This is a genomic window from Pseudogemmobacter bohemicus (genome assembly GCF_003290025.1).
In the GTDB taxonomy this organism is placed as follows: Bacteria; Pseudomonadota; Alphaproteobacteria; order Rhodobacterales; family Rhodobacteraceae; genus Pseudogemmobacter; species Pseudogemmobacter bohemicus.
Genome location: NZ_QNHG01000001.1, coordinates 1,537,916 through 1,592,564 on the forward strand (window position 1 = coordinate 1,537,916; position 54,649 = coordinate 1,592,564).

The 54,649-nt window shown below is 61.5% G+C and carries 55 protein-coding genes and 3 pseudogenes (1 of these 58 only partly in view); 32 read left to right on the forward strand and 26 right to left on the reverse strand.

What is annotated here, in order from left to right:
• From DRF71_RS07345 to DRF71_RS07370, 6 genes and pseudogenes are all read left to right on the forward strand, one after another.
• Positions 1–436: tyrosine-type recombinase/integrase (locus DRF71_RS07345; protein WP_157970991.1), on the forward strand; the 436-nt coding region annotated here is incomplete at its 5' end.
• A 36-nt stretch (positions 437–472) separates the two neighbouring features.
• Entirely contained in the window at positions 473–886 is a 414-nt protein-coding gene (locus DRF71_RS07350; protein ID WP_157970977.1) for a hypothetical protein, read from the forward strand.
• 187 nt (positions 887–1,073) lie between these two features.
• Complete coding sequence (locus tag DRF71_RS07355) at positions 1,074–1,520, forward strand: TspO/MBR family protein (protein ID WP_198672086.1); 447 nt, start codon at positions 1,074–1,076, stop codon at positions 1,518–1,520.
• Between the two features lie 256 nt (positions 1,521–1,776).
• Complete coding sequence (locus tag DRF71_RS07360; protein ID WP_232831343.1) at positions 1,777–2,841, forward strand: hypothetical protein; 1,065 nt, start codon at positions 1,777–1,779, stop codon at positions 2,839–2,841.
• 148 nt (positions 2,842–2,989) lie between these two features.
• Positions 2,990–4,336: pseudogene (locus DRF71_RS07365) on the forward strand (catalase); the annotation flags it as partial.
• Positions 4,251–4,889, forward strand: coding sequence for an NAD(P)/FAD-dependent oxidoreductase (locus tag DRF71_RS07370; protein WP_232831344.1), 639 nt, complete (start codon positions 4,251–4,253; stop codon positions 4,887–4,889). The pseudogene DRF71_RS07365 and the gene DRF71_RS07370, both read left to right, overlap by 86 nt.
• Here DRF71_RS07370 and DRF71_RS07375 read toward each other — a convergent pair.
• Positions 4,880–6,361, reverse strand: coding sequence for a phospholipase D-like domain-containing protein (locus DRF71_RS07375; protein WP_112309773.1), 1,482 nt, complete (start codon positions 6,359–6,361; stop codon positions 4,880–4,882). The two genes, DRF71_RS07370 and DRF71_RS07375, sit on opposite strands and share 10 nt — an antisense overlap.
• Before the next feature lie 173 nt (positions 6,362–6,534).
• Here DRF71_RS07375 and DRF71_RS07380 point away from each other — a divergent pair, with 173 nt between their 5' ends.
• On the forward strand, positions 6,535–6,786 hold the full coding sequence (locus DRF71_RS07380; protein ID WP_112309774.1) for a GlsB/YeaQ/YmgE family stress response membrane protein: 252 nt from the start codon (positions 6,535–6,537) through the stop codon (positions 6,784–6,786).
• Positions 6,787–6,844: 58 nt separating this feature from the next.
• Here the strand turns inward: DRF71_RS07380 and DRF71_RS07385 are convergent, their stop codons facing one another.
• Both DRF71_RS07385 and DRF71_RS07390 read right to left on the reverse strand, forming a co-directional pair.
• Positions 6,845–7,333 carry a YciE/YciF ferroxidase family protein gene (locus DRF71_RS07385; RefSeq protein ID WP_112309775.1) on the reverse strand — a complete coding sequence of 163 codons (489 nt, stop codon included), beginning with the start codon at positions 7,331–7,333 and terminating at the stop codon, positions 6,845–6,847.
• Positions 7,334–7,393: 60 nt separating this feature from the next.
• Positions 7,394–7,690 carry a PRC-barrel domain-containing protein gene (locus DRF71_RS07390; protein ID WP_112309776.1) on the reverse strand — a complete coding sequence of 99 codons (297 nt, stop codon included), beginning with the start codon at positions 7,688–7,690 and terminating at the stop codon, positions 7,394–7,396.
• Positions 7,691–7,859: 169 nt separating this feature from the next.
• On the opposite strand from DRF71_RS07390, the gene DRF71_RS07395 reads away from it, so the two are divergent.
• Entirely contained in the window at positions 7,860–8,696 is an 837-nt protein-coding gene (locus DRF71_RS07395; RefSeq protein ID WP_332872047.1) for a transglutaminase-like domain-containing protein, read from the forward strand.
• Here the strand turns inward: DRF71_RS07395 and DRF71_RS07400 are convergent.
• Positions 8,688–10,592 carry a sensor histidine kinase gene (locus DRF71_RS07400; RefSeq protein WP_112309777.1) on the reverse strand — a complete coding sequence of 635 codons (1,905 nt, stop codon included), beginning with the start codon at positions 10,590–10,592 and terminating at the stop codon, positions 8,688–8,690. The genes DRF71_RS07395 and DRF71_RS07400 overlap by 9 nt on opposite strands.
• Before the next feature lie 323 nt (positions 10,593–10,915).
• Between DRF71_RS07400 and rnk the strand changes: the two genes are divergently transcribed.
• On the forward strand, positions 10,916–11,314 hold the full coding sequence (gene rnk, locus DRF71_RS07405) for a nucleoside diphosphate kinase regulator (protein ID WP_198672087.1): 399 nt from the start codon (positions 10,916–10,918) through the stop codon (positions 11,312–11,314).
• Between the two features lie 535 nt (positions 11,315–11,849).
• On the opposite strand, the gene DRF71_RS07410 is transcribed toward rnk, so the two are convergent.
• Positions 11,850–12,704, reverse strand: a complete 855-nt coding sequence (locus DRF71_RS07410) for a LysR family transcriptional regulator (RefSeq protein WP_112310066.1) — start codon at positions 12,702–12,704, stop codon at positions 11,850–11,852.
• Between the two features lie 122 nt (positions 12,705–12,826).
• Here DRF71_RS07410 and DRF71_RS07415 point away from each other — a divergent pair, with 122 nt between their 5' ends.
• The 4 genes from DRF71_RS07415 to DRF71_RS07430 all read left to right on the forward strand — a co-directional run bounded on the left by DRF71_RS07415 (position 12,827) and on the right by DRF71_RS07430 (position 15,938).
• Entirely contained in the window at positions 12,827–13,837 is a 1,011-nt protein-coding gene (locus DRF71_RS07415; RefSeq protein ID WP_112309778.1) for an SDR family oxidoreductase, read from the forward strand.
• A gap of 414 nt (positions 13,838–14,251) precedes the next feature.
• The gene (locus DRF71_RS07420; RefSeq protein WP_112309779.1) at positions 14,252–14,593 is read left to right on the forward strand and encodes an ArsR/SmtB family transcription factor; all 342 of its coding nucleotides are present in this window, start codon (positions 14,252–14,254) and stop codon (positions 14,591–14,593) included.
• Positions 14,590–15,066, forward strand: a complete 477-nt coding sequence (locus tag DRF71_RS07425; RefSeq protein ID WP_112309780.1) for an SRPBCC family protein — start codon at positions 14,590–14,592, stop codon at positions 15,064–15,066. The genes DRF71_RS07420 and DRF71_RS07425 overlap by 4 nt, the downstream gene beginning before the upstream one ends.
• The gene (locus DRF71_RS07430; protein ID WP_112309781.1) at positions 15,063–15,938 is read left to right on the forward strand and encodes an SRPBCC family protein; all 876 of its coding nucleotides are present in this window, start codon (positions 15,063–15,065) and stop codon (positions 15,936–15,938) included. The genes DRF71_RS07425 and DRF71_RS07430 overlap by 4 nt, the downstream gene beginning before the upstream one ends.
• 374 nt (positions 15,939–16,312) lie before the next feature.
• Here the strand turns inward: DRF71_RS07430 and DRF71_RS07435 are convergent, their stop codons facing one another.
• A complete protein-coding gene (locus tag DRF71_RS07435; protein WP_112309782.1) occupies positions 16,313–16,792 on the reverse strand; it encodes a pyridoxamine 5'-phosphate oxidase family protein in 480 nt (159 codons plus the stop codon).
• 123 nt (positions 16,793–16,915) lie between these two features.
• Positions 16,916–18,400: pseudogene (locus DRF71_RS07440) on the reverse strand (strawberry notch C-terminal domain-containing protein); the annotation flags it as partial.
• Between the two features lie 244 nt (positions 18,401–18,644).
• Between DRF71_RS07440 and DRF71_RS07445 the strand changes: the two are divergent.
• Positions 18,645–21,086, forward strand: coding sequence for a TOTE conflict system archaeo-eukaryotic primase domain-containing protein (locus tag DRF71_RS07445; protein ID WP_112309783.1), 2,442 nt, complete (start codon positions 18,645–18,647; stop codon positions 21,084–21,086).
• A 72-nt stretch (positions 21,087–21,158) separates the two neighbouring features.
• Here the strand turns inward: DRF71_RS07445 and DRF71_RS07450 are convergent, their stop codons facing one another.
• From DRF71_RS07450 to DRF71_RS07460, 3 genes are read right to left on the reverse strand one after another with little or no spacing between them, the layout of a single operon-like run.
• Complete coding sequence (locus DRF71_RS07450; protein ID WP_112309784.1) at positions 21,159–22,169, reverse strand: tyrosine-type recombinase/integrase; 1,011 nt, start codon at positions 22,167–22,169, stop codon at positions 21,159–21,161.
• Complete coding sequence (locus DRF71_RS07455) at positions 22,166–23,077, reverse strand: tyrosine-type recombinase/integrase (protein ID WP_112309785.1); 912 nt, start codon at positions 23,075–23,077, stop codon at positions 22,166–22,168. The genes DRF71_RS07450 and DRF71_RS07455 overlap by 4 nt, the downstream gene beginning before the upstream one ends.
• On the reverse strand, positions 23,074–24,606 hold the full coding sequence (locus DRF71_RS07460) for a tyrosine-type recombinase/integrase (RefSeq protein ID WP_112309786.1): 1,533 nt from the start codon (positions 24,604–24,606) through the stop codon (positions 23,074–23,076). Before DRF71_RS07460 ends, DRF71_RS07455 begins: the two co-directional genes overlap by 4 nt.
• A gap of 124 nt (positions 24,607–24,730) precedes the next feature.
• Here DRF71_RS07460 and DRF71_RS07465 point away from each other — a divergent pair.
• Positions 24,731–26,521: pseudogene (locus tag DRF71_RS07465) on the forward strand (strawberry notch C-terminal domain-containing protein); the annotation flags it as partial.
• 4 nt (positions 26,522–26,525) lie between these two features.
• On the opposite strand, the gene DRF71_RS07470 reads toward DRF71_RS07465, so the two are convergent.
• Both DRF71_RS07470 and DRF71_RS07475 read right to left on the reverse strand, forming a co-directional pair.
• Positions 26,526–26,747, reverse strand: a complete 222-nt coding sequence (locus DRF71_RS07470) for a hypothetical protein (RefSeq protein ID WP_112309787.1) — start codon at positions 26,745–26,747, stop codon at positions 26,526–26,528.
• Positions 26,734–27,018 carry a BrnT family toxin gene (locus tag DRF71_RS07475; protein WP_232831345.1) on the reverse strand — a complete coding sequence of 95 codons (285 nt, stop codon included), beginning with the start codon at positions 27,016–27,018 and terminating at the stop codon, positions 26,734–26,736. Before DRF71_RS07475 ends, DRF71_RS07470 begins: the two co-directional genes overlap by 14 nt.
• A 56-nt stretch (positions 27,019–27,074) precedes the next feature.
• Here DRF71_RS07475 and DRF71_RS07480 point away from each other — a divergent pair, with 56 nt between their 5' ends.
• From DRF71_RS07480 to DRF71_RS07490, 3 genes are all read left to right on the forward strand, one after another.
• On the forward strand, positions 27,075–28,118 hold the full coding sequence (locus DRF71_RS07480; protein WP_112309789.1) for a DUF7146 domain-containing protein: 1,044 nt from the start codon (positions 27,075–27,077) through the stop codon (positions 28,116–28,118).
• Between the two features lie 316 nt (positions 28,119–28,434).
• Positions 28,435–29,361 (forward strand): DUF2493 domain-containing protein, encoded by a 927-nt coding sequence (locus DRF71_RS07485; RefSeq protein ID WP_112309790.1) that lies wholly within the window; start codon positions 28,435–28,437, stop codon positions 29,359–29,361.
• 108 nt (positions 29,362–29,469) lie between these two features.
• Positions 29,470–30,861, forward strand: coding sequence for an IS1182 family transposase (locus DRF71_RS07490; protein ID WP_157970978.1), 1,392 nt, complete (start codon positions 29,470–29,472; stop codon positions 30,859–30,861).
• A 229-nt stretch (positions 30,862–31,090) separates the two neighbouring features.
• Here DRF71_RS07490 and DRF71_RS07495 read toward each other — a convergent pair whose 3' ends face one another.
• Together DRF71_RS07495 and DRF71_RS07500 are read right to left on the reverse strand one after the other, a co-directional pair.
• Positions 31,091–31,825 (reverse strand): 16S rRNA pseudouridine(516) synthase, encoded by a 735-nt coding sequence (locus tag DRF71_RS07495; protein WP_112309792.1) that lies wholly within the window; start codon positions 31,823–31,825, stop codon positions 31,091–31,093.
• A 46-nt stretch (positions 31,826–31,871) separates the two neighbouring features.
• Positions 31,872–32,744 (reverse strand): mechanosensitive ion channel family protein, encoded by an 873-nt coding sequence (locus DRF71_RS07500; RefSeq protein ID WP_112309793.1) that lies wholly within the window; start codon positions 32,742–32,744, stop codon positions 31,872–31,874.
• A 656-nt stretch (positions 32,745–33,400) separates the two neighbouring features.
• Between DRF71_RS07500 and DRF71_RS07505 the strand changes: the two genes are divergently transcribed.
• A complete protein-coding gene (locus DRF71_RS07505; protein WP_157970979.1) occupies positions 33,401–34,021 on the forward strand; it encodes a UPF0149 family protein in 621 nt (206 codons plus the stop codon).
• 2 nt (positions 34,022–34,023) lie between these two features.
• Here DRF71_RS07505 and DRF71_RS07510 read toward each other — a convergent pair whose 3' ends face one another.
• Both DRF71_RS07510 and DRF71_RS07515 read right to left on the reverse strand, forming a co-directional pair.
• The gene (locus DRF71_RS07510) at positions 34,024–34,323 is read right to left on the reverse strand and encodes a type II toxin-antitoxin system RelE/ParE family toxin (protein WP_035714942.1); all 300 of its coding nucleotides are present in this window, start codon (positions 34,321–34,323) and stop codon (positions 34,024–34,026) included.
• Complete coding sequence (locus DRF71_RS07515; protein WP_035714939.1) at positions 34,320–34,577, reverse strand: type II toxin-antitoxin system ParD family antitoxin; 258 nt, start codon at positions 34,575–34,577, stop codon at positions 34,320–34,322. The genes DRF71_RS07510 and DRF71_RS07515 overlap by 4 nt, the downstream gene beginning before the upstream one ends.
• Positions 34,578–35,271: 694 nt before the next feature.
• On the opposite strand from DRF71_RS07515, the gene DRF71_RS07520 reads away from it, so the two are divergent.
• Positions 35,272–35,595, forward strand: a complete 324-nt coding sequence (locus DRF71_RS07520; protein WP_035714938.1) for a DUF736 domain-containing protein — start codon at positions 35,272–35,274, stop codon at positions 35,593–35,595.
• Positions 35,596–35,659: 64 nt separating this feature from the next.
• Here the strand turns inward: DRF71_RS07520 and DRF71_RS07525 are convergent, their stop codons facing one another.
• Positions 35,660–35,854, reverse strand: coding sequence for a hypothetical protein (locus DRF71_RS07525; RefSeq protein ID WP_112309795.1), 195 nt, complete (start codon positions 35,852–35,854; stop codon positions 35,660–35,662).
• A 124-nt stretch (positions 35,855–35,978) separates the two neighbouring features.
• Between DRF71_RS07525 and DRF71_RS07530 the strand changes: the two genes are divergently transcribed.
• Entirely contained in the window at positions 35,979–36,707 is a 729-nt protein-coding gene (locus tag DRF71_RS07530) for a helix-turn-helix transcriptional regulator (protein WP_112309796.1), read from the forward strand.
• A 16-nt stretch (positions 36,708–36,723) separates the two neighbouring features.
• Here DRF71_RS07530 and DRF71_RS07535 read toward each other — a convergent pair whose 3' ends face one another.
• Positions 36,724–37,281, reverse strand: coding sequence for a hypothetical protein (locus DRF71_RS07535; RefSeq protein ID WP_112309797.1), 558 nt, complete (start codon positions 37,279–37,281; stop codon positions 36,724–36,726).
• A 7-nt stretch (positions 37,282–37,288) separates the two neighbouring features.
• Positions 37,289–38,008 carry a nucleotide-binding protein gene (locus DRF71_RS07540; RefSeq protein ID WP_112309798.1) on the reverse strand — a complete coding sequence of 240 codons (720 nt, stop codon included), beginning with the start codon at positions 38,006–38,008 and terminating at the stop codon, positions 37,289–37,291.
• A 436-nt stretch (positions 38,009–38,444) separates the two neighbouring features.
• Between DRF71_RS07540 and mobC the strand changes: the two genes are divergently transcribed.
• The 3 genes from mobC to DRF71_RS07555 are packed head-to-tail and all read left to right on the forward strand — an operon-like array spanning position 38,445 to position 43,333.
• A complete protein-coding gene (gene mobC, locus DRF71_RS07545) occupies positions 38,445–39,032 on the forward strand; it encodes a plasmid mobilization relaxosome protein MobC (RefSeq protein WP_112309799.1) in 588 nt (195 codons plus the stop codon).
• Positions 39,019–41,391 carry a relaxase/mobilization nuclease domain-containing protein gene (locus DRF71_RS07550; protein WP_112309800.1) on the forward strand — a complete coding sequence of 791 codons (2,373 nt, stop codon included), beginning with the start codon at positions 39,019–39,021 and terminating at the stop codon, positions 41,389–41,391. Before mobC ends, DRF71_RS07550 begins: the two co-directional genes overlap by 14 nt.
• Positions 41,384–43,333 carry a type IV secretory system conjugative DNA transfer family protein gene (locus tag DRF71_RS07555; RefSeq protein WP_112309801.1) on the forward strand — a complete coding sequence of 650 codons (1,950 nt, stop codon included), beginning with the start codon at positions 41,384–41,386 and terminating at the stop codon, positions 43,331–43,333. Before DRF71_RS07550 ends, DRF71_RS07555 begins: the two co-directional genes overlap by 8 nt.
• 176 nt (positions 43,334–43,509) lie before the next feature.
• Here DRF71_RS07555 and DRF71_RS07560 read toward each other — a convergent pair whose 3' ends face one another.
• Positions 43,510–44,052 (reverse strand): AAA family ATPase, encoded by a 543-nt coding sequence (locus DRF71_RS07560; RefSeq protein ID WP_198672088.1) that lies wholly within the window; start codon positions 44,050–44,052, stop codon positions 43,510–43,512.
• A gap of 622 nt (positions 44,053–44,674) precedes the next feature.
• The gene (locus tag DRF71_RS07570) at positions 44,675–45,085 is read right to left on the reverse strand and encodes a DUF1761 domain-containing protein (RefSeq protein WP_112309804.1); all 411 of its coding nucleotides are present in this window, start codon (positions 45,083–45,085) and stop codon (positions 44,675–44,677) included.
• Positions 45,086–45,161: 76 nt separating this feature from the next.
• On the opposite strand from DRF71_RS07570, the gene DRF71_RS07575 reads away from it, so the two are divergent.
• Positions 45,162–45,878, forward strand: coding sequence for a helix-turn-helix transcriptional regulator (locus DRF71_RS07575; RefSeq protein WP_112309805.1), 717 nt, complete (start codon positions 45,162–45,164; stop codon positions 45,876–45,878).
• A gap of 199 nt (positions 45,879–46,077) precedes the next feature.
• Here DRF71_RS07575 and DRF71_RS07580 read toward each other — a convergent pair whose 3' ends face one another.
• Positions 46,078–46,872, reverse strand: coding sequence for a GlxA family transcriptional regulator (locus tag DRF71_RS07580; RefSeq protein ID WP_232831346.1), 795 nt, complete (start codon positions 46,870–46,872; stop codon positions 46,078–46,080).
• Between the two features lie 238 nt (positions 46,873–47,110).
• On the opposite strand from DRF71_RS07580, the gene DRF71_RS07585 reads away from it, so the two are divergent.
• Positions 47,111–47,656: a cysteine hydrolase family protein gene (locus DRF71_RS07585; protein WP_112309807.1), complete on the forward strand. Its 546-nt coding sequence runs from the start codon at positions 47,111–47,113 to the stop codon at positions 47,654–47,656.
• Between the two features lie 19 nt (positions 47,657–47,675).
• The gene (locus tag DRF71_RS07590) at positions 47,676–48,551 is read left to right on the forward strand and encodes an MBL fold metallo-hydrolase (protein WP_232831347.1); all 876 of its coding nucleotides are present in this window, start codon (positions 47,676–47,678) and stop codon (positions 48,549–48,551) included.
• A gap of 299 nt (positions 48,552–48,850) precedes the next feature.
• Here the strand turns inward: DRF71_RS07590 and DRF71_RS07595 are convergent, their stop codons facing one another.
• Complete coding sequence (locus DRF71_RS07595; protein WP_112309809.1) at positions 48,851–49,570, reverse strand: SDR family oxidoreductase; 720 nt, start codon at positions 49,568–49,570, stop codon at positions 48,851–48,853.
• Between the two features lie 65 nt (positions 49,571–49,635).
• Here DRF71_RS07595 and DRF71_RS07600 point away from each other — a divergent pair, with 65 nt between their 5' ends.
• Positions 49,636–50,313: a TetR/AcrR family transcriptional regulator gene (locus DRF71_RS07600; protein WP_058099360.1), complete on the forward strand. Its 678-nt coding sequence runs from the start codon at positions 49,636–49,638 to the stop codon at positions 50,311–50,313.
• A 173-nt stretch (positions 50,314–50,486) separates the two neighbouring features.
• Positions 50,487–51,119 carry a tyrosine-type recombinase/integrase gene (locus DRF71_RS07605; protein WP_112310067.1) on the forward strand — a complete coding sequence of 211 codons (633 nt, stop codon included), beginning with the start codon at positions 50,487–50,489 and terminating at the stop codon, positions 51,117–51,119.
• Between the two features lie 92 nt (positions 51,120–51,211).
• On the opposite strand, the gene DRF71_RS07610 is transcribed toward DRF71_RS07605, so the two are convergent.
• Complete coding sequence (locus DRF71_RS07610; RefSeq protein WP_198672113.1) at positions 51,212–52,072, reverse strand: LysR family transcriptional regulator; 861 nt, start codon at positions 52,070–52,072, stop codon at positions 51,212–51,214.
• Between the two features lie 156 nt (positions 52,073–52,228).
• Here DRF71_RS07610 and DRF71_RS07615 point away from each other — a divergent pair, with 156 nt between their 5' ends.
• The 3 genes from DRF71_RS07615 (at position 52,229) to DRF71_RS07625 (ending at position 53,887) form a co-directional block, all read left to right on the forward strand.
• A complete protein-coding gene (locus DRF71_RS07615) occupies positions 52,229–52,948 on the forward strand; it encodes a hypothetical protein (RefSeq protein WP_112309810.1) in 720 nt (239 codons plus the stop codon).
• Positions 52,949–53,198: 250 nt separating this feature from the next.
• On the forward strand, positions 53,199–53,465 hold the full coding sequence (locus DRF71_RS07620) for a type II toxin-antitoxin system Phd/YefM family antitoxin (protein ID WP_232831348.1): 267 nt from the start codon (positions 53,199–53,201) through the stop codon (positions 53,463–53,465).
• Positions 53,465–53,887 carry a type II toxin-antitoxin system VapC family toxin gene (locus DRF71_RS07625; RefSeq protein WP_198672089.1) on the forward strand — a complete coding sequence of 141 codons (423 nt, stop codon included), beginning with the start codon at positions 53,465–53,467 and terminating at the stop codon, positions 53,885–53,887. The genes DRF71_RS07620 and DRF71_RS07625 overlap by 1 nt, the downstream gene beginning before the upstream one ends.
• 279 nt (positions 53,888–54,166) lie before the next feature.
• On the opposite strand, the gene DRF71_RS07630 is transcribed toward DRF71_RS07625, so the two are convergent.
• Both DRF71_RS07630 and DRF71_RS07635 read right to left on the reverse strand, forming a co-directional pair.
• Positions 54,167–54,508 (reverse strand): single-stranded DNA-binding protein, encoded by a 342-nt coding sequence (locus tag DRF71_RS07630; RefSeq protein ID WP_020952590.1) that lies wholly within the window; start codon positions 54,506–54,508, stop codon positions 54,167–54,169.
• A 56-nt stretch (positions 54,509–54,564) separates the two neighbouring features.
• Positions 54,565–54,649, reverse strand: the 3' portion of a protein-coding gene (locus DRF71_RS07635) for a type IV secretion system protein (RefSeq protein ID WP_112309813.1). It continues 941 nt past the right edge of the window; 85 of the gene's 1,026 nt are visible here — the last part of the coding sequence; the start codon falls outside the window, past its right edge — the gene reads right to left on this strand; it ends in the stop codon at positions 54,565–54,567.

Below are 54,649 nucleotides of genomic sequence, written 5' to 3' on the forward strand. Positions count from 1 at the left end.
GAATGATCTGGACATAGGGCGGCGTATGTTGGTGATCCGGGATCGTAAAGATCCTCGAAAAAAAACTGGTAATGATCAAAGGATCCCTCTGTTTGCTGCGACTGGGTTCGACGCATGGGCCTTGGCAATGGAACAAGCCAAGTACGTTGGGATCCCGAAAGGACCGATTTTCCCGTACAACTCCCGATCCGTTGGAACCGCTTTTCGTCGCGCATGTGCAGATGTCGAGGTGAATGACCTGCACTTTCATGACTTGCGACATGAGGGCACGAGCAGACTGTTCGAGTTTGGTCTTTCTATCGAGCAAGTAGCTCTGGTAACGGGGCACAAGGATTGGAAGATGCTACGTCGATACACTCATATTCGACCTGAAGCACTACACGGCCTCGTTTCCGCGCGAGCACCCTACCCTGCCCACACTTTCGCGGCTGAGTGATCGGGACAACCTGACATCTGGAAGCCAACCATACCGATGGCAGCTAACCACAACCTTCAGGAACCAGATTGCCGTTCGATCGTTTGCACCCTGAGGGTCCAAGACCCGGTTAGTTCCAAATGGAGTTATGTGATGGCTGATGCTGCAGACGATATCCGCGCAAACCTCGAAAAACAGGTCGCTGACCTGAAAAAGGAAGTCTCGAAAATCAGCAAGTCGCTTGCATCGCGCGCTTCGGATGCGATGGACGACGCAGAAGAGGCATTTGAGGATGGCAAGGGCCGCGCGCGTCAGGCCGTTGCCCATGTCCGAGATCAGGCCCATGTTGCCGTTGGCGCAATGCGTGACAATCCCGGCACAACCGCGACCGTTCTCTCGACCGTCGGCCTCCTGGGGTTGGCTGCCGGTTTTATCCTCAGTGGCGTCCTGTCAGGTGATCGCCGTCGCTGACCCGCTTCTCAGACCGGAGAAGGCTTCCCTCCCTTTCCGGCAGGCTGTGTCCAGCATGGTCTCCATGCGGGACACAGTTCTTTGGAAAGTCTTTGATACTCAAACCCGGCACAGGTACGTCTTTTTCGCGCCCAAATTCCGGGTTCCGCTCAATCGCGGTTGAAGGCGGAGGCGGAGGTTCCAGCTCATGCCCATGAAGCTCATACTGTTCATTGTCCCGGTGATCCTTGTCGGCTGGATCATCGGCTGGCTGAATGTGCCGGGGCCGTGGTATGAGAGCCTTGCAAAGCCTCTGTTCAATCCGCCCAACTGGGTGTTCGCCCCGGTATGGACCGCACTTTATGGGGTGATCGGCGTCGCAGGTTGGCGCTCCTGGGAAAAATCGGATAACCTGGGGCTTCGCTCATTGTGGATCCTGCAACTCGTTCTGAACTACGCGTGGTCGCCGGCCTTCTTCGGGCTTGAAAATCCAAGGCTGGCGCTTTTGGTGATTGGCCTGCTTTTTATGACCATCCTCACCTTCATCATGCGTGCAAGGAAAAGTGAGAAGGTCTCAGCAGCTTTGTTCCTTCCCTATCTGGCCTGGGTTTCTTTCGCGGCTGTGCTCAATTTCGAGATCTGGCGTTTGAACTGAACTCCTGACGACAGGCTTGTTGCCGCTGCGTCGTCCCGCCAGCCGCAGCCAAACAAGGAACCAGAATACATCTTTTGCGTTTCCCTCTGGATGCGGCACTCGACGCCCCCCGCCGCATCTTCAGTTTTATCTGTAATCGCCTGAACAGGCATTTTCGGGAGGGACGTTCATGCACAGCATCATCTACCTGGTCGGCCTTGTGGTCGTGGTTCTCGCAATCCTTTCGTTTCTTGGCCTGCGCTGAGGAGGGGCTGAAATGGAACGAACAGAAACCATGACCGCCGCCTCGGCACCGCGCTTTGAGACTGGCGGCGCGTATATCGACTGGGCTGCGGTGTTTGGAGGCGCGGTTGTTGCAGCGGCAACGGCCGGCCTCTTCACCGCATTCGGGGCCGCTCTTGGCCTCTCAACGATTTCGGCCGAGCCGGGTGAGGGGTCGTTCAATCTGTGGTTGATCGGGACGGCGCTCTGGCTCGTCATTACTCTGGTCGCAAGCTATCTCGCCGGCGGCTATATTGCCGGCCGGATGCGGCGGCGCGTCGATGATGCATCGAGCGATGAGATCGCGGCGCGCGACGGCATCAATGGCCTCGTCGTCTGGGGCCTTGGCATGCTGGTGACGGCATGGATGGCCGCGGGTGCCATCAGCGGCGCGGTTTCCGCCGTAGGAACTGCAGCTACAGCGACCGGATCGGCCGTCGGCGGCGTGGTTCAGGGCGCAGGCAATGCGGTTGGCGGCACAGTCCAGGGCGTTGCGCAAGCAGTGGGCGCGGCCATTCCGGATGATGCGGATGAGGGGTTGATGGACTATATCAACAGCACCCTGATGCGCCCTGAAGTCGGCGCCATGCGTCAGGGCGTGCAGCAGGCGGACGGCACCACCTCGCCGGGCACGCCGTCGATGGATGACGCCGAACTGGCGCGCCAGAGCGGTCTGGTTCTGGGCAATGTCCTGCGGACCGGCGAGATCTCTGAAGATGATCGCGCTTTCCTGATCGCTGCCGTTGCGCGGCGCACCGGACAGAGCGAGGCCGAGGTCGAGGCGCGTGTGGATCAGGCAGTGACCGCCGTTCAGGACGCGCGTGCAAAGGCCGAAGCTGCGGTCGCAGATGCGAAGGCGGAGGCCGAGCGTCTGGCGAAAGAGGCCGAAGAGGCTGCAATCGCTGCGGCCGAGACTGCCCGCAAAAGCGCGATCCTGACCGCCTTCCTGTTGACGGCGGCTGCTCTGGTCGCGGGTGCGGCCGCCGTCTCGGGGGCCGTGCGCGGGGGACGTCATCGCGATGAGGGCCGTATCTGGGGCGGGTTCAGCTACCGCCTCTGAAACCCGACAAAAGTTCGCGGGGCGCGCGCGCGCTGATATGGCGCGCGCCCCGCCTCACGACAGAGCCGGCGCCACGGGCCTCGGAGATGCCCACACAGGACATGGGCCCCACAGCGCCACCCTTTCCCACCTTTGAAAGGCAGGACAGATGGCACGCAAACCCTACGCCACCAAGACCGGAAATGCGGGTGAGACGCAGCAGCGCGGCGGGGCCCTGCTCACCACAAACCACGGCATTCCGGTTTCCGACAATCAGAATTCTCTGCGTGCAGGCGCGCGTGGCCCGACGCTGCTGGAAGACTTTCTCCTGCGCGAGAAGATCTTTCATTTCGACCATGAGCGCATCCCAGAGCGCATCGTCCATGCCCGTGGTTCTGCGGCACATGGGGTCTTCACCTGCACCGATCCGATCCCTGAGCTGACAAAGGCGAGCCTTCTCTCGACGAAGGGCAAGGAAACTCCGGTTTTCGTACGCTTTTCCACCGTCGCAGGCGGCGCGGGATCGGTCGACACACCACGCGACGTGCGGGGCTTTGCGGTCAAATTCTACACCGAACAGGGCAACTGGGATCTGGTCGGCAACAACATCCCGGTCTTCTTCATTCAGGACGCGATCAAATTCCCCGACCTCGTGCATTCGGTAAAGATGGAGGCGGATCGCGGCTATCCGCAGGCGGCATCGGCGCATGACACGTTCTGGGATTTCGTCTCGCTGATGCCGGAAAGCCTGCACACCGTGATCTGGGCGATGTCAGACCGTGCCATCCCGCGATCCTTGCGCATGATGGAAGGGTTCGGCGTCCACACCTTCAAATTCGTCAATGACGAGGGCAAGGTCAGTTTCGTCAAATTCCACTGGCGCCCGGTTCTGGGAACTCAATCGCTGATCTGGGACGAAAGTGCCAAATTGCAGGGGGCGGATAACGACTACCACCGGCGCGACCTGTATGAGGCCATCGCGGCCGGGGATTTCCCCGAATGGGATTTCGCTGTGCAGGTCTTTGATCAGGCACTGGCCGACAGTCTGCCCTATGACGTGCTAGACCCCACCAAGATCATCCCCGAAGAAATCGTGCCCCTGCGGGTGGTCGGTCGCATGGTGCTGAACCGCAACCCCGACAATCATTTCGCCGAGAATGAACAGGCGGCCTTCCTGCCCTCGAACATCGTTCCGGGGATCGACTTCAGCGATGACCCGCTGTTGCAGGGCCGGCTGTTTTCTTACCTCGACACGCAGAAATCGCGGCTCGGCACGACGAATTTCCACCAGATCCCGGTGAATGCGCCGAAATGCCCCTATGCCAATATGATGCGCGACGGGCTGATGCAGGTACAGGTGCCGAAGGGCCGCGCGAATTACGAGCCCAACAGCCTCGACCAGGCGGGCGAGGATCCCGGGCCGCGCGCCAGTGCCGAGGGCTTTGTCAGCGCCCGCGAGGCAGTTGCAGGCGACACGCTGCGCATCCGCTCTGAAACCTTCGGCGATCACTACAGCCATCGCGCTCTCCACCAGCAAGGGCGAGGTTCTGGTCGCCGGTCACGCAGTTTTCTGCACCGGCTATGAATATCTGCCGCAGATGAAGACGAAATCGCATCACGTCACCTCGACCTGGGCGCTGGCCTCGGAACCACTGACGGGCCTGCCAGACTGGATGCGCGATACAATCACCTGGGAGGCCGCCGAGCCATACCTTTACTTCCGCACAGACGAAGCCGGGCGCGTCATTGCGGGCGGTGAGGATGAGGACGCAGCCGATACCAACTCCGACCCGAAGAAGCTGGCAAGGAAGGCAAAGGTCATCGCCCGGAAACTGCGCGATCTGACCGGGGTGAAGATCGGCAAGCCCGCCTATACCTGGTCTGCCCCCTTCAGCGTGACCGATGACGGGCTGCCGATCATCGACCGGGTGCCGGGGTTTGATCGCATCTTTTCCGTGATGGGTTTTGGCGGCAACGGGATCACCTTCTCGATGATCGGTGCCCAGATCATCGCTGCGGCGATTGCCGGGAAGCCGGATCCGGACGCGGAAATCCTCCGCTATCGCTGATCGGGCCACGACTTCCGGAGGCGGCTCCGGAGCCGCTCCCACCCCTTGAAGATCCCGCGTTTCGCCGTGCCCTCGAACATCTCGTCAGGGCCGTTCGGATCGAGGATCTCATTCTCGGCCAGCCATTCCTCGATGCCCGAGAGTTCGGGGAGCTCATAGGGAACAAGGCTGCGCCCTGGCCTGCGCAAGGCGTAGACCGTCGCGATCAGGGAGCCTGTCTCGGCCAGCGTCGAAGCCACCTTCTCGGCGCTGACACCCAGATGCTCTGCCAGCAGATCATTGCGCAAAGCCGCGATCTCATCCGTCAGATGGGCGTTCTCCGGTTCATCCACTGACAGGATCACATCGCATTCGCTGTCGAGCCGCATCGAACGGTTGTTGAAATTCGACGACCCCACCCGCAGGATCTGATCGTCAACCACCATGACCTTGGCATGGACATAGATCGGCTGGCCTTCCGCGGTTTGCGGATGCCAGATCCGGAAGCGGCCATGGTGATCGATCCGCTGCAAGGCCTCGACCAGCTTTGCACGTGCCGTGTCCATCGCCAGCGGCTCCAGCCAGCCATCTGCGCTGTGCGGCATGACGATGACAATTTCGGGCGGGTCCTCGCCTGCCAGCCGTTCGGCAATGGCATGGGCGATCCGGCGCGAGGCGAAATACTGGCTCTCGGCATAGATCATCCGCTTCGCCCGACCGATCATTTCCACCCAGGCGGCCTCGCTCTCATGCACCGGTTGCTGGTCGTCCATCTTCGGGATGGTCCGCGCAATGCCGAGCCGCATATCGGTGAAAGTCGGCTCCAGCCCCTCGGGCCAGCAATCGTGACGTTCGGGACATGAGGGCAGGCTTTCGCCCTTGGCCTTGTGCCAGCGCGCCCGCGCCAGATCGCCAATGGCCCGCGCGGCATCGCCGTCAAAAGCGCTGGTCGCGTCATGCCAGGGATCGGCGGGCCGCCCGCTCGGGCTTACACGGCGCGGATCATTGTCGATATGCTCGCGCGTGTCCCACCGCTGCATGGTCAGATCGATGCCGCCCGCAAACGCGATGCTGTCGTCAATCGCCACGATCTTCTGGTGGTGCGAACCGGCCAGCGGATGCTTTGCGTCGAGCTTCAGCGTGATCCGGGGATGCGCTTTCCAGCGCAGTATGGTGATGAGCGTATTGCCGCGCAGCATCGCCTTGAAGGCGCCGGTATCCCAACGCAGCAGCCGTATCTCCAGCGAGGGCGTGCGATCCGCCAGCCAGAGAATGAAATCTCCAAGCCGCTCGGGTCCGCCATCGCTGACATCCCCAAAGGCGATCCGGGTGTCGAAATCCCAGCCCACCAGCATGATGGAATGCCGCGCCTTCAAAAGCGCCTTGCGCAGCGAGACGAAGTAATCGGCGCCATCGATGACAAAGGAAAACCGCTGCGCGGTCTCGACCCTCCAGCAGGTCAGGCCCGGCCGAAGCATCGGGTTTTCGGACATATCCCCTCGCACGCATCCTCTCTGTCGGCAACGCCCGGACCTGACGGAGGTTCCCTCGCATCAGGGAGGTTCCCATATGGGGCGGCGCCCGAAGGAACCTGAGCGATGCGAGCGCGTTTTCCGAAAGCCTCCCGGGGCATATCGCGGGAGGCACCAACCAACAGGAGGGATGAATGGACAATGAAAGCATCGGCTGGATCGCAGCCATCATCATCGGCGGCCTTGCCGGCTGGATCGCATCGAGTTTCATGAAGTCCGATACCGGCATCTTCCTGAACGTCCTGCTCGGCATCATCGGGGCCGCAGTCGCACGGTTTCTCTTCGGCCTGCTGGGGGTCTCGTTCGGAGGCTGGCTCGGCTATCTGGTCGCCGGAGCCGTCGGCGCATGCATCCTGATCTGGGGTGCCCGCGCCGTCCGGCGTTGATCTGCACTGGCGGCCCAGGATCTGGCGGCCCCAGGGTCCGGGGCCGCCCCCTGTAAGATCAGTTCCGCTTTTTGCCGGCCTCGTTCACGGCCATGACCGCAAGCGCGGTCAGCTTCGCATTGGCAGCCTTTTCCTCATCGAGAACGGAGCCGAGCAAGGTATGGGCCTCATCATGTCCCAGAACCTTCGCCCATTCGCGCAGGGTGCCATATCGGGCGATCTCGTAATGCTCGACAGCCTGCGCAGCTCCGATCAGCGCCACGTCAAGCGCGTGGCCCTCGGCTTCTTCGATCAGCCCATCGGCCTCTTTCAGAAGGCCGGCCATGGCATCGCATTTCTCGCCAGAGGCTTTCTTGCCAATGGATTTGAACACCTTGTCCAGCGTGGCGACATGGCCCTTCGTCTCGGTCAGGTGATCATCGAAAGCTGCCTTCAGTTCGGCATTGTTAACAGACTTCGAAACCCTGGGCAGCGCCTTCAAGAGCGCGTTCTCGGCCCAGTAGATATCCTGCAACGTATGCTCAAAGGCATCCTGAAGCGTCTTCATGAAGTCCTCCCTGAGTGGAGCCGCCCACCCCTGGCGAGCGGGCGGCAAATACGTCCCTGATCAGTGGCGATGTTCCGGCAGTGCCTTCAGCTCGTCCTTGGTCCAGCGGGTCACCGCATGGACGGCATTGCTCTCATCGCGCATGAACTCGAGGTCACGCGCAGGCACAGCCACCGGCTTCGCCCCGATGCCGAGGAAGCCGCCGACATCGACAACGACCTGAGCGGCATTGCCCTGCCCATGTACTTCAGAAACATGGCCGATCTTCTCATCGCCGGGGCCATAGATGGTGGCTCCGTTCAGGACAGCCTCGGTCAGTTCGGTGTCGTTCAGGCGGATATGTCTGGTATGGTCCATGGCATTCTCTCCTTTCACTCAAAACACTCGTGCAAGGGAAACGTCCTGCCCGGAGACCCGGTTCCGAACCCACCACCGTCATCGGCGGGACTCTGCTACGGCCCGCCGCATATCCCCGCATCGGAACCTGTCTCGCCGGGAAACGTTCTTCCTCTGTCATGTGCGGGGTATGAATGTGCTTATCAGGTTGGGATATGAGATCGAGATCACCTGCGATCAGCCGACGGAAGTGATCGCGCTGCTGGACCCACATTCGGATCTGGCTGGAAAAATAGTTCGGACCAGCGGGCTGCAGATCGAGCCTTCAGTCCCCAACCGGACATATATCGACCCCTATGGCAATTCCTGCCTGCGTCTGACTGCGCGTGCCGGTGCGACGCGCCTCTCGCGTGACAGTCTGGTCGAGGTGGAAGGCCGGCCCGATCAATGGGACGAGACGGCGCGAGAATGCTCCGTCAGCGATTTACCGGACGAGGCTCTCGGTTATCTGCTCGCCAGCCGCTACTGCGAAACCGATCTCATGATGGCGCAGGCCTGGGAGCTCTTTGGCAATGTGGCATCAGGCTGGACGCGGGTACGGGCGATTTTCGACTATGTGAACAGCCACCTCACCTTCGGGTATGAGCATGCGCGGGCGACCCGCACCGCAGCAGAGGCCTGGCGGGAAAGGGTCGGCGTGTGCCGTGATTTTGCCCATCTCGCGATCACACTCTGCCGCTGCATGAACATCCCGGCCCGCTATGCCAATGGTTACCTCGGCGATATCGGTGTGGCCCCGAACCCGGCACCAATGGATTTCAACGCCTGGTGCGAGGTCTGGCTGGAGGACCGCTGGTTCACCCTCGACGCCCGCCACAATGAGCCACGTATCGGTCGTGTCGTGATCGCGCGCGGACGGGATGCGACCGATATTCCCCTGATCCATTCCTTCGGGCCGCACCAACTGACCATGTTCAGGGTATGGACCGAAGAAGCAGATGAAGCAGGCTTTCCCGCGTTACAGTGATACCGGCCAGGAAGCGTCCAGGTCGAACAGATCCCGCGGCAATCTAAGCGTAAGGCTCATGCCCTCCGGGGTGAGCAGCCGCTCGAACGTGCCGCGAAACTGTCCCTCGACAACCGCGCTTAAGAGTTTCGAGCCGAAACCGTGCTTATCGGGCGCCTCGCCTGCCCCCCCGTCTCGCGCGCGCGAGCCCTCCTCGCGCCATTCGACGCTTACCCCGGCGGCGTCCAGACGCAGCGCGATGAAGAGCTTGCCACCCGGCAAGGCCATTGCGCCGTATTTCGCCGAATTCGTTGCGAGCTCGTGGAAGATGAGGGCAAAGGAGGAGACCGAGTCCGCGCGGATCTGAAGCCTGTCTCCTGTGATCACCCCCCTGCTCTCACCGTTTTGCGCATAGGGGGCAAGAATGTCCTCCAACACCTGTCGGAAGGGAATGGCCCCGTCCCTTCCCGCCGCCTTTATCAGACGGTGCGCATTGTGAAGCGTGCCAAGACGCTCTCTGATATCATGCACGAAAGGCTCCGACCCCGGCTGATCCCGCGCAGAGAGGCTGATCAGCCCGTTCACCAGCGCGAAGAGATTGCCGATCCGGTGATCGAGTTCACGATTGATCAGGTCACGCTCCGTCTCCAGCAGCTTGGCATCTTCGATATCGGTCGAGGTGCCATACCAACGGGTGATCCTTTCCTGCGCATCCCGCATGGGCAGAGCGATGACGCGCAGCCAGCGATAGCCGTCGCGCTGGTGCCGGAAACGATAGTCTATATCGTAAGGCCTGCCGGTCTTCAGACATTCCTTCCAGGCGCGCTGAACCCTGTCCTGGTCTTCGGGATGGACCAGCTCGGTCCAGAGTGTCGGCGTGATCTCATCCGGTTCGATCCCGGTGAAATCCGACCAGCGCCGGTTGAAGAAGTCATGATTGCCGTGACGATCCGTGCTCCAGACGATCTGCGGGATCGCCTCGACCAGCGTATCGAAGCGCAGGTTACTGGCCTCCAGCGCCGCTGTGACCTCGGACTGGTTTGTGGTGTCGATGACAATCCCGGCGAAACCCGATATGCGGCCCTCCTCGTCGAGGATCGGGCGGCCGGAGGCGACATACCAATGCAACAGGCCATCGGGAGTGATGGTGCGGAAGCGGCTGTGGAAGTTCGCTCCACTCGCCACGGCCTCATCGACCGCCGCCAGAACCCGGCCCCTGTCCTCTTCATGCAGGTTTTCGAACAGGGTCTCAATGACGATCCCTGACCGCGCCTCGGCGGAGGGAATGCCATATTGTTCAGCAAGGGCGCCGTCGATGATCATCTTGCGGGTTCGGACGTCGAAATCCCATGTCCCGACAATCCCACCCGCTTCAAGCGCGACCTCCACGCGTTCCTGCGCAAGGGTCAACGCGCGCTTTGTGCGGATATGGATGGTAGTTTCGCTCGCGGCCATCAAAGTGCCGAAGATCTCACCATCGTCGCCGATGATCGGCGAAAGCCCCAGATTGAACCAGCAGGTGGTCGCCACACCGTCACGGATCAGCCTGATCGGCTGGTCCTTCAGCCTGTGGCTTTTGCCGCGAAAGGCGTCGTCGATCTTGTCGCGATAGAATTTTCGCGCGATCGGGAGGGACTCGAAGACCGGCCTGCCCTGCGCCTGCGCCCAGGCATCCCCGAAGATCTCGCGCGCGGCATCATTGCAGACGACAACGCCCTCCCGGCCGATCAGGACCGCCATCGGCGAGGCAGCATAGAGCATCGTTCTGACCGTATAACGCAAGGCCAGCGGCCATGCCCCCACAGGCCCCGCCGCAGTTCTTCCCCAATCCACCGAGAGAATGGCCGCCCGGACATCCCTTATGGTGTCATCGGCACCAAAGAATTCCTCGTTTGCCGAAAACAGGCGTTCAGCCATGGATCACCGCGAGATACCGAACAAAATCGGATCAGCCTAGGGGCGCACAGGCAACACTGTCCACACAATCCTTAGGGCAGGTCACGACAGAGCAGGCCGACGCGGCCCCCGCCCGTTGGCCTCAAACTTGCGGTTTCTTGACTTCCGCCCAGCAAGACCCCAGCTTGACCCGCATGAGCAAGAAACGATCTCTGCGCCCGGCCTGCTGACAGGCTCATGGGAAAGCGCCCCAAAAGGGCGAAGGTTGTTTCCGCTTCCTCATATCATCCCCGAACAAGAACGCATGAACCGCGTTATCTCATGGCCCAAAGAGGAGCCTTTACATGTCCGAACAGATGCCTCCGCCCGATATCGTGATCTCCGAAGAGACGATGCCGATCCTCGAAAAGCTGGCCGAAGGCCTCGAGCACCGCAACCAGGCGCTGGCTGCTCATTTCTTCGATGAACTCGCCAGAGCAAAAACCCTTCCGGCGAAGGAAGTTCCAACTGACGCGATTGGTCTCGGCAGCCATGTGCGATTCCGCGATGACACAACCGGAAAAGATCAGCTCATCACGCTGGTTGTGCCTAAACAGGCCGACATTTCGACGGGGAAAGTCTCAGTTGCAACGCCAATCGGTATCGCGCTTATCGGTCTTCGCAACGGCGCACATTTCAGTTGGGAAACACGCGATGGGGCACGTCATAACCTGACGGTCCTATGGGTTCAAAACCCTGAATGATGCCCGGTGACAATATCGGGCAGGTGCGGCTTCACTCCTGCAGCTGTCCGCATTCTGCGTGGTATTCCCATAGCATCTGGGCGACCGTGCCCTGCTGGTGGCGGCCAGAGAGTCTGCGTCTCAACGCGGACTTCTGGCCAAGGTTCACCATTTCCTCGACGCCAGCGAGCCAATCGCTGCGATCTGCCATTGTGCGTAGCTTCTGGTGGCAGGTCTGCTCAATGGGCGGACATGTTCGGCATCCGGCCTACGCTTTTGAGGTCACGGCCTCGGGCGGCGCCGTCGCCAATACTCTGGTGACAGAGTCGTAACCGATCACATCTGGTGACAGCGTTTGCCTGACCCGCCCTTCCTGGCTGGCGGGCGGGCCGAAGCAATTCATGACGCTCCTCTGGCATCAAAGGAACCTTCAGGAACATTCATGCCGGACAGTCTGTATCCGATAACACTATGCAAACTGCTCTGTCGCGGCTTGAATGGGCGACACGCAAATTGGACCGGATCTTAACCGCACGGCCTTCGGTTTCATAGCTCGTCAGATTGTACCTCGGTTATCACGCAGGTCTTGAGGCGGGGCGAACCGATGTTTCAGCAACTCGACAAATGCGCGGATCTGCGGCTGGCGCAGACCCTGGGGTCTGGTCACCAGAAACACCTCCAGCCCCGGCAAAATTACCTCCGGGAAGGGTTCAGCCAGTCCGGTCGCCAACGCGCCTGGGATCACTGCCGCGCCATGACCTTGCCTGACCGCCGCCAGTTGTGCGGCAAAGGACGAGACCCGGATGCGGGTATTGATGAACCCCGCCGCCAGCGCGGCCTTCATATGCGGCAGCTGATCCATCGGGGGCAGCAGCCCGATCATCGGGATGGTCTCAGGCGCAGCATCGGGCTGTAATGCCAGATTGCTCGCGGCAAAGATGCCGAAACCCACATCGGGCAGCCGTTGATAGATCAGCGATGGCTCTCCCTGATGCAGGGTGCGGATGGCGATATCTGATGCCCCTTGCGAGATCTTCACCAGATCCGGCGTCACCGTGAAATCCACCGTGCAGCCGGGATGCTGGCGGGTGAATGCGCTCGCGGCATCAGTGACCGGCCCGACAAAACCCTCGCCCGCCGTCACCCTGACACGGCCGGAAAGGCCGGTGGTTTCTGGCTTCGGGGTCAGTGCGGCTTCAAAATCCTGTGCGGCCTGAACCAGCGCGGCGCCTCGTGCCGTCAGCCTGGTGCCATCGGCACCGCGTTCAACCAGCGCCGCGCCGATCCCGGTCTCCAACTGGGTGATCCGGCGCGAAAGCGTCGAGGCCGCCATGCCAAGCGCCTCGCCCGCGCGCAGAAAGCTGCCGCGTCGCGCCACCGCCAGCAGCAGGCGCAGGTCATCCCAGTTCATTTTGCCGCCCCTTTGCTTTGCGCCATCGCAAACCCGTTTTGCCATGGCATGCGTTCTGCGCGAAGCCCCGTGCCGCTATGTCAGGGTCGACAGGGCGCATTCCGCGCCGGACAGGACCCCTGATGCAAACGGCATTCGTCACCGGCGCGACCGGACTTCTTGGCAATAACCTCGTGCGGCTTTTGCTGGAGCGCGGCGTGGCGGTGCGCGCCCTTGCAAGGTCGCGCACCAAGGCCGAATCGCAGTTCGGGCAGATCCCGGGGCTGGAGATCATTGAGGGCGATATGCAGGATGTCGCGGGCTTTGCCCTGGCGCTGGCCGGTTGCGATGTGGTCTTCCACACCGCTGCCTATTTCCGTGAGAGCTATGGCGGCGGCAAGCATTGGGCGATGCTGAAGCGGATCAACGTCGATGCGACCGCCGGGCTGATCGCGGCGGCCCATGCGGGGGGTGTGCGGCGGTTCATCCATACCAGCTCGATTGCCGTGGTGAACGGCCCGCGCGGCGCGCTGATCGACGAGAGCATGACGCGCGATCCGCGCGATGCCGACGATTACTACCGCAGCAAGATGCAGTCGGATGCGGTGGTGCAGGCGTTTCTGCGGGACCACCCCGAGATGTTCGCGGCCTTTGTGATGCCGGGCTGGATGCACGGGCCGGGCGATCTGGGGCCGACGGCGGCGGGCCAGTTCACGCTGGACTACCTGAAGCGCGTGCTGCCCGGCACTCCGCCCGGAACCTTCGCCTTTGTCGATGCCCGGGATGTGGCCTTCGCGCTGGTCGCAGCCGCCGAAAAGGGGCGGCGGGGGGAGCATTACCTCGCAGCCGGTCATCACATCGCCATGCCCGACCTGGTGAAGATCTATGCCGAGGTCACCGGCACGCCCGCACCGAAACGCCAGATCCCGGTGGCGGTGCTCTGGCCGATTGCGGTCTTGCAGGAGGTGGTGGCGCGCATCACCAGACGCCCGGCGCTGCTGAGCCTCGCCACCGTGCGCACCATGCGCGCCGAGGCGGAGCGCACGCGCTTCGATCCGGCGAAGTCACGCGATGAACTGGGCGTGACCTTCCGTCCGATTACCGAGACTATCCGTGATGAGGTGGCCTGGTTCAGGGCGCGCAGGATGGTGTAGTTGCAAAGGCGTGTATGGTATCCTTTCCGCTCGTCCCCTGGCCAATCACGGAACAGCATACCTGATTTGAACCTGCAGAATAGTATCGTTGCAGATCCTGCCTTGTGGGAGCCCAGCTTGGATAAAGATAGTTGCGTGGGGCGCTGCCCGAAATTCTTAACTCTGAATAAAGCAGACTGGCGCGGCAAAAAAAACCTTTCTGCATAAGAGATTTGCGGTCGGACGCAAACAAGGCCGCATTCATCTACACGAAGGGCGACTCGCTGCTCTGGCTGGAAATTGTCTGACAGCAGCAGCTGCGAAGCTTTCTAAACCCTCTCACTTATCGGGTCACCGTGGCGGGTCTCAATAATACTTAGCTATACTGCTAACTTTCCTCTTGTCGCGAAGACGGAACGGAATATAGTTAGTAGTATGACTAAGCATGATCTCGATCTTTCGCGGCTCTTTCATGCGCTCGCCGATCCGACCCGCCGCTCAATTTTGACTCAGCTGGCTGAGGGCTCTGCACCGGTGAAGGAGTTGGCCAACCCAACCGGACTGAGCTTGCCGACAGTGATGCGGCATCTTTCGGTGCTGGAAGATGCGGGTCTGATAGTCACATCGAAGTCCGGACGGGTGCGGTCCTGCGCCATTCAGCCCGACGCGCTGGCCCCAATGCAGACCTGGCTCGATGAACAGCGGGATCTCTGGGAAGGCCGGCTCGACCGGCTGGACGTTTATGTGATGAAGTTGATGAAGGAGCGTGAGACATGACACCTGACCTCGATCCGGGCACAGACCTGAGCTTCACCCGCACGCTGGCCGTGCCCCGACGGCTGATCTGGGAATGCTGGACCCAGGCGGAACATATCCCGCATTTCTTCATCCCCGCGCCGCATAAGGTGACGGCGGTGGATATCGACCTGCGGGTCGGCGGGCGGTTCAACACGCGCGTCGACGTCGACGGCAATGTGATGGACAATAACGGTGTCTATCTCGAGGTGGTGCCAAGCGAGAAGCTGGTCTTCACCGATACCTATACCGAAGGCTGGAAACCCGTCCCCGAGCCGTTCATGACCGCGATCCTGCTGCTCACGGATGCGCCCGGGGGCGGCACTACCTATACGGCTATCGCCCGCCATCGCAACGCCGACACCCGCAAGGCGCATGAAGATATGGGCTTTTTCGACGGCTGGGGTACAGTGGTGACGCAGCTTGAGACCTATGCGAAGGGTCTGATGAGATGAGCGAACGATTTGCCACGCTCCGGTTCGAGCGTCAGGTGGCGGCCCCGGTCGCCACCCTCTGGCAGGCCTGGACAGCGCCTGCCGCCCGGGCGGTCTGGGCAGCGCCGGCCCCCTCGGTTACCCTGGAGTTTCTGGCAGCCGATACCAGGGTCGGCGGGCGCGAGATCTCACTTTGCAAGGTGGAGGGGCAGCCCGACTTCCGCTGCGAAGCCGGCTGGCTGGAATTGCAGCCAGCTCTGCGCAGCGTGAATTACGAGGTGATATCGTCCGAAGGCGTGACGCAATCAGCAGCGCTGGTGACAGCGGATTTCGAGAGCGCAGGTGAGGACAGCCGGCTGGTGGTGACGGTGCAGCTCTCTTCTCTGGGCCAGGATATGGCGGCAGGCTACCGGCAGGGCTTTGCTGCGGGGCTGGACAATCTGGCGGGCGTGGCTGCCCGGACCATGCTGCTGCAGCGCGAGATCAGAGCACCGCGAAAACTGGTCTGGGGCACCTGGATGAACCCGGAAACCCTGCCGCAATGGTGGGGGCCGGATGGGTTCTCCTGCCGTACCAAAAGGATCGACCTGCGGACCGGAGGTGAATGGGTGTTCGACATGATCGCGCCGGATGGCACGGTCTTCCCGAACCATCACCTTTACCGCGAGGTCCTTGCCGAAGACCGGATCAGCTACGCGCTGCTCTGGGGCGAGAACGGGCCGAAGCATGCCGATGCCTGGGCCTCGTTCGAGGAGGTGAACGGCGCGACAAAGGTGACACTGGGTATGGTCTTCAGCACGTCAGCCGAGTTTCAGAACGCCAAAGGTTTTGGTGCAGTGGAGCTTGGTCTTCAGACACTCGGCAAGCTGGCACGCTTCGTCAGGGCGGAGTGAAAGCTGCGGTTGACGGATGCCAATCGGCATTTCCTGATTGCCAGTATCTCCTTTGGCGATTTCGCTGCGAAAAGCACGATTGAACGTCTCTGGAAAGCTGCGCTCCCAAGCCGGGCGACAGCTAAAGGCCGCCTGTCGGCTGGTCACTGCAAGTCTGCCCGCACGGAATGCGTTGCCAATGACACTTGATAGTCTGCGCGCCGGATCCGTATTCAGCAGGGTATCGTTCACGCGCTTGACCAGCCCCGATCAGACACCTGGCAATGCAGAAGCGGATCGCGGAACTGCGCCAGGTGCGGACGTGCAGAGTTATACCCTTTGTCCGACACATGGGCAAAGGGTGGGCCTTTCTCTTCAAAAAAGTGTCTGCCACATCATCGTAAGGGAACTGCTGCCACCTTATTCTTATAGTCCTCCTTCGGATCTGCTCCCAAAAGTGCCTTGACACCTGCCAGGATGGACGACGCGTTCTCCCATATTTGCGCGCCTTCCGGATCCAGACGCAACAGGCGCAACTTCGGGTCGCTCTGGCCATCGAACCACGCGGCGACCATGCTGTTCCAATGCCGTTCAACAGTCGCCGGATCGGTGTCGATGGTAAGTCGGCCGTGGATTGTGGCGAACAGATCATGGCCTTTCGAGACGAAGGCCGCGACGGCACGGCCCCCACCAGAAGTGACGATCTCGTTATCTGTGCTGGTGAAAAACCAGATCGGCCCCCGGTCCCCATCCTCAACGATTGCGGTCATGGGGCGTGTATGGCCATCATCCTTGCCCGCAAGGCCCAGCATCAACACACGATCCGAGCGCAATGCGCTCCAGAGCCTGCGCTCCAGTTCTGCAGCTGTCGACATAACGTCCTCCTATTGCTTTCGGCTGCTGAACTAACCTGAGGCCAGTCTGTTCCCGCTCCTCAGGCCGCGCTTTGGAACATTCGCGTGATCTGCCGGTTCTGACCTGTCGGATGCGCAGTGACGCGCATTGGCAGCCCAGGCCGGCGAGACCCGGCGACCGATGATGCGTTCGCCCTCGTCGGTCTGGAGGCGATAGACGCGGGAGGATTCCTGCGGCAGGCGTTTCCAGATCGGCAGAAGCAAGCCTGTCACCATATGCAGGATGCTGTCGGTGAACTCCGGCACTTCGGCCAGTTCCTCCTTCCAGGCCACGGTGAAGGCGGCACGGTCGGCCTCAAGCCAATGGGTCTCGCCCATCGCCCGCACCGGAATGCTCATCGCCTCCATCGGCCGGATCAGCCGCACGCGCCGTTCGATCTCGCCATCATCCAGCATGACGCTGGTGGTCGGCATCTGCACAGCGGCACGACCGGATCGCTCGTTGATGAGCAGTTTGGCACGCGGATCATCCAGTTCCGCCAGGGCCGCATCGAGCGTGAAGGGCTGATTGCGCTTGCGCTCGGTGAGCGTCAGAAGCCGCGTTTCCGCGCCAGTCCCCGGATGGGTGTGGATCACCTGCCTGTCGGTGACGATGAAGCTTTCGGCCTTCAGCGTTTCCAGCCCCATGTCATAGGTGCCCGATGCAATCGCCCCGTCGATCCGCGCCTGCAGAAGCTGCTCGAAGGCCGAGAACAGGATGCCCTGCAACTCGATGGTCAGCGCCAGCAGGCGGTTGAGGAAGGTGGTGATCGGCGGCAGTTCATCCTTCACACCGTTGCTGTCCATCAGACTCAGCCCGGTGGCGGATTCAAACCGTTCGAGCGAGCACCCCTCGACCTTGCCGCGCACGATCAGCAGATAGAGCTGGCGCAACGCGTCGCGGGCATAGGCGGATTCCAGATTGTCCTCGGGACGGAACAGCCCCTGACCGCCGGTCTGACGCTGGCCGCGGGTGATCGCGCCCAGGGTGTCGAGGCGGCGGGCGATAGTCGAGAGGAAGCGCTTCTCGGCTTTGACATCGGTGGCGATGGGTCGGAACAGCGGCGGCTGCGCCTGATTGGTCCGGTTGGTACGGCCCAGCCCTTGGATGGCGGCATCGGCCTTCCAGCCCGGTTCCAGCAGGTAATGCACCCGCAGCCGCTGGTTTCGCGCAGAGAGTTCGGCGTGATAGCTGCGTCCCGTGCCACCGGCATCCGAGAAGACCAGAATGCGCTTCTGGTCATCCATGAAGGCCGACGTCTCGGCAAGGTTGGCAGAAGGCGCACGGTTCTCGACCGCAAGACGTGCCAATGCCCCATCGCCCTTGCGCACGATCCGGCGCGAACGGCCTGTGACTTCGGCGACCATATCCGTGCCGAAACGCTGCACGATCTGGTCGAGCGCACCGGGGACAGGCGGAAGCGAACCAAGCTGCTCCAGCATCTCGTCGCGCCGCGCCACGGCTTCGCGGCATTCCACCGGCTGACCATCGCGGAAGACGGGGCGTGACGAGAGGTTCCCCTCGCCATCTGTGAAGGGTTCATAGAGCTGCACCGGGAAGGAATGCTGCAAATACGAGCCGACATAATATGCCGCGTCCGCGTTATGCAGAGCGCGGCGCTTCAACTCGTTGATATGCTGTTTCATTTTGGGATCTCCGCTTGGCATAATCATGATGCCTCTGCTCTCAACCGCAGAAGGACACCCCGATATGACCTCCCCCTCCAACTCTCACCCCGGCGGCACGACAGCCGCCGGTCGCGGAGGCGCACTTACAGCGTGACCGTTTGACCGTTAAGGTCGTGGGGAGGGGACAAATCGACGGAAATCACAGGTGGTAGATAAGAGCAGCACGGCAGCAGAATTGGCGCGCGTTCGGGCGCGACTGACCGATCTGGAGGTAGAGCAACGTCAGCTTCTGCAGGAACTTTCGGCGCTGGAGGCCCGACAGGCCGCAGAAACAGCGGCCCAAGCCAAACGTCCTTCATTCGAAAATGCCCCCGTCACAAACATGTCGACGTCGGGCGAAAAGGTAGAACTGTTCCGCAACCTGTTTGCTGGCCGCCCGGAGGTGTTCCCGGTGCGATGGGAAAACCGCAAGACCGGGCGCGCGGGGTATTCGCCCGCCTGTTTCAATGAATGGGTGAAGGGCATATGCGGAAAGCCAACCGTCAAATGCGGGGACTGCAAGCATCAGCGGTTCATTCCTCCCGACGCCAGTGTCATTGAACGGCACCTACGGGGAGGCGACGGCCCTTCACCGGACTTCGTGGCGGGCGTTTACCCGTTGTTGCGGGACGACACCTGTTGGTTCCTTGCCGCAGATTTTGACAAGGCGACCTGGGCAGAGGACGCCGGTGCCCTCCTTGAAACTTGTCGGGCGAAGGGTGTGCCTGCCGCTCTGGAGCGATCTCGATCGGGCAATGGCGCCCATGTCTGGGTCTTCTTCGCCGAACCGGTGTCGGCACGGGTTGCCCGGCAACTCGGATCGGCGCTGATCACCGAGACGATGGAGAAGCGGCCGGAGATCGGATTTGCTTCCTATGACCGCCTCTTCCCGAACCAGGACACGATGCCCATTGGCGGCTTCGGAAACCTGATCGCCCTGCCGCTGCAGCACAGCGCGCGGAAGGCCGGCAACAGCGTCTTCCTCGATTCGGATCTCCAGCCGTACGACGACCAATGGGCGTTTCTGTCGACGCTGCCGAGAATGTCGGCGGAGGCGGTAACCAGCATTGTTGCAGCCGCAGAGGTATCTGGTCAGGTGCTGGCTATCCGGATGCCGGTTGATGATGAAAATGCTGACGAGCCCTGGAAAATGTCACCGTCGCGCCGCCCGAAGGCGAAACCTGAGGATGTGGCAATCCCGAGCACCGTCAAGGTGACCGTAGCCGATCAGATCTACATCGACCGGACCGGGCTGCCCTCTGCGATGATTGCCCAATTAGTACGCGTCGCAGCGTTCCAGAACCCCGAGTTCTATCGGGCACAGGCGATGCGGCTGCCCACATTCGGAAAGCCTCGCGTGGTCTCCTGCGCCGAACTGCATCCACAACATATCGCATTGCCTCGGGGCTGCTTTGATGAAGCGGTCGAAGTCCTCGCTGAGCACGGCGCAAAGTTGGCGGTGGACGACCAGCGTAGCGAGGGAGCCCCGCTGCCCGAGACGGTCCGGTTCCTTGGCGAGCTTCGGCCGCAGCAACAGCGCGCCTTCGATGCCCTCACCGCGCACGATACTGGCGTGTTGGCCGCGACCACGGCCTTCGGCAAAACCGTTGTCGCTTCCGCCCTGATCAGGCATCGTGCCCGAAACACGCTGGTTCTGGTGCACCGTCGGGAACTTCTCGACCAGTGGGTCGAGCGGCTGAAGACCTTCCTCCAAATCGACCCCAAGCAGATCGGTGCAATTGGCGGCGGAAAGCGGAAACCGACTGGCGTGGTCGACGTGGCGCTGATCCAGAGCCTGGTCAGAAACGGCGAAGTCGACGACATCGTGGCAGATTATGGTCAGCTCATCGTTGACGAATGCCACCACCTGTCCGCCGCAAGTTTTGAACTCGTCGCGCGGAGGTCGAAGGCGCGATATGTTGTCGGCCTGTCTGCGACCGTCGCCCGAAAAGATGGGCATCATCCCATTATCTTCATGCAATGCGGTCCCGTCCGGCATCAGGTGCATGCCAGATCACAGGCTGCTGAGAGCGGCATTCGTCATCGGGCACGCGAGCGTCACACACGATTCAAACTGCCTGAAGTGCTGGCGATGGCCGAACGACCGTCGATGCCCGCGATCTACGCCGCGCTGGCAGACGACGCTGGTCGGAACGATCAGATCTTTGATGACGTGCTGAAATCGCTCGAGGCGAAGCGCTCCCCGATCGTTTTGACTGAACGCAAAGACCATCTGGATTATCTGCACCAGCGGTTCTCGAAATTTGCGAAGAACCTGGTCGTGCTGCGGGGTGGCATGTCGGCGAAGGACCGGAAATCTGCCGCCGCCGCACTGAATGTCCCCGATGACGAGGAGCGGTTGATCCTGGCAACGGGACGCTACATTGGGGAGGGCTTTGACGACCCTCGGCTCGACACCTTGTTCCTGACGATGCCGATCGCGTGGAAGGGCACGCTGGCGCAGTATGTTGGCCGTCTACACCGACAGCATGACGGCAAGAAGGATGTGCTGGTCGTGGATTACGTCGACAGTGCCGTCCCTGTTCTCGCCAGAATGGCCACAAAGCGTCGAACTGGATACCGCGCCCTCGGCTATGTAATGGAATAGCCGCGCCCCACCTTGGGGGGCGCGGCTGATGCTCGCATGGTGTGCCTGGAGCGCTGAACCGTTCAATATCCACTATCGCGGCTTCGCGCCGGTTGCGGTAGCGAGGATCGCCATCAATTTGTCCGAGGGCGGCCGAAACTTACCCGGCATGATCAGCGGGGCGTGGTGGGCGTCGAGAAGGGCAAGCTTCTCAGTCGGGTCCGCGCGCAGATACATCTCGGTCGTCTGGAGGCTTGCATGACCCAGCCAAAGGGCGACTTTGCGGACATCGCCTGTGGCCTGCAGCGTGTGCATGGCGCAGCTGTGCCGCAGCACATGCGGCGTCACGTGCTTGTCGGCAATCGAAGGGGCAACACGTTTTGCCACTGCAACATGTTGACGGAGCCGGTAGGCGAAACCATCCCGTGTCATCGGGTCGCCATCGCGGTTCAGAAACAGTTCCGGCCCGAGATCAACAGGACGAACCGACAACCAGGCGCGTATGGCTACTTGCGTCTCCTTCCAGAGCGGCAGCACACGTTCCCGACGCCCCTTTCCGAGTACCCGGATCGTGGTGAACGATCCCCGCGGAAAGTCATCCATGCGGATGGCGAGCAGTTCGGATGCCCGCAAACCTGCGGCATAGGCCAGATGAAGCATTGCCCGGTCGCGCAGCCCTGTCGGCGTTCGGTCGTCCGGTGCGGCAAGCAATGCGCGCACCTCCTCTTTCGTCAGATAGTCGATCAGCTTTGCATCCGTGCGCTTCACGGGTAGCGCCCTGATCATCATCGCCTGCTCAAGGCAGGCAGGACGCCGTGGCTCAAGAAAGCGGAAAAACGCTTTTATCGCTGCCAGCCGAGCATTGCGGGACCGAGCGGAATTGGCGCGGCCCTCTTCGATATGCTCGAGGAAGGCCCTGATCAGCCCGACGTCGAGGTCCTCTATCGCAAGGTCTGACGGCTGCCGCTGAAGGCGTGTGGCCGCAAACCGCAGCAGAAGGGTGAACGCGTGGGCATAGGCGGCGATTGTATGTCGGCTGGCTCCGCGCTCGTCGGGTAGGTGCTTTTGCAGGAAAGCCGACAGGTCCGGCGCGAGCGGAGTCATGCTGCACCCCCGATCCAGGTCTCTTCCGCCTGCGTCGCGATGATTTGCAGCAATACGGGCGTGGCCTCGAGGTACCAATAGGTATTGTTGATATCGACATGGCCGAGATAAGTACTCAGTGCCCGCATGTGCCGCAGAACTGACTTCGGATCGTTCCCGCAGGTCTCCAGGGACCGGACCGCGAAGGTGTGGCGCAAATCGTGTAGCCGGGGGCCTGGACCTGTCGGACTACGATACCCCAGTTTGCGCACGATCCTAACGAAGACCACGTGTGCCCTCGTCGCCGTCGGTGCGTGACCGTGCCCGAGCACGAAAAGGTCATGACCAGCATCGCGGACGATGCGCCGCCGCTCGAGATAGCGCTCCAACGCTGCACGGGTCGAGGAATGAAGAGGAACCTGGCGGCTCTTGCCGAATTTGCCCTTGCGGATCATCAGACCGTCTTCCGTCAGGTCATCGCAACGCAGGGACAATGCTTCTGAGATGCGCAGACCTGTTGAGGCCAGCAATCCGAACAGCGTGTGATAGGTATGAGGGCTGATTGGGGACAGTCCTGGAACCTGCAGCGCCTCGGCCAGGATGCCATTGATCTGGTCCTGCGACAGAATGTGGGGAGCGGGTCGGCGGCGTCTTGACCGACCGAATAATCCCGCGACTGGAACCTCATGCTGCACGTCCTCTGCATGCAGGAACATCGCGAAGGCGCGAGCCTGATCATATCGGTCTTTCGCTGAATTGGGCGTAGCCGCGCTGCCCGCCCACTCGAGGATTAGTGCCGCGGTTACATGCAGATCAGACCGGTCAGCAGCAAAAGCGGCGAACTCGCGCAAGGACTTCTCGTGTTTGGTAAACCTCTTCCCGAGGGCGCGGTGCAGGTTGATGTAGCGGTCGACATGACGATGCATCATGCTGCGCACCCCGGCCAAGGCTGGGCCACAGATCCCAGCATGTCGATATCGACCTTGGCGTAGATTGCGGTTGTGTCGCGAGAAGCATGGCGCAGCGCGGCCCCGATCTGATCCAGTTCCGCCCCACTGCGCAGCCAAGTCGAAGCCAGCGAATGTCGAAACACATGCGCGCCGGTCGGCAGACCGACGAGGCCGGCGCGGGATAGGACGCGAGAGACGATACCGGCGATCTCTGCCGATGAGCGAAAGGGGGTGAAAGGGGCTTGGACGCGCAAGAAGACCCGATCGGATGCAACCATCGGGCGTGCGTTCTCGATATAGGCGAGCAGCGCGTCGCCGACGTCCTGCGGCAAAGGCATGAACATCCCGCGTCGGCTTTTACCGTGCAATCGCAATCTGCTCGCGCGCCAGTCGATGTCGGTGAGGCGGAGTTTCCAGATATCGCCAGCCCGCAGGGCCATCCGCGCGAGAAGCAGGATGATGGCGCGGTCCCGCACCTCAACGGCTGTGCCTGTGCCGCAGGACGCGACGATCTCTTCAATGGTCGAAGCCGGGATCGTCTTTGGGACGTCGGAAAGCCTGCGTCGCACCCCTGACGGCACTGCATGAAGCAGCGACGGGGCACAATGTCCCTGGCCGATCATGAAACGCAAAAATGTGCGCAATACTGTTATCGTCATGCGGACTGACGATCGGGAGCGGTCCTCGCCTTGATCCAGAACGATTAAGCGGACGGCTGTCGCGGTGAACGCCTGCGGTTCCGATCCAAGCTTCATCAGCCAGCGGCCCAACTCTTGCTGATAGCGCCGGATCGTCTCGGACGTGGCACCGCGCTCTCGGCGCATCCAAGTGGCAAAATCAGCGAGGCGTGGATCGGCTAAGACTTCAGTGGCCTTCGCCACCGGGATCAATCCTTCTGCTCTGAGGAAAGCCACGAAGGCACGCGCACCACGGCAGCGATCCTTCGTACCGGTGCCTTCGACCCGCTTGCCGCGTTTGGTCTTGATCCCACATTGGCAGTCGTGATGGGCAAACTGCGCGATTAGATCGTCATCGATATGGATGGCCGGGATACGTCGCTGCAGAGCCCATTCCGCAAAATGCCGCGCCTGGCTCATGCGGGAGCTGAAGGTGACCTTACTGTAGCCTTGGCCAACAAGGTTCGCTGAAAAGCCGGCCAAATGCGGGCCAAGCCGGGCAACCTCGTCCGGAATGGACACATGGCCGGTGTCTTCCAGATAGCGAAGAAACCTCCGGGCCTCGGTGATGTAACTCGGGTCGCGCAACTGCGCGGCGCTATAGCGGCCGCACCGGCAGCGGTGCCGCGCAAAACGATCGATAGTCGCCACATCAAGTTCGGTGATCTTGATTTGTCGATCTGTGACCCACCTCAGAAAATGCCGGGCCGCGCTGAGGGCGCCTGCGGACAAGTTTGGATTATCCGCAAGATAACCGGAAACAAGTGCTTGGCCGGTAACAGCTCCGGCGGCTGTCGTGCCGCCGGGGTGAGAGTTGGAGGGGGAGGTCATATCGGGGTGTCCTTCTGCGGTTGAGAGCAGAGGCATCATGATTATGCCAAGCGGAGATCCCAAAATGAAACAGCATATCAACGAGTTGAAGCGCCGCGCTCTGCATAACGCGGACGCGGCATATTATGTCATGAGCTACCTGCAACATTCCTTCCCGGTGCAGCTCTATGAGCCCTTCAGCGATGGCGAGGGCAACGTCAGCTCGCGGCCCGTGTTTCGGGATGGCCAACCCGTCGAGAGCCGCGAGGCGGTCTCCCGGCGCGATGCCATGATCGAACATCTGGCTGGACTGCCGCCGGTGCCGGGGGCACTCGATCAGATCATCCAGCATTTTGGCACCGACACGGTGGCGGAGGTCACGGGGCGTTCGCGGCGGATCGTTCGCAAGGGCGAAGGCCCGGCGGCGCGTTTGGCGGTCGAGAACCGCGCACCCTCGGCCAACCTCGCCGAGACTCAGGCCTTCATGGATGACGGTAAGCGCATTCTTGTCTTCTCAGATGCGGGCGGCACCGGGCGGAGCTATCACGCCGAGCTCTCGGCGCGGAACCAGCGTCTGCGCGTGCATTACCTGCTGGAACCGGGTTGGAAGGCAGATACCGCCATTCAGGGTCTCGGGCGAACGAACCGCACGAACCAGGCGCAGCCGCCCCTGTTCCGGCCGATTGCCACCGATGTGAAGGCCGAAAAGCGCTTCCTCAGCACCATCGCGCGCCGCCTCGACACGCTCGGAGCCATCACCCGCGGACAGCGCCAGACCGGCGGGCAGGGGCTGTTCCGCCCCGAGGACAATTTGGAAAGCCCCTATGCCCGGGCGGCCTTGCGCCAGCTCTACCTCCTGCTGGTGCGCGGCAAGGTGGATGGGTGTTCGCTCGAGCGGTTTGAATCCGCCACCGGCCTGAAGCTGATGGATTCAAACGGCATCAAGGATGAGCTGCCGCCGATCACCACCTTCCTGAACCGGCTGCTGGCGCTGACTATTGAATTGCAGGGCATCCTCTTCACAGCTTTCGAGCAGTTGCTGGAGGCGAAGGTCGAGGGCGCAATGGCAGCCGGGATCTATGATCTGGGCCTCGAGACGCTGAAGGCCGAGAGCTTCACCGTCACCGACCGTCAGGTGATCTACACCCATCCCGGCACCGGGGCCGAGACCCGCCTTCTGACCATTACCGAACGACGGCGCAATACGCCGCTGCTGGTTGATGCCGCGCTCGACGAGTTGGATGACCCGCGCGCGGTCCTGTTGGTCAACAGCCGCTCCGGTCGCGCAGCCGTGCAGGTGCCAACCAGCTCGATCATGCTTGACGATGGCGAGATCGAACGCCGAGTACGCTTGATCCGGCCAATGGAAGCCTTCAGCATGTCCATCAGGATGATGAGTGACACGCTTTGGGTTGAGACCGACAAGAAGACCTTCGCGGCCGCCTGGCGCGCGGAGGTTGCCGATGTGCCGGAGTTCTCAGATGCCACGCTGCATGTGGTCTCGGGGCTGCTTCTGCCAGTCTGGAAGCGCCTGCCGCAGGATGAGACCCGCGTCTATCGCCTGCAGACCGATGACGGCGAGCGGATCATCGGCCGCCGGGTCTCGCCCGCCTGGGCCACGAACGCCACCACGAGCGGCGCGGCCAGCCTGACGCCGGAGCAGGCCTATGCGGCATTGCTCGACGGACGGACCGTCCTCGATCTTGCCGAGGGCCTGCAACTGCGCCGGTCACGCATAATGGGCGCGAACCGGATCGAACTGACCGGCTTTTCGGAAGCGATGCGGGAGCGGCTTCGGGCCTGGGGGCTCTTCAGCGAGATTATCTCCTGGAAGCTGCGCTTCTTCGTGCCGGTGGGTGCGAATGGCACCGACATCCTTGGCAAGCTGCTGGCGGTCTATCCGATAAGCCGTATCACCGAGCGCGAGGCGGCATGATGACTTATCCCGCCAGCGCTTTCCGCAGCGCCGCGGTGACGAAGGCGCTCTTATTGCCGACCTCGTTCAACTTCGCGGCGATATCGGCGTCGATCATCAGGTTCATGCGAACCTTCTTGTCTCCCGGCAGCAATGCCGGGCGTCCACGCCGGGCTGTGGCGAAGAAGCTGTCACCGAGATCGTCGACCTCGCCATCGCTGTCGATCAGGGGTCTATCCTTGTTCATAGCGCTTCCTTTCCCTTGCGTTGGCTTTGCGCAGGCTGATCACCCGCAGCGCCTTGCCGCGCATGCACCAGGCCACCACGCAAAGCCGGTCCTGGATTGGGACAAGGCTGACGAAACGGCGCTCGCCATATTCCTCCCGCAGATCCTCGGCGGTCAGGGCATCGTCCCAACGCGCAGCGGCAACATCGGCAAAGTCGAGGCCCCGCTCCTGCAGAGTGCGCGCGCGTTTGTCTTCGTCCCAGTCCAGGTCCATGCGCTCAAGATAGGGCAACTTGCCTCGCGGCGCAATAAAAGTGTGTATGATTATTCTTGGCAGGAGTCGGCGTAATGGCTCGCATCGATGCCGCCGATCTGTCGCGACGTCTCGGCCAACAGGCCGAGGCGGTGTGTCGGCACTACCTTTCAAATGGCCGCAAGCAGGGCAACTATTGGCAGGTTGGTGATGTGCGCAATGAACCGGGGCGGTCGATGTTCGTCCGCCTCACCGGTCCAGCCTCTGGCAAGGGCGCAGCTGGTAAATGGACTGACGGTCAGAGCGGGGAGCATGGCGATCTGCTCGATGTGATCCGCGAAACCCTTCGCCTCAGCGACTTCGCCGATGTGGCCGAGGAGGCCCGGCGTTTCCTCAGCCTGCCACAGTTGGAACCGGCACCGGAGGCGAAGAAACGCAAGTCGGTACCAGCTCCTTCCGGATCACCTGACGCTGCAGAACGGCTCTGGCGCAGGTCGAGGTCCATCCGGGGCACGCTGGCCGGCACCTATCTGCGCAAGCGTGGCCTGACGGATATGCGCGACACCGACAGCCTTCGCTTCCACCCCGACTGCTACTACCGTCCGGAAGGCGAGGGTCCGACCGAGACCTGGCCCGCACTGATCGGCAAGATCACCGACCGCGAAGGCAAGCTCACCGGCGTCCACCGCACCTGGCTCACCCGCGATGGCAGCGGGAAAGCGCCTCTCGGGTCCCCGCGCAAGGCGATGGGGGATTTGCTCGGCAACGCGGTTCGGTTTGGTCAGGCGCAAGATGTCATGGCGGCAGGAGAGGGCATCGAGACCGTGCTCTCGCTGCGCCAGATCTTGCCAAAGATGCCGATGGTCGCGGCTCTCTCGGCGGGACATCTCGCAGCCATCCTGTTCCCGGCAGATCTGCGCAGGCTCTATATCATCCGCGACAATGATCCCGCCGGCGACGGCGCGCGGGACAGCCTGATCGCCCGGGCACACGAGGTCGGGATCGAGGCCATTACGCTCTCGCCCATGCTGGGAGATTTCAACGACGATCTCATGGAACCGGGTCTGGAGGCACTGCGGGCGCAGGTCCGGGGGCAACTCGCCCCTGAGGACGTCAGCCGCTTCATGACCCTTCGCTGATCCGCCGGGAACGGGGAGGGTGATCGGGCAGGCGTGCTCCTGCCCGGGCAAACAGAGGGAGCAAACTCCTGCGGCAGGAGGACCGCGCCGAGGCCTTCTCAGAGGGCGAGCGGCCCACAAACGCTCCGGCCCGGCAATGGCGGCGCCCGACTGATTTCCGTCGGCGGGGCAAGCCCCGCCTTTACATCGCGAAGCAAATCAGCCGGGCTTTGCCATCAAGGCCCGCGGGTGCGCGGGCTGCCCGGCCGGATCGCCCGTGGGCTTGTCGTCGCCAGAAGGCCGCGACGGTCGCGGTCCAAGCCGAAGGATGCATCCCATGTATGCCCAGGATCAGTTCGAGCCCGATCACACCATCTCCCCGACCGGCCATATCATCGAGGACATGCAGCTCTATGGCTATCGTCCCGCCGAGGGCGAGGCAGATCCCCGGCCCACCCCCGAAGACCAGGCCATCCAGACCGCGGTCTCCGACATCTTCGACGCCCTTATCTCCACCATGGCCGATACCAGCCTCGATTTCGACCTCGACGAGATCCTCTGGTCGACAGTCAATACCTTCCACCGCGCCGCCGAGCGGATCGAGCGCAAACTGGATGACAACGAGCAGGCGCAGAAGCGCCTTCAGCGCGAACAGGATGGCAGCGAGGTCAAATCCGTCCAACTCGAGAGCCTGATCGGCATCGGCGGCAATCTCATCGAGCGCCGCGAGAGCCTGGAACTCTTCCGCGAAACCGCCGCCGACATCTTCCTGCGCGTGACCGGCACCCATTGGGCGCCGCGTTCGGGATCACGCACCAACCACCGCCATCTGACGGCAGCGATGATCGACAGCCGCGATTTTCTCGCCGCAAAGAAGATCGCGGAGACCGAGATGCTGGTGCCGCCGGGGCCGAAAGTTGCCTTCTCGGGCGGCGATACCACCGATCACCGCACGATCTGGGACCGTCTCGATCAGATTCACGCCAAACATCCGGATATGGTCCTGATGCATGGTGGCAGCCCGAAGGGCGCCGAGCGCATTGCCGCCACCTGGGCCAGCAACCGCAAGGTGCCGCAGGTCGCCTTCAAGCCGGACTGGACCAGGCACGCCAAGGCCGCGCCCTTCAAACGCAATGACCAGATGCTCGATTGCCTGCCGATCGGTGTCATCATTTTCCCCGGCACCGGCATCCAGGAGAACCTCGCCGACAAGGCCCGCAAGATGGGCATCCCGGTCTACCGCATGGCGAAGGGTGGCGCGTAACAGGCTGTGTGAAAACCCACTGGCGTGCCGCTATGATCGGCGCGCTTTTGTCGTGATATCCTTCTGAAATTAATGTATAATTGTCTTAATTCGGCAGCAGGGATAGCCATGGCGTACATTGCATCAGACAGCAGGTATCAGGCGACCCTTTTCCCCGCGACTGTCGAGGAATACGTGTCGACTGACGCGCCTGTTCGCATAATCGATGCTTTTGTCGATAGCCTTGATTTTGTCGCGCTTGGCTTTGAGCGCGCGAGGTCCGCTAACACGGGCAGGCCAGGCTATGACCCCAGGGATCTGCTGAAGCTGTATGTGTATGGATATCTGAATGAGGTTCGGTCGTCGCGACGACTGGAACGTGAGTGTCACCGTAACCTGGAGGTCCTCTGGCTGATGCGGCGGTTGGCCCCTGATCACAAAACCATCGCCGACTTCAGACGGGATAACGGCCTCGCGATAGTAGGGGCATGCCGCGCCTTCGTACTGTTCTGCCGTGACCAGGGCCTTTTCTCTGCACGCCTCATTGCGATTGACGGATCCAAGTTTCGCGCGGCAGCCAGCACACTCCGTATCATGGACCGAAAGCGCATCATCGCTGAAGCGGAGCAACTCGACGCGCAGGCGGCCAAGTACCTTGCCGACTTGGACAACGCAGACTTGGGCGAACCAGGAGACGAAGGCAACGCGACAATGAAAGCGCTCGCGGAACTGGAGAAGCGCCGGGCTGAACTGGGCCGGATGCACGCACATCTTGAGCAGGATGGCCGCAACCTTGTCGTCGACGGAGAGCCGGACGCTCGACCAATGGGGTTCGGTCGGGGTGGAAAACCACCATCCTACAATGTTCAGACCGCAGTCGACGCCGATACCGGCTTCATCATTCACCACGTCGTGACCGATGAAGTGAACGACCAGCGCATGCTCTATCCGGTCGCCAAAGCCACACGTGATTTGCTCGAATGTTCCGAACTCATGGTTATCGCAGACACCGGGTATTCCAGTGGAAATGATGCCGCAGCCTGTGAGGCCGACGGAATAATTGCCTGCGTTCCCGTGCGACCAGTCTTCAACGGTCGTGGCGACGGCACCTTATACGAGCGTACCGAGTTCCTATACGATGCGGAAAAGGATCAATACATTTGTCCGATCGGGCGTCCGCTGGCGCGCAAGGGCGGGATCAGCCGGAACTCATACAACTACAAATCCCGGGACTGTTCCGGCTGCGATCTGAAGTCACGCTGCACGCAGTCTGAGGTCCGCTGGGTTACTCGACATAAGCACGAGGATGCTCTGGAGAGGATGAGGTCGCGGATCGAGGCAGATCCGACGCTGATGCGTCAAAGACGTTGCTCTGTTGAGCATCCTTTTGGGACCATCAAAAGGATGATGGGCGGCAGATTCCTCACTCGAGGCATCCGGGGAACCCAAGCGGAAATGGCGCTATCTGTCCTAGCATACAACATGATCCGCGGCATGAGTCTGCGGATGTCGACAGGCTGACGATCATTGCTGAGCCTCAAAAGCGCGCCGTTCGTAGCGGCGCGCCAGTGGGTTTTCACACAGCCTGGTAAGCGCGACCCCAACCTGTCCACAATCTCAGCACGGTGCGCCAGATTCTTGAAAATTCCGCTGGAAACAGCGGCGACCGTGAACCGGGTCTGTGGAAACCATAAACCTTGTCCAGGTCTCGCTATACCCGCTAGGCAGCAAGTATTTCGCATCCATTTCGCTATCGAAAGATCAACTGCTGCTCTACTCCCGCGAGCAGCCTCCATGCGCCGACAGTCAGATCCTCGGGCAAGTGTAATTGCCCCAATCTTTCGCGATGTAGCGCCTCAACATGGTTCCCGCAGGCTGCAAACATGCGGCGCACCTGATGGTATCGTCCCTCGGTAATCGTCAGATATGCTTCGGTCGGTGAGACGACCTTCAGCACTGCGGGGTCCAGCGGTTTCGTCTCACCCTTCAGCATCAGGGTACCAGAGGCGAACAGCTCCACCTCATCCCCATTCAGGGGGCGGGAAAGGGTCGCGCGATAGGTCTTACTGACCTTCCGTTTCGGGCTGGAGACGTAGTGCAGGAACTGGCCTTCGTCGGTCAGCAGCAACAGGCCAGAGGTTTCCTTGTCGAGCCTGCCGACAGTCGAAATCGCCGGATCCCGCCGTTGCCAGCGGATCGGGAGCAGATCGTAAACCAGTGGACCGGCATCGCTGTGCGAGCATGTCACACCGGCGGGCTTGTTCAGGAGGATCACCAGTCCTGCAACGGGATCAAGCTGTTCCCCGCCCACGGTCATGCGCCTGGGCAGCTCCGCCGTGACCGTAATACGCCGCGTCACGTCATTGACCTTCTCGCCGTCCAATATGATGCTGCCCGCTTGCGCCAGCCCGCCGATCTCGCGGCGCGATCCATAGCCCATCGAGGACAGCAACTTGTCGATACGGGCGTTTACCGCTTTCGACATGACGCAGCCCTCCGATCTGGTTGGATGGTGGGTGGGATGCGGTTCGTCATGCCGTCCCCTCAACCAATGGCTTCAGGCTTATGCCCTTCTCACGCAGGGCGGCGTCGATCCGGCTGAATACCTCGTTGCGGCAGGCCATCTCGCGGTCATGCTGGGGAACCCAGTATTTCACGCGATAGGTGATGCCTTGAGGCGCGAACATCGCCACCTGTACTTCAGGCGATTTGCCGGTGGCGATGGTCTCCGCGCCGACAAGCGCTTCCGTTATCAGTATCCGCGCCTCTGCGACTGGAAGCGTGGCCGGGAGCGTCAGTTCGGCATGGTCGCGATACTCTGGCCGAGGGGCGCTGTAGTTTGTGATCCTCTGGCGGGAAATCTGGCTGTTGGGCAGGATCACATGGGTGCTGTCGCGGGTAATCAGCCTTGTGCTGCGCCAGCCGATCTCCTGAACCCGCCCCTGCGCCAGCCCATCGATCGCAACCCAGTCGCCGATACGGAACGGTGCCTCGAGCCCAAGCGCGAGGCCCGAGAATGTGTCGGCGACCACATTGCGAATGGCAAATCCCAGCACCGCCAGCAGAAGGCCGGAGCCGGTCAGGATCCCCGACAGATCCTGGCGGAAGAACAGCGACAGGCTGGCCAGCGTGGCTGCGGCAAAGAGGGCGAGGCGAAGCAGGTCCAGCGCGACTTTCGGCACGGGGCGTCGGCCCTTCCGTCGTCGTGTCAGGCGCGCGGACGAAATGGCATGCAGAAGATGCGCGCCAAGGAACAATACGCCCGAAAACGCGGTGTTGCGCAACGGCTCCCACCATGCCGCGCCACCCTCGACCATGGCAGGCAGGGCTTCGCCGAAAAGCGCGAACAACAGCAGTGCCAGCAATGCTCCGATCTGATGTTTAGGGATGTCGGGCCAGATCATTCGCCGTCTCGGTGCATCGGCCGCCTGCGCATCTCTGGTTTGGGGCGCGTTCGCGTCTGATCCAGAGGCATGCGCGAAAACGGATTCAGGCAGATCGGGCAGCGGTGTGCTGCGGCGCGTGGGACTTCCTCGCCGCAGGCATGGCACTGGGCGGGCAAGAGATTGCGATACATGGGACTATCCTTTTGGCGGGACATTGAAACAGGGCATCCTCCCCGGTCCCTGTCGCCCGCCGAAAGGCAGGGGCTAACAGGGCCGGGGCGGAACATGCGCCTGTTCGGCGCGCAGGATCGCTGGCATGGGACGTGACCTGTTCATGGAGAAACCTTCATCAGGCGGCACCGCGTGGCAGAGCCTGAGTGTGATATGGATCTTTATAAAAATATTTCAATAGGTTGGCTTCTGTCGTGTCCGCGACGTTCGGCCCTCTGCCGGAGAGGCTTTTCGGGGCGGAAAGATCGAGAGCCAGCAACAACAGCGGCTTTCTCCGGCCGCGTTGCCTGTTTCACCGTGATCGGATTGTCGTAAAAGACGGCAGGATGATTTTCTCGACAGGGGGCTCAGCATGACGATTGCACTTTGGCATAGCGATGAAGACCTTGATCGCCTCGATGCGGTGCTTTCGGCTCTTCCCGAAGATAATGATCCGATGATTCTTGCCGAATTCGATGGTTTTTTGCGCGGGTCTCATCACCTGTCCGGAAATGATTTCGCCCTCGGTCTGGCTTGCCAAGGTCTGGGGGACTGGCGGCCCGCCGGAGTTCGACAGCGCCGAAGAGCTTCAGGCGGCTCTCGATCTCATCATGGCGCATTACAACCGCGTTGCCGGAATGCTGATGATCCCGGGGGTGTATTTCCCTGTCCTCGACGAGGATCAGCGCAACGGGGACATCATCTGGGAGTTCTGGATGATGGGTTTCGTCGCGGCGATGCGACTGCGGCCTGACGCCTGGGATCTGATTGAGGACAGCAAGGACCGGCGGGCGAAGAAGGCGCTGGATCTCGCAGGCAAACTCTCGCGTATCTCGACCGGGTTCGCCGAAGGGAAAGGCTGGAAACCCACGAAACTGTCGCGCGAGGCCCATGATCTAATCCCCGATATGGTCGAGGATCTGAACGCCTTCGCCAAGGCGCATACGGCGAAATCCATGCCCGGTCTGCCGCTGGCCGCCAATCTGACTGCTGCGCCCTCAGCTGCATCGAAGCCCGGTCGCAATGATGCGTGCAGCTGCGGTTCAGGGCGCAAGTACAAGAAATGCTGCGGCGCTGTTCACTGATCTCAGCCTTGCGGGAACAGGATCGCGTCAACGTCCATCGCGCCGTTCACGACATGAAGCACTGTCACCTGATCCCCGCGGATCTGGTAGAAGATCAGGTAGCGGCCATGAACGCGGCGCCGGATGCTTTGCGTCTCATAGCGTGGGACAATCGGCCAGGCCTCGGGGAACTCGGCGAGTTCCATGCAGCTTCGGCCGAGTTCACGCACGAAGCTGATAGCGCGTGCGGGATTGTCGCGTGCGATGTAGTCGCCGATGGCTTCCAGATCCGCTTCGGCCTCAGCGGTGATCTCGACGATCATTTCGCAGGTTTGCCCATCGCCTGATACTTGGCCTCAAGCCGCGCGAAGACGTCGCCGGCCGGTTTGAACCGCCCGGCATCAGCATCTGCAAGCCCCCGGCTGAGGGCCTGATCCAGAACGGCAAGGCGCGTTTCGCGCTCCTGGATCAGGCGGATGCCTTCGCGCAGGACCTCGCTCTTGGAATTGTAGCGGCCGGTTTCGACCAGCTTTGTCACAAAGCTCTCCAGCTGTGTTCCCAGATCGGCACTGATCATCGCGGCCTCCGCTATTGCTGGTTTCACAATGCCACGCTTGATAACTGTTATCAATCCTCGTGGCGATCATGGCGCTGCCTTCTTGCCTTTCGTCGGGATTGTTGTCGGATTTTCCCGTCGTCATGGGCGCGCAGGGATCAGTCTTCCCCTCTTTCCGGCCACCTTGGTCGTGAGTTGCGCGGACCAGTGGCACGCTCTGATCTCGCTTCCGGCCCTGTCCCTTTTCCCGGTCGAGCATTTGGGCGGCAGGTGCCGATCAGGTGGCCCGCCCAGTATCCGGTCTGATGCGGTGCGGTGCCCGTGGCTGCAGGTCAGGGGGAAGGGCGCGCACTGACATGTTCGTGGTCTTGGTGATCATCGCCGGTGGTTGCCTGTCGGGTCTTCCTGCCGGTACCTTCAGGATCGCCGCTGTCTCCTGTCTCTCTGGAGGTGACGGGACCGCTCGCATGCGTCCTCTGTCATGGGCTGATCTGGCCGAAGATCAGCGCGCGGGAGCGCGCTTCGACGTCTCGGCGCAACAGCGTCGTTGAACTTTCTTCCCCTGGGCTTCGCCCATTCCTCGCGGAAGACAAGAAAGTCCTGCCTGTGCTGTCAGGGTCCCGGACGGGACTGCGCCGGCCGTCGTCATCGGCCTGTCGATCGCCATCGAGGCCGCAATGGAGCGGGCCCGAACACGAGAGAATGGAGACAGACAATGGCGACCATCGGCACCTTCAAGAAGACCGGCAACGAATACACCGGCGAAATCGTCACCCTGAGCGTACAGGCCAAAGGCGTGCGCATCGTCCCCGACCTGCGGGCCTCGGGCGAGAACGCACCCTCGCACCGGATCCTGGTGGGCCGCGCGGAGATCGGCGCCGCCTGGTCGAAGCGCTCGAACGAGGGGCGGGACTATCTGGGCCTGAAGTTGGACGATCCGAGCTTCGCGCACCCGATCTACGCCAACCTCTTTGACGACGAGGACGGTGAGGGCTCGAGCCTCATCTGGTCGCGCCCCAACAGCCGCCGAGGGGAGTAATCCCCCCAACCAGGGCCCCGGTCGAAAGGCCGGGGCCTTTCATCTTGCCAGCGAGCAATGGCCCTCAGCGCAACTCTTCTGTCACGAACCTGCGCTCGGCCTTGCCGAACCAGGCCGTCTGCGTTTCGCCTGTGTTCCATTCGTAGACCAGGCCAATGATCCTGCCATCGTCCTTGTTGCGCAGCCGGGCGATTGGCCGGGCCTCGATACGGTTGGTGCGGCATGAGCCGCCGCGATGGTCACTGGTCTGCACGTTCATGATACTCGTCTTGACTGTCGTAGAACTTCGCTGGCTGGCGATCTGAACCCTTTACGTAAAGTCGCTTCACGGTTGATTTGCGCGCGCTTTCATCACAACCTGACACAACGGTCGGGGAGCGGCCATGCCGTTACCCTTTTTGGTATCGCTGTTTGTGGACTGCACATTTTCTCGTGCGGGAGGGGTAATGGTTTGGACTATTGTTCCGGAAATGGCCCATTTGGATGCCCGGCTGCGGGCAATTGCACCGATGGGTTATTCAATCGTCATCCATGTGCGCAGTTTGACGCCAGAGCATTATGTCTCCACCTATCCGGAGCGTTGGGTCGAGATTTACACTGAGCGGCAATATGCGATGTTTGATCCGGTCAATCTCTGGGCCAGGACGCATTCAGGTCGCATCAGATGGAGTGAAGTGCCGGTCGAAAAGCTCTCGCCTGCTGGCACTCTGATCATGGATCACGCGCGCGAGTATGGCCTCAACTATGGTTGCGGCATTTCTCGCAGTCGCATTGAAGAATATGGCACGCTCAGCTGCCTGTTTTGCGCCCGCGAGGATCGGGAACTGACCGACGGTGAGCTGGACGAGGTTGAGGGCATATTCAAACAGCTGCTCGCCTCTATCGAGGCGGCAAGACCGCTTTCAGAGATGGAGCGTGCTATCCTTTCTGATCTGGCGAACGGTTTGCCCTATAAGGAAGTCGCGCATCGGCAGGGCGTCAGCACCGAGACCATAAAGAAGCGCCTGGAGCGGATAAGGGAACTGCTCGGGGCGCGGAACTCGGTACAGGCAGTGGCAATCGCTACCAAGCGCGGTCTGATCCTGAACCAGCCAGCGTCAGGGCCTGAATAGCCCGTGCCAGCGTGGGTCAGCAGACACCGTCGGAGTCGTCACTGAGCGATGCGAGGAGAGCATCGATTTCCGCCCAGACCAGCGGCTCCAGTTGACCCCGCACCAATGACCACCGGCTGTCGACCCCCAGAGGGTCCTGATCGGCAAGCAGCCGATCAAAGATGGCGGCGGGCACAGCGACACTGGTCCGGACGGTCCAACTTGCCTGACCCGCCCGCCTGTCGTTGGAGGGGTGGGTATATGATGCCGAGATCGCCCATCTCTTTACCGCTTTCCTCAGGGCGGCCCGGATCACCTGTCGGGGGGCGATACCACAAGAAACCAGTTCTTGTTCCTGGCGCTTCAACGCGTTCACGCGAACGTCGATCTGGATTGAGGCTTTGTCGTCATCTTGTGCCGCATGACCTTCAGATGCAGTGCTGGCGTTCAGCTGCGCCGGCTCACGGGCCTGGGCAACTCTGGGCGGTTGGTCGCTGGCCCCCGCCCACTGCGGGTTCGTCGTGTTCTGCTGGGGCAGACTGAACGCATAGGCCTGATCCGGCCGCGTAACGAGGGGGATGCGCTTTCGAACCATGTCATTCTCAGCCGCTGATGACGGCGTTCAAGATGTCGGTGGCTTCTTCCAGCGCCTCGACAAGCGGGCGCACATGGGGCTTCATCAGCGGGTTGGGGTCGTTCTGTCGTGCAAACGCAATTGCGTGAAGAAGGCCGAGCCGATCCATGTCCTTGAAGGCGTTGCGGTGCATCATAACCGTCTCGATGACCGGAAAGCAGTTGACCGCCTGTGCGATCAGTTCCGCATCGGCCTTGGTGGGTTTCGCGGGCACCATGTTCAGAACCACATGATGGCGGGGCAGGGCGCTCGGGTCGTCCACCCGGGTGAGCAGATGTGCAAACCAGTCTGCGGTCTGGATGCCGACCTTGAAATCCGTCGTCGAGAGCATCACCGGGGTGACGATGTGATCGGCCAGCACCGCGACGCTGTCCGACCAGTCAGCCCCGACACCGGCAGTGTCGATGAAGATCAGATCGGCCAGATCCTCGGCATAGACTCGCTCGATCTCCTGCTCGATGGCGGCAATGCTGAGCGCCCTTGTGCGGGTCAGCAGGGGTGAACTGTACCCGGCACCCTCGGCCCGTTCATACCATGCACCAAGCGCATCAGTCCCGTCCGTGTCCATGAGGGTGACGCGTCGGCCGGCGGCTACAGCGGCGCTGATCAGAGCGCGGCTCAGCGTGGTTTTGCCCGACCCGCCTTTGCGGGCCATGGCGGCGATTACCCGCAAGGAGTCATTCGGCATGGTGCACCTGCAATAATAGTTAATCGTAAACTAAAACACCTTTATGTCGTATGACGTCGGCTAGGACGCGTCAAGCGGGACGCAAGGCGCAGATCGCAGGAAGCGGCACGCATTGCGCATCTCCCAAAGGACGTGGCGCGGGAGCCGTGAGACAGATCCCATTCCCCTTCCGGCACTTTCCACTCCGCAGAATGCAGGACGCAAAGAGCGTGATGCAGACGCCAGAAGACATGCTCCAGAGCGCAGAGAGCGTGGCGCGTTTCGCATGGGACGGGATGCAAATCGCAGGGGGCGTGATGCATTCCGCAGACAACAGGAAACCGCCCCTTTGGGCCGGTTTTTCATAATGAGTACAAGCCCGTAGGCCCGACTCCGCTTGTGCTGGGAGTCGGCGGGCTTGTACGATCTTGGCAAGAAATAGGAGCGTATACTTCAGATGCCGCCGACCCGCCGTTTGACCGATCAGGAACGTCAGGAGATCGTCCGTGAGAGGGCGATGGGCGTTTCTGTGGGCGTAATGGCAGCGCGTTTCGCGGTGTCCGAGAAGACCGTCTACAATGTGCTGAGCCACGGTCGTCAGGCGCGTTCAGCAAATGGAAGCAGGACCCGCGTCCTGACCATGCGGGTGAGTGAGCGAGACCTCCGGGCTTTCGATGCCGCTCTTTCCAGGCACGGGTTGGATCACCGCTCTGACGCCCTTCGCCGGCTTGTGGCCTGCGCAAGCGATCTGCTCTCCCCGGATGAGGATATGGCAGAGCAACTGCGCGGCCTTGGCGCGGCGATGAACCGCGTCGGCAACAACATCAACCAGATCGCCCGGCGCCTGAACGAGGGGCGTGTCCGGGGTGAGCAGGCAGTTCTGACCGGGTCGGAGAAAGCGGAGATCCGGGCTCTGGCCGGGCTGGTCTTCACCATCGCCGACCAAGTCCAGGAGATGAGCCGCAACCGGCGGGCCACCCTCAAGCTGGAGGTGGACAAGGCGCTGGCACCTCTGATCCGGGAGGCTCGGGATGGCGCGCGCTGATGCCGTGAGGGCGGTCAACCCGGCGCTCTTTGACCGGGGCTGGAGCAAGGTCTCTGGCTCGGCCTCAGGGGGTCTTGGCAAACGGGCGCAGATGGTGCGGGCAGCCCGCGGCCATTCGCCGGCAATCTTCAAGGCGATCCGGCAAGGCGGCTGCCACACCGGGGCGCAGCTGCGCGCCCAGCTGTCCTACCTGACCACCAAGTCGAGCTTCATCCTCGACTCGCGCGGCACGCATGACGGCAAAAAGCTGCTCTCGCCTGGCGAGATCGAGCGGGTGGCGCGGCGCTTCGAGAACCAGTGGAACGAGCGGCATGCGCCGAAGCTGGGCCATACCGCACATCTCCTGATGGCCTTCCCTATCGGCACACGTTCCTCCGAGGCGCAGGAGATTACCCGCGAGATCTGCGAGCGCTTCTTCGAGGGTGACGGGGCGCAGTTCGACTATATCGCTGGGATCCACGAAGACCGCGCCCACCCCCATGCCCATATCGTGCTGAACCGTCGCAGCAAGGACGGCGAGATGTTCTTCCTCGGGAAGGATCATCACTTCAACTACGACGCCTTCCGCGAAGCCATGGTCGAAGCGGCCGAGCGCCATGGGTTGCGCCTCGAGGCCACGCGCCGCCTGGACCGGGGTGTGCTGACCCGTACCGCTAGCGACGTCGAGATCCGCAAAGCCATGGAAGAGGGCAGGGCACCGGTCGAGCGACTGCGAACCGGGGCTGACCTTGACCACGCCATTGCCGAGGTGGCGCGCAATGCCGCGATCTACCGCGGCCTCGCTGCCGAAGCCTCGCGTTCGAACTTCCACGATGTTGCGGAAGCCCTGTCCCGGGCCGGTGATGTGCTTGCCCGGGGTGATCGTATCCAGTCAGACGGAGTGTTGTATATGAGTGATGAAGTTCATGATTTTGACCAACTGATCGATCGGTTTTCGCAGAACATCCGCCAGATCGAAGGGCTGATCGAACGCGCCCCTGCGTCCGAGCGCCCGGTGATCGAGCGTAAACTGACCGATGTGCTGCGCGAGGTCTCGCATCTGCAGCCCTTGGGGGACCGCTCCGACACATTGCATGAGCCGGCGTCCCGGGACGGGATCTATGCTGCGCCGAACCTGGTGGAGGCCCACAGGGACCAGCTCGAGGATCCAGGTCTCAAAGCCCGTGTCACCGAAGCGGTGCAGGGGACCGGACTCGATAGCGACGCTGTTCTGGCCCGGATGCGTGAGGGTGCGGGCAATGCGGCACTGGAGCAGCAGTGGCTGGCGCAGGACCTGCGGGCCATCGCGAAAGAGGAACAACTTGATCTGCGCGATACTGTTCAGCGCGATCAGGCGATGGACAGGCTTGAGGCGGTTCATGGCAAACTGGGGGATGTGCTGACCGAGGCCCGCGTTCTGCGCGCCGTAGAGGACGTGGAGAGGGAAGGGCCGGAAAGGGAAGAGGGGGCAAGGCTTTCGGAAGCCTCCGCTCTCCGCGTTTCGACCGACAACGAAACCCTGCGTAGCGAGCCGGACATATTCAGCCCCACTGAGCGTCAGGAATTCCGGGCGCTGGTCAAACAGTTCCAGCGGACGGATTTCAGCTACCCCTATTCCGATGACCCGCGGGCGCGGCGTGATGGCGAAAAGCAGGTGGCCGAGGCGAAAGCGGCCTTCGATCGCTTTGCCGAGCGCTCGCCCCAGCATGCCGAAATTGCGACCATGGCCTGGGAAAAAGCCACCGATGTCATTCAGCCCCCGGCGAATGGCGTTCGGGCTGCACATCGGACCCTCCATGCCGGCGATATGGATCTTGCGCAGCGTGATCCGTCGATCCGCCTCGGCCCGATCACGGAGGAGGTACGCGAGATGGCGCGCTTCCGATTCGAGACCCCACAAGAGCAGATCCGTGACGCCGTCGGCCGGGAGATCAACCAGCTCCATGCTGCAGGCGCCTCCCGCGACCGCATCATCGAGAGGATCGCCAAGGTTGAGGCCGACACCCGCCAAGCCTATGCCGAACGCCGCAATCTGGATGCGACAGCGCCCCAACTGGCCTCCGCCTTGCGACAGGCGGCCGGCGGTAAGGTCGATCTGGCTTCTGACGCGGCGCGCCAGCGCTTCGTCGCGCAGGTCAATGACCGCCTGACACCAGCCGAAATCGACGATCTCCACCGCGGCGATGCGAAGGTGCTGGACCGGATAACCCCCAATGCGCTGGAACAGCTGCAGTTGGCGCGGGCCTATCTGGAGGCCAGGGAGGTGCATGCCAATGATCCGGCAATGGACCGGGTGCTTGAGCGGATCGTGGAAGAGCGCCATGGAGAGGATCTGAGGCATTCCCTCTCCCATGGCGAGAAGGGGATCACCCATGGATAAGGGACGCATGCTTCTTGGCGCTGTTGTTCTGACCCTGCTCGGGTTTGCCATCGGCTATGTGCTGGCGACGATCTATTTTGCCGTCCAGTACGGATACCCGACGAGCAGCTTCGATCTCACCCTGCTGGCGCGGAATTGGCTGGGGCTGAGAACCTCGGCTCCGCAGGATTTCCTCTGGGTGAATGGCATCATCCTTGGGACGGGTCTCGCAGCCCTGCTTCTGACCGCCACGATGCTCGGTGATGCGCTGACCCGCTTCGGCACTACCCATTGGCAAAGCCGGGCCGAGATGAAGCGCAACGGTTTCTTCGCCGGGACGGGGGCTGGCTTCCTGCTCGGCAAGATGGGCTCGCCGAAATCGAAAAAGCCGTTCATTGTCTCGCGGACGTTTCCGCATGCCTTGGTCGTGGCTCCGACAGGCCGGGGCAAGGGGGTCGGCTTCGTGATCCCGAACCTGCTGACCTATCGCGGTTCGGCCGTAGTCCTCGACGTCAAGGGTGAGAACTTCCGTGAGACCTCGCGCTTCAGAGCCTCCACCGGAGACAAGGTGTTCCGCTTCGCGCCCACCGATTGGGAACGGCCAACGCATCGTTACAACCCCCTAGCCCGGATCGCAGCCCTGAAGAACCCCGATCGCCAGCAGATGGAGTTGAAGCTGACAGCGAAGCTGTTCTTGCAGACCGACAACGAAAAGCTCAGTGGTCTGCTTGCAGGCGGGATCGATCTCTTCGTGGCGGCGGGGCTGCTGGCCTTCGAGCGCGGCAACCCGACCATCGGCGAGATCTACCGCATCACCGCCTCGGGTGGGAACAAGCAGCTGGAGTTCCTGAAGCGGGCGGAGGAGGTGAAGAACCCCTCGGCCAAGCTGATCTTCGAGCGCATGGCCTCGACCAACAACGACACGCTGACCTCTTACCTCTCACTCTTGATGACTTCAGGGCTTGATACCTGGGACAACCGGGCGATTGATGCGGCGACGGCGACCTCGGATTTCTCCTTCCGGGACATCCGCCGCCAGCCGCATGCGATCTATCTGGTGGTGGAATCCGAGATGGTCGGGCCACTGGCGCCCCTGATCCGGCTGTTCTTCTCTGATCTGATTGCATCGCTGCAGGCCGCTGAGCCCGGTAAGGATGAGCCCTGGCCGGTGATGATCATGCTCGATGAGTTCGACCGGCTGGGGAAGATGCCGATCGTGGCCGAGAGCATCAAGACGCTGCGGTCCTATGGCGGCAATCTGGCGATCGTCACCCAGACCATCCCGGCATTGGACGAGATTTATGGCGAGAACACTCGCCGCTCCCTGCAAGGCGGGGCAGGGGTGAAACTCTATCTGACCCCATCCGACCAGAAGACCATCGAAGAACTCAGCCAGGCGGTCGGCAAGACGACCAAGCGGGTGGTCACCCGGTCCCGATCGGTGGGGCGCAATCCTTTCGAGGGCCGCAGCGTCACGGAGCGCACAGAGGAAACACCGCTCCTCAATGAGGATGAGGCGCGGCGGCTGGATCTGGACGAGGTGATCCTCGTCGTCGATGCCCAGATGCCGATCCGGGCGCGGCGCATCAAATACTATGAGGATCCCGCCCTGAAGGCGATCCATGCCGCACAGAAGGGGGATCTTCCTTATCCGGATGCCGAAAAGCGGCAATACGATGCACGGCTGCATGAGGCCGAGGCGGCGGTTGCGAAACTGGCGCAGCAGCTGCAGGCGGTACAGCAGGGAGCGGCGCGACGGCAGGGACCCGACACCCCGCCCGACCCAAAACCTGTATTGCGAGCACCAGCCCGGCGTGGAGCGCTGGCTCTCGCGCCAGAGCCGATCAGCTTGGACCTTTCCGCGCTTGGGCAGACTGAGCAAAGCCGCCTTGCGGTTCAGAAAGCTGTCGTGACGACCGCCGAGATCATCGCTGGACATGGAGGCCCGGGAGTCACTGGCTAAACACGAGCGGGTTCAAAGCATGCCATCTTTGATCGGGGCCGAGGCGTCAACAGTTTTGGCCCTTTTCGGTCGGTCGGCCTCGACCAATGCTGCGTGGACGCATGACCGGAAACTACCGTTCGCCTTGCTCCGCAGAGATCTTCCCGTCAGAATGATATCGATGCGGGACAAAGCCGTCATCCTGCATTCAGGAGATCCAGGACGAAAGCAAGACGCTCCTCGACTGTCACTTTGGGAAGCTCAACAAGCTGGTAGCCGAAGCGGGCGTAAGTATCAGCCATGACCCGGCTGGTTGCTTCGGCTTCCTCGTGATCCTGCCTTCTTTCTGCGTCCTGCCCGAAAATGGTCTCCCAATATGGAGCGATAAAGACTATCCTGTTGTAGCGATATGTCTTCGCGGCAGCTTCGACATGGGCGGGAACCCGAAAGCCAGACAGCGTCAGATAGCCGACGACATCGGGGACGCCCCTGTCCATGAAAACCGGATTTTCCAACGCCGAAGCTTCATGCCACGACCGCAGCTCCCATCCGAGCATGAGTTCGGCAAACATGGCTTTGTCTGCCCATGGCAAAGCGGTGCCGCCAATCTGGACCTGATCGCGGATGATCGCCCGCCCGGCCTCGGGCATGGACGCAAATCCCCGTTCGTGCAGGGCGTCGATCAACGTGCTCTTGCCGGAACCGGGGCCACCAGTCACGACAAACATATGGCCACACATGTGCCATCCTTATTTTCCAATGGAGTGGGGCGCTGATGATCGACCCTGCAGGTCGATCTTTATGCACGTCCCTACAGGCTAGCGTCGTCGACGAAGGTCAGCAATGGGCTCCAAGCGTTGCCAGTGGATTCATGCGCTGACGGCCGTCCGGCACAAGCCCCACGATGGCTGCTCTGCGGGACTTTCCGGCCATTCGGCGATTAGCTGGTGCAATTGCAATATGACGAAGGAATTACTACGCAGCCGTAGCAACCGACAGGCATTGGTCCCTTCCACCGCCCGTCTTGGAGCGCCAGACTGACCTGCTTCAATCCTGGACGCTGCATCTTGCCCTCTGCGATAAGGCGGGTTGCAATGTCCATGTTGCGGGCCGACCAGTTGGAGCGGGCCCGACGCGGCGTCAGACGCTGGAACCAGATGTCTCCACCCGACCGCTTGAGACCGTCTATCCAGCCCCATACGAGACAGACCCTGACGCAATCGTCCCAATTGACCGAGCGGTGCCCCGTGGCCTTCTTGTGGACCCGAACCCAGAGTTCATCCGCTGTGGCGTGGTTCACTTGGAACCACGCCGAAAGGGCCTGCCGGTCCCGAAAGCCGAGGGCTGTCGTCTCGGGATCGGTCACAGCAGGACGATGATCACTGCGATCACCACGCCTGCCAGAAGATGATAAGCTCCGCTGACCAGTCCGTAGAGCCCCGGTCTGGGGATGTTCGGGTTGATCCCGGTATTGACAGTCGTCGGAGCCAGGTAGCCGAGGCCCACAAACACACCGACAGCCACCGCGCCACCGACTGTCCGGACCTCGAGGCTGGTCATGAGGACAGAGGTGGCAATCGCGGTGAGAAGCCCCCAGACCGCGGGGCCGACCATCATCAGTGGTGCGGGCCTTGCGCTCGGATCGTGCGCACGCCCCAGGGCGGCAGAGTAGGCTCGCCCGAACAGGACCGAAAACCACAGCCCGCCGAGGATGAAGGAGGCGACTGCGGCGGCGATAATGCCGGTCCAGCTGATATCCGTGAAGTTGAGCATCGGTCATTTCCGTTTGGTTGTATTCTGTGTTGGTGGTATATCCGCCCCCAACTGACAGTTTGCGGCAGTTGGGATCTTGGCCAAATCAGATCGTCTCTTTCGCCTGTTGCAGGCCATGCGCGTCATGCAGGCGCCCATCACCGCAGCGCGTCTCGCGGAGGAAACCGGCGTTTCCCTGCGCTCGCTCTATCGGGACATCGAGAGCCTGCGCATGGCGGGCGCCCAGATCGACGGAGAGCGGGGTTATGGCTACCGGCTGATCGAAGACGTCGCGCTCCCCCCGCAGATGCTCGACGCGCCGGAACTGGAGGCGCTTGCCCTGGGACTTGCCGAGGTGCAGGCAATGGGCGACCCGACGCTGGCGCGTGCAGCCGCTTCCGCCCTGGCCAAGATCGGGGCAACGCTTCCGGCGGGTCCTGAGCAACAGTTGCTGCATGCGGTATCGCAGGTCTACCGACCAGCGCCTCGCATGACCGCCTCGGAACATGTCGACCTGATCCGCAGGGCCTGTATCGCCGAGCGATCCCTGCGGATCTTGTATCGCGACGCCGAAGGCACCCAGACGCAGAGGGACATCCTGCCGCTGGCTGTCATGTATGCGGAACGCAGCATGACCTTGCTCGCATGGTGCTCTTCCCGAACGGATTTCCGGATGTTCCGCTGCGACAGGATCGAAAGCGCCACAGAAAACGGCGACAGCTTTCGCCCTCGTCGGGTGGCTTTGCTTCGAGATTACCTGGACCGGCTGAGGGGGCATTCGCTCGCGAGTTCCACATGCGAACGAACGTCGTGAAAGGGCTCAAACCGACAGCAACCGGTCGGCTAGGCCAGCGCGTCCGACCTGTCTCTCGCTCCAGGCGAGATCGGCCCAAAGTGGCCGCTCAGCTATCCAGGGTGCTGCATGGCAGCATTCCCCTAAGCCGCCCCTCGACAGGTGCCGCAACAAAGCTCACGCGGACAAGCTTTCATTCGCTACTTGAGAGCCAACGCTTTCACCTGACATGGAACCGCTGTCGATACTCACCCGGTGTGAGCCCGACGATGCGCAGGAAAATCTTACGAAAAGCGCTGGCATCGGCATAGCCGACTTCCCAGGCAATGCTTTCAATCGGTTGACGCCCGAACTGGAGCAGTTCCTGCGCCTTGGTCACGCGAAGACGTTGGGCATAATCCGTCGCAGTCAGCCCCGTGGCTTTGAGAAATCGGCGCAGGAATGTCCGCTCTTCAAGGCCAGCCTGTTGTGAAAGCACGCTGATCCGGGTTTCTCGCCCGCTGCTTTCGTGCAGGAAATGCTGCGCTTTCAGCACCGCGCTGTCACCGTGCGTCATCTTCGGAGCAAAACCGCTATAGTATCGCTGCTCGCGCCCAGGGGGATCCACCAGCATGGTCCGCGCGGTCTGCGCCATTACCGCCGGGCCAAGGAACCGTTCCACCAGCTTCAGGCCTAGATCGGTCCAGGCCATCAGCCCCCCCGCCGAAATGATGTCCCCGCCGTCGATCAGTAGTCGGTCGGTGTCGACGCGCGCGGTGGGAAAGCGCTCTTTCATGGTCTCCGCATAGGCCCAGTGGGTGGTGACCTCGCGGTCCTGCAGCAGGCCGGTCTCCGCCAGTAGGAAGGCACCCGCGCAGATCGAAGCCAACACGCTGCCTTCCGCATGTCGCGCGCGCAGCCAGCCCGCCAGAGGCGCTGCGGATGTCGGGGTAATGACAGGTTCCAGCGAGGGCGGCAGGATCAGCACATGGCAGCCTGATGCATCCGGGCTTTCCGGGAAGGGTTGCTCCAGCATGTGGACCTGCAGGGCGGGGGCTGCAGGTGCGGTTTCCCGCGCGATACGCCCCGCGATCCCGAACAGGTCTGCAAGACCCAGGGCCGCCGATCTCTGCGCGCCGGGATAGAGGATGATGCCGATGCGGACTGCGGTCATTTGACGGTAATGCCTCTACTTATGTCGATATCGCCAGTGGTACTGTCTGCCCTGCCGGACCATCTTGGGTCAAGGAAATCCGGATCTGAAAGGTCGAACCATGTCCAACCGCGCCATCGTCGTCGTTGACCTCCAAAATGAATACTGGCCCGGGGGTGGTCTACCGCTGGCGAACATCGCTGCCGCCGCCGCAAATGCCGCCCGCGTCATGGCCCATGGTCGCGCGACCGGTGACCTCGTGGTCAATGTCCGTCACGAGATGCCCGCAGGCGCGCCGGTCTTTGCGCCCGGCAGCCATGAATCGCAGATCCACGCGACTGTCGCCCCTGCCGAAGGTGAGACGGTGATCAACAAGGCCTTCCCGAACTCTTTCCGCGACACCGGGCTGAAAGTGCTGCTGGATGCAAAGGGCATCGAGGAGGTCGTGGTGATCGGCGCGATGAGCCATATGTGCGTGGACGCGACGGTGCGCGCCGCGAATGACTTCGGCTATCGCACCGTCACGATTCACGACGCCTGCGCCACCCGGGATCTGGAGTTCAACGGCATCACGGTGCCCGCCGCGCAGGTCCATGCCGCATTGATGGCAGCCTTTGCCTTCGCCTATGGCGAGGTCATCTCGACCGATGCCTTCCTTGCCCGCTGACTTTGACGGAGTGAACATCATGATCACCCGCAGACAGATGCTCGCGCTTTCCAGCGCGGCGATTGCGCTTGGCTCTGCGACTCCGGCCATCGCGCAGGAGGGGGCTCCGCCGACCACCGGTGCGACCGTGACCCAGATCCGCAACGCGACGCTGCGGCTGGATTACGCCGGGGTCCGCTTCCTGATTGACCCGATGCTGTCGGACCGGCACAGCTGGCCGGGCTTCGAAGGCTCGGTCAACAGCGAGGAACGGAACCCCATGGTCCACCTGCCGCTGCCGATCGCGGACATCATCGATGTGGATGCGGTGATCGTGACGCACCTGCATCCCGACCATTGGGACGAGGCGGCGCAGAACGCCCTGCCGAAAACCCTGCCGATCTTCGCGCAGAACGAAGCGGATGCCGCCGTCATGACCGGCCAGGGCTTTACCGATGTGCGGCTCCTGTCGGAAAATTCGGCCTTCAACGGCGTCAACCTGGTGAAGACCGCCGGTCGACACGGAACCGATGCGCATCTCCAGGCCATCGGCGACATCCTAGGCGATGTCTGCGGCGTGGTCTTCTCGGCTGCAGGGCAGAAGACCGTCTATCTGGCGGGGGATACGATCTGGAACGACGATGTGGCCTCCGCCCTGGCGACCCATCGACCCGAAGTCGCGATTCTGAACACCGGATACGCCATGATCGAGGGTCTGGAAGGCGGCATCATCATGGGCACGGAGGATGTGCTGAGCGCTCACAACGCTGCGCCCGAAACTCTGCTGATCGCGACCCATATGGAGGCGGTGAACCACTGCGTCCTGACCCGCGCCGAACTGCGCGCCTTTGCCGAGGCGAACGGGTTTGCGGAGAGGATTCGAACACCGGGTGACGGTGCGCAGGTTCACATCTAAACCAGCGGCAGGGTGTAGCGAGTGACCAGGCGCGCCGCTCCCTGCAAAGATTGCGCTCTAAATGGAATGATCGCTTTGGGCTCTAGCAACGTGCGGCGTTGCGGCAACCGAGAGCTTCGACGGTCTCGACGACCCGCCGCACGCTCCGACGGGGCCCGGCCCTTACCTGCCAGTCGGCGCCTGCGGCTACTGCAATGCAGCATTCCCGAAAGCTGACGCTTAGGCTTGATGCGGCCTGAGCACGCCGCCACCGTCGGCTATGCGGGACGAAGCAGTAACTCCGCCCCGTCCCACTCCCATTACCACGGCGATCTTCCGTCCGGCTCTACAAAGCCACCGCTGCTTTTAGCGTTCAGCGCATATTCCGCCGGAAGCCTCGCGCCTTCTTCGGGGGTCATCGTGCCATAGCCGGTCAGGTCGGTTTTCACAAAACCGGGGCTGATCGAGTTCACTTTGATCTTCGTGCCCCGCAACTCTTCATGCAGCTGGATCGTCAACATGTTCAGTGCCGCCTTCGAGGCGTTGTAACCGATGAACTGCTGTGAATAGTAGGGCGAGGTGGGATCGGCGTTCATCGTCAGCGACCCAAGCGCGCTCGATAGGTTCACGATCCGCGCTTCAGGCGCGGCGCGCAGCAACGGGAGCATCGCTTGCGTGACAGCCAGTGCGCCGATGAAGTTGACCTCCATCACGCGCCGCACGGCGTCTATTGAGGCTTTGCTGGGTGTCGCGTCAGCAAAATCGAAGATGCCCGCGTTGTTGACCAGAATATCCAGACGGCCGTAATCGGCAGCGATGGCTTCGGCCGTGTCGGCAATGGTCTCTGACCTGTCGAGGTCCAGCAAAACCGCCTTTGCGGTCAGCCCATCCCGCGCCAGAACGGCGGCGGCCTCGTCTCCACGTGCTTTGTCACGGCTGCCAATCAGCACATGAACACCGGCTTGCGCCAGCTTGCGGGATATCTCCAACCCGATGCCCTTGTTGGCGCCGGTCACGAGCGCAATGCGGTTCTCTGCCATTTTTGTGTTCCCTTCATAGCTCTGCGAACAATATATGAAGGATTTTTCAGGTTTTGGATTCGCATATGCCACCCCAAGTATCGCAATGGTCCAAGCCCCGTAAAACACCCGTGCAACGCCGCTCGCGCGTGACCGTGGACGCGATTTTCGAGGCGACCATTCAGGTTTTGCTGGCCGAGGGTCTGGCGCGCCTCACGACAACGCGCGTGTCCGAGCGCGCGGGCGTATCGGTCGGGACGATGTATCAGTATTTCCCGAACAAGCAGGCGCTGATCATCGCGTTGAACGAGCGTTACCTCAACACCTTGGCAGAACGTGTTGAAGGAACCTGCTCCCTCATGGCGGGTCAACCCGCATCAAAAATGGTCTCTGCGCTGATTGAGACCTATTGGACCACCAAGACCGAGCGGGCCGATCTGACGCAAGCCCTTTATCGTTCAGTTGCGGCGCTCGACAACAGTGAGTTGATGCAGGCTTTCGCAACGCGGGTCGATGCAGCAACGACGAAGATGTTTCGTCAGGCTTCGGATCTGCCGCCGGAGCATGCCGCAGAGATCAACCTGACCCTGACCACCGTGGTCTACGGAGCCGTGCGCAACGCCTTTGAGCGCCAGCTGGGCATGGAACAAATTACGGCGCTGAAGGCCAGCCTGACCGATATGTGTTGTGCCTGGCTGATCAGCTTCCAGCATCGGATACAAATGACCGCAAAGGACTCTTTGCGCCAACGCACGCTACAGTAGGTGCGATCCGCATTGGCATGACGGACCTCGTCGGCCATTTGTCGCGAGCAGGCGTTCGCACCTGCATCCATGCGCACTCAGGCCGACGATGCCCGTCTTGGCCCGAAACGTGATACAGTCTCGTGGTCGGCATGACCGAAGAAGGGTGGGGCCGGTGGACTGGAGGTAGTCCCATGCCCGTTGTTTTTCTTCCTATCCTTCGTCCCGTCCGTGCGCCTTGGAACAAGGGACGTATTGTTGGCCAGAAACGCCCGCTTCTACCCCGGCATGTCTGGTCCATACGCGTTCGCCTCGAGATGGCAGGCAATTTACGTGACCTAGCGCTGTTCAACATGGCCGTGGACAGCAAGTTGCGTGGTTGCGATCTCGTCAGTCTCAGGGTCCGGGATGTATTCGCTGCTGGGCGTGTCAAGGAACGAGCGTCGATGATCCAGAGCAAGACCGCGAAGCCGGTCCGGTTCGAAATCACCGAGACGACGCGGCTGTCTCTCGAGCGCTGGATCCACGACCCCGAAATGATCGGCCTGGAGTTCCTTTGGCCCAGCCGAATCCATGGCAGTCCGCATCTGTCGACGCGACAGTATGCCCGGATCGTCCGGGGATGGGTTGTATCGGTCGGACTGGAGCCTAGCGCCTACGGTACACATTCGATGCGGCGAACCAAGGTGGCGCAGATCTACAAGAAGATCGGAAACCTACGGGCGGTCCAGCTGCTGCTTGGCCATACGAAGATGGACAGCACGGTGCGCTATCTCGGTGTCGACATCGAGGATGCTTTGACGCTCTCTGAGGGGATCGACCTTTAGAAAACTAATCCGACCGGCGCATTCCGCGCTGGTCGGCCCACAGTACCAGTTACTGCACTGTGCGCGAATGTCGGCCATCAATGATACTACGCCTACACACGCGCAATCTCACGGATCAGATCATTTGTCTCTGGTCTCGTCGTTTGGTGCCGATAACGAAGCGCAGAAACGGTTCGCGAAATTTCAAGGCCGTCGATGGGTATCGAAACGAGGCCCCTGTCTGCTGGAATTGCCGTGGTTGGCAAAATCACCGCGCCTAATCCCTTCCGCGCGAGTTCGACTAACCAATCCACGCGATTTGACCGATAGGCCGCGTAGAGTTCGTGACCTTGGTCTGCACATGCCCCATGCAACGCATCCCGCATTTCGCAATTGGGTCGATCGAGCATGTCAGTTTCAGCGAGTGTCGAAAGAGAAATAGCGTCTCGTTCAGACAACGGGTGCGACTTGGACACCACGACCTTGTAGGACTCGTCATAGAGCTGGTCTATTCGATAGAGGTCTTCACTGACCGTCGCCGCCGTGACAACGACGTCAAATTCACCCTCCCGCAATCCGGCCAGAAGCTTGGAGGCAGACGCCACGATCAACTCTATTTCGGCTTGCGGCAATCGTGTACGGAAGCGTTCCACGGCGGCTGAAATCCGGTTGTGACCGATCGTTTCGCCAACACCGACAGAAATAGGAACCCGCTCTAGTCGCATGTGGCGGACGGCTTCTGCCTTAGCCGCCTGCGTTTCATCATGCGCCTTCTGTAGCCTTGGCTGCATGAGTTTTCCGAGTGCCGTCAACCTGCATCCCGCGCGATCCCTGACAAACAGATCCCCCCCGAGCTCGTGTTCAAGCTTCTTGATCGCGGTCGTCAAGGACGGTTGGGAAACATTTGAGGCGCTAGCGGCATGGGTGAAGTTGCGATGCTGGCAGACAGCCAAAAAATACCTGATCTGGTTCATCTCCACTGCCACAGTCTCCGTCACTTTCCGCCATGAGGTTCACCATAGCACATGCCTATCAAAGAATAGAAGTTCAGGATTGGTGCCCGAGGCATTCGGCATGGGAAAAGGGTGCATCGAAACCAAACCCAACGACCTGTCGATCAGGAGGCGACCATGAAAGCCCAAATTCTCAAGACACTCGCCGCTTTGGCCTTGATCACAACATCTGCACCCGCACAGGAAGCCCCAATGGAAAATCACACTGCCAGCTACATCGCCATGCCCGCCGCTGAAGGCCAGACCGAAGCATTCGCCAAGTTTCTGGCCGGTGCCGCCCCGATTGTCGCGGACACCGAACCAGGCACCGTGCTTTGGTTTGCATTACAAGCCGACGATACGCTCGCGATCTTTGATATCTTCGTGGATGAAAAAGCGCGCGATGCGCATTTCTCCGGCGCTGTGGCCGCGACTTTGAACCAAAATGCCGACGCGCTGGTCGCCGGGGGCTGGGACGATGGTGTTGTCGCGAATATCAACAATTCCGATGTCCTGTCGATGAGGGAACCGGTTGATCTCTACTCGGCCACGACAGCCACGTACATCACGCTCGAAGCAGCACCCGGCAAAGGGCCGGAATTGACAGCCTTGCTGACCGCAGCTGGTCCCATCGTCGAAGAAACCGAACCCGGCACATTGTTCTGGGCGGCGCTGCAGATTGACGAAACATCCTTCGCAATCTTCGACATCTTCACCAACAATGCTGGCCGTGAAGCACACTTTGCCGGTCAAGTCGCCGGGCTGCTGAAGGAACGGGCAGCGGAGTTGGTCGCTGGCGGGTGGGACGACGGTGTGGTCGCTAACGTCCACAACTTCGACATCCTCGCCATCAAGTAACGCGATGTGACAGGAACAAGAGGCGCCTGGTGCAACGCATCAGGCGCTTTGCCGAACGAATTTAGATCACCGTGAAGCGGTCGTTCGAGTAACTGCAGCGAATTAGCGCTTTGTCCGCATTGCTGACCTCCATCCTTTGCGCAGCGACCGTCCGCTCTCCGCCCTTCCCGCTCATCCGCAGAAGGCTGATCGCCAAGATCTTCCGCCTTGACTTTCGTCGCAGGTTTCACATGTAGTAACGTGACTACAAATGGAGGCCGCGATGACGATTCATACGATCAGCAGCCGTGAACTGAACCAGGATCTGGCCCGGGCAAAACGTGCGGCGCTCGACGGGCCGGTGTTCATCACGGATAGGGGCCGACCGGCCCATGTGCTGATGAGCTTTGCGCAGTATCAGCAGATGAGCGGCCAGCGCCGCAACATCCTCGATGCGCTTGCGGCGCCAGGACTGTCTGACATCGAGTTCGAGCCGACAAAGGCTGAGATCGTGTCCCGACCGGCCGATCTGTCCTGATGTTCCTGCTCGATACCAATGTGATTTCCGAGTTGCGTAAGGCGGGGGATGGCAGAGCCGATGCCAATGTCACCGCCTGGCTGAGCGGTCAGGATGCCGGAGCACTGTTCCTCTCGGCAATTACGGTGATGGAGCTCGATATCGGTGTGCGCCGCATCGAGCGGCGCGATGCGGTGCAGGGAGCCATGCTGCGGGCATGGTTCGCAGAACGGGTCATGCCGGAGTTCCAGGACCGGGTTTTGCCGGTAGATACAAGCGTGGCACTGCGATGCGCGGGTCTTCACGTTCCTGATCCGAGATCAGAACGGGACGCACTGATAGCGGCGACGGGGCTCGTCCATGGTTTCACGGTCGTGACCCGAAACACCGGTGATTTCAAGGACACAGGGGTGATCTTGCTTAACCCTTGGGTCAGGGTTTGACTGACAGCCAGCGCGCTCTGGTACAGGCTTTCGGGCCGAGCGCATATTACTAGGACACCTGTTCAGGGGACGCCTTCTCCCGGTTCTCGGACGAAATGCAACCGGGATAGGGATTGGCGGGTTCGTAGCCTATCCCATTCTCAACGAAGAAGCCCAATCGCCCGAGCAGCCACGCCCGCCAGCAGCAGTCGCAGCCAGCGTGGCGGTTGGCGGCCCGAATAGCCAGCGAGATACATCTGGTTCAGAAGACCGCTGCGAAGGCGGGTTGCAGTGCAACCCTTACCCATCTTTCCCGACCGGCACGACTGCAAAGCGATCAGCCGTGAGTGAGGTCTCATAAACGGTCTGCCCGTCTTTGGCGTAATTGCTCTCGCCGATCCGCCCCCTCACATGGACGAGGTCGCCGGGTTTCAGGTTCTCCTTCAGCCAGGCGAAACCCGCCGTGCTGCGCTCAAAAAGGGTGACGGTGTTCCAGTCGGTGCGCTCGCGCAGCTCGCCGCTGTCCTTGTCCTTCCAGCTGTCGGTTGCGGCGATGCTGACCTTCAGGACCTTGCCGCCGCCAAGCTCGGTTCTGCGGCCGACATAGCCCTGAATCTGGAATTCCGCGAAGGTGTACAGCATCTCATCTCTCCTCGTTACGATACTGGTTTCAAAGGCCGGACCGCCCATATGGGCGGCTACTTCCCAAGCCGCCGGGCCCTCTCAGCGACCCGGACAATCTGACCGCCGGCGGCCAGCGCGGCGGATTTCACGGCAGGTGCA

What these genes read in the sequence shown, in the direction of transcription:
- DRF71_RS07490 (WP_157970978.1), top strand. Translation starts at nt 29,470, where the DNA reads ATGGCGTACATTGCATCAGACAGCAGGTATCAGGCGACCCTTTTCCCC.
- DRF71_RS07530 (WP_112309796.1), top strand. Translation starts at nt 35,979, where the DNA reads ATGCCGTTACCCTTTTTGGTATCGCTGTTTGTGGACTGCACATTTTCT.
- DRF71_RS07385 (WP_112309775.1), bottom strand. Translation starts at nt 7,333, where the DNA reads ATGAAGACGCTTCAGGATGCCTTTGAGCATACGTTGCAGGATATCTAC.
- DRF71_RS07535 (WP_112309797.1), bottom strand. Translation starts at nt 37,281, where the DNA reads ATGGTTCGAAAGCGCATCCCCCTCGTTACGCGGCCGGATCAGGCCTAT.
- DRF71_RS07415 (WP_112309778.1), top strand. Translation starts at nt 12,827, where the DNA reads ATGCAAACGGCATTCGTCACCGGCGCGACCGGACTTCTTGGCAATAAC.
- DRF71_RS07590 (WP_232831347.1), top strand. Translation starts at nt 47,676, where the DNA reads ATGATCACCCGCAGACAGATGCTCGCGCTTTCCAGCGCGGCGATTGCG.
- DRF71_RS07560 (WP_198672088.1), bottom strand. Translation starts at nt 44,052, where the DNA reads ATGTGTGGCCATATGTTTGTCGTGACTGGTGGCCCCGGTTCCGGCAAG.
- DRF71_RS07430 (WP_112309781.1), top strand. Translation starts at nt 15,063, where the DNA reads ATGAGCGAACGATTTGCCACGCTCCGGTTCGAGCGTCAGGTGGCGGCC.
- DRF71_RS07435 (WP_112309782.1), bottom strand. Translation starts at nt 16,792, where the DNA reads ATGTCGACAGCTGCAGAACTGGAGCGCAGGCTCTGGAGCGCATTGCGC.
- DRF71_RS07580 (WP_232831346.1), bottom strand. Translation starts at nt 46,872, where the DNA reads ATGCTGGAGCAACCCTTCCCGGAAAGCCCGGATGCATCAGGCTGCCAT.
- DRF71_RS07395 (WP_332872047.1), top strand. Translation starts at nt 7,860, where the DNA reads ATGAATGTGCTTATCAGGTTGGGATATGAGATCGAGATCACCTGCGAT.
- DRF71_RS07400 (WP_112309777.1), bottom strand. Translation starts at nt 10,592, where the DNA reads ATGGCTGAACGCCTGTTTTCGGCAAACGAGGAATTCTTTGGTGCCGAT.
- mobC (WP_112309799.1), top strand. Translation starts at nt 38,445, where the DNA reads ATGCCGCCGACCCGCCGTTTGACCGATCAGGAACGTCAGGAGATCGTC.
- DRF71_RS07595 (WP_112309809.1), bottom strand. Translation starts at nt 49,570, where the DNA reads ATGGCAGAGAACCGCATTGCGCTCGTGACCGGCGCCAACAAGGGCATC.
- DRF71_RS07625 (WP_198672089.1), top strand. Translation starts at nt 53,465, where the DNA reads ATGTTCCTGCTCGATACCAATGTGATTTCCGAGTTGCGTAAGGCGGGG.
- DRF71_RS07620 (WP_232831348.1), top strand. Translation starts at nt 53,199, where the DNA reads ATGGAGGCCGCGATGACGATTCATACGATCAGCAGCCGTGAACTGAAC.
- DRF71_RS07500 (WP_112309793.1), bottom strand. Translation starts at nt 32,744, where the DNA reads ATGATCTGGCCCGACATCCCTAAACATCAGATCGGAGCATTGCTGGCA.
- DRF71_RS07425 (WP_112309780.1), top strand. Translation starts at nt 14,590, where the DNA reads ATGACACCTGACCTCGATCCGGGCACAGACCTGAGCTTCACCCGCACG.
- DRF71_RS07570 (WP_112309804.1), bottom strand. Translation starts at nt 45,085, where the DNA reads ATGCTCAACTTCACGGATATCAGCTGGACCGGCATTATCGCCGCCGCA.
- DRF71_RS07525 (WP_112309795.1), bottom strand. Translation starts at nt 35,854, where the DNA reads ATGAACGTGCAGACCAGTGACCATCGCGGCGGCTCATGCCGCACCAAC.
- DRF71_RS07350 (WP_157970977.1), top strand. Translation starts at nt 473, where the DNA reads ATGGCAGCTAACCACAACCTTCAGGAACCAGATTGCCGTTCGATCGTT.
- DRF71_RS07360 (WP_232831343.1), top strand. Translation starts at nt 1,777, where the DNA reads ATGGAACGAACAGAAACCATGACCGCCGCCTCGGCACCGCGCTTTGAG.
- DRF71_RS07450 (WP_112309784.1), bottom strand. Translation starts at nt 22,169, where the DNA reads ATGACTCCGCTCGCGCCGGACCTGTCGGCTTTCCTGCAAAAGCACCTA.
- DRF71_RS07555 (WP_112309801.1), top strand. Translation starts at nt 41,384, where the DNA reads ATGGATAAGGGACGCATGCTTCTTGGCGCTGTTGTTCTGACCCTGCTC.
- DRF71_RS07520 (WP_035714938.1), top strand. Translation starts at nt 35,272, where the DNA reads ATGGCGACCATCGGCACCTTCAAGAAGACCGGCAACGAATACACCGGC.
- DRF71_RS07375 (WP_112309773.1), bottom strand. Translation starts at nt 6,361, where the DNA reads ATGTCCGAAAACCCGATGCTTCGGCCGGGCCTGACCTGCTGGAGGGTC.
- DRF71_RS07470 (WP_112309787.1), bottom strand. Translation starts at nt 26,747, where the DNA reads ATGAACAAGGATAGACCCCTGATCGACAGCGATGGCGAGGTCGACGAT.
- DRF71_RS07495 (WP_112309792.1), bottom strand. Translation starts at nt 31,825, where the DNA reads ATGTCGAAAGCGGTAAACGCCCGTATCGACAAGTTGCTGTCCTCGATG.
- DRF71_RS07540 (WP_112309798.1), bottom strand. Translation starts at nt 38,008, where the DNA reads ATGCCGAATGACTCCTTGCGGGTAATCGCCGCCATGGCCCGCAAAGGC.
- DRF71_RS07600 (WP_058099360.1), top strand. Translation starts at nt 49,636, where the DNA reads ATGCCACCCCAAGTATCGCAATGGTCCAAGCCCCGTAAAACACCCGTG.
- DRF71_RS07630 (WP_020952590.1), bottom strand. Translation starts at nt 54,508, where the DNA reads ATGCTGTACACCTTCGCGGAATTCCAGATTCAGGGCTATGTCGGCCGC.
- DRF71_RS07550 (WP_112309800.1), top strand. Translation starts at nt 39,019, where the DNA reads ATGGCGCGCGCTGATGCCGTGAGGGCGGTCAACCCGGCGCTCTTTGAC.
- DRF71_RS07420 (WP_112309779.1), top strand. Translation starts at nt 14,252, where the DNA reads ATGACTAAGCATGATCTCGATCTTTCGCGGCTCTTTCATGCGCTCGCC.
- DRF71_RS07610 (WP_198672113.1), bottom strand. Translation starts at nt 52,072, where the DNA reads ATGAACCAGATCAGGTATTTTTTGGCTGTCTGCCAGCATCGCAACTTC.
- DRF71_RS07510 (WP_035714942.1), bottom strand. Translation starts at nt 34,323, where the DNA reads ATGATCGTCGAGATCACCGCTGAGGCCGAAGCGGATCTGGAAGCCATC.
- DRF71_RS07480 (WP_112309789.1), top strand. Translation starts at nt 27,075, where the DNA reads ATGGCTCGCATCGATGCCGCCGATCTGTCGCGACGTCTCGGCCAACAG.
- DRF71_RS07455 (WP_112309785.1), bottom strand. Translation starts at nt 23,077, where the DNA reads ATGATGCATCGTCATGTCGACCGCTACATCAACCTGCACCGCGCCCTC.
- DRF71_RS07380 (WP_112309774.1), top strand. Translation starts at nt 6,535, where the DNA reads ATGGACAATGAAAGCATCGGCTGGATCGCAGCCATCATCATCGGCGGC.
- DRF71_RS07390 (WP_112309776.1), bottom strand. Translation starts at nt 7,690, where the DNA reads ATGGACCATACCAGACATATCCGCCTGAACGACACCGAACTGACCGAG.
- DRF71_RS07605 (WP_112310067.1), top strand. Translation starts at nt 50,487, where the DNA reads ATGCCCGTTGTTTTTCTTCCTATCCTTCGTCCCGTCCGTGCGCCTTGG.
- DRF71_RS07585 (WP_112309807.1), top strand. Translation starts at nt 47,111, where the DNA reads ATGTCCAACCGCGCCATCGTCGTCGTTGACCTCCAAAATGAATACTGG.
- DRF71_RS07355 (WP_198672086.1), top strand. Translation starts at nt 1,074, where the DNA reads ATGCCCATGAAGCTCATACTGTTCATTGTCCCGGTGATCCTTGTCGGC.
- DRF71_RS07515 (WP_035714939.1), bottom strand. Translation starts at nt 34,577, where the DNA reads ATGATCAGTGCCGATCTGGGAACACAGCTGGAGAGCTTTGTGACAAAG.
- rnk (WP_198672087.1), top strand. Translation starts at nt 10,916, where the DNA reads ATGTCCGAACAGATGCCTCCGCCCGATATCGTGATCTCCGAAGAGACG.
- DRF71_RS07460 (WP_112309786.1), bottom strand. Translation starts at nt 24,606, where the DNA reads ATGACCTCCCCCTCCAACTCTCACCCCGGCGGCACGACAGCCGCCGGA.
- DRF71_RS07485 (WP_112309790.1), top strand. Translation starts at nt 28,435, where the DNA reads ATGTATGCCCAGGATCAGTTCGAGCCCGATCACACCATCTCCCCGACC.
- DRF71_RS07410 (WP_112310066.1), bottom strand. Translation starts at nt 12,704, where the DNA reads ATGAACTGGGATGACCTGCGCCTGCTGCTGGCGGTGGCGCGACGCGGC.
- DRF71_RS07615 (WP_112309810.1), top strand. Translation starts at nt 52,229, where the DNA reads ATGAAAGCCCAAATTCTCAAGACACTCGCCGCTTTGGCCTTGATCACA.